We start from the raw sequence: 55,341 nt of genomic DNA, 5'->3' as shown, positions 1-55,341 counted from the left end.
GCGGGGACCGGGGCGCGCGTCCGAAGTCGACCGGGTCGGGGTAGGAGGGGTGCGCCCCCACCGCGACACCGAACCGGGCGGCGCGAGCGACGGCGGCGCGCATGGATGCGGCATCCCCGGCATGTCCGCCGCACGCGACGCTCGCGCTGGAGACGACGGCGAACATCGCTTCGTCGTCGGCCGTCGGCACCCCCGCGACGGTCTCGCCCAGGTCGGCGTTGAGGTCGATCGCGCGCATGGCGACCACGCTACCGGCGCGGCCCGCCACCTCTCACGACGGGCGGAACCCCCACGGCAGCTCCAGTCCGTGCGCGGCCATGAGGGCGCCGTCCGACAGCAGATCGCGCGTCGGGCCGTCGGCGACGATGCGACCGCCGTCGAGGATCAGCGCGCGCGGGCACAGTTCGAGCGCGTACGGCAGATCGTGCGTCACGACGATCTGGGTGACGGGCAGCTGCGCGAGGGTCGCCGACAGTTCCCGCCGCGCGGTGGGATCCAGATTCGACGTGGGTTCGTCCAGCACGATGACATCGACGTCCATCGACAGGATCGTCGCGATCGCCGCGCGGCGGCGCTGCCCGAGCGAGAGGCGCTGGGGGTTGCGGTCGGCCGCATCCGCCAGTCCCACCGCCGCCAGCGCCGCCCGCGTGCGCTCCTGGAGCGCCTGCCCGTCGGCGCCGTAGTTGGCGGGGCCGAACGCGACGTCCTCGCCGACAGTGGGCATGAACAGCTGATCGTCGGGGTCTTGGAAGACCAGCCCCACGCGCCGCCGGATCGAGCGGACGGTGCGCGGCCCCAGCGCGACGCCGCCGACGAGCACGCGGCCTTCGCCCGGTGAGAGGATGCCGTTCAGGTGCAGCATGAGCGTCGTCTTGCCCGACCCGTTGGGCCCGAGGATGGCGACGCGCTCGCCGGCACCGACATCGAAGTCGACGCCGTCCAGCACCGGCCGTCCGCGTCCGTCGTCCCCCGGGTAGCGGAATCGCAGACCGTGCACCGACACGTCGGCTCCGTGCCGCCCGCTCATGGACCGGTGGATGCGTCGTACCCGCGCGCGAGCATCGCCAGGTGGATGCGTTCCCCCCGCCCGTGCGACCGCGCGAACAGCGCACCGATGCCCACGGCCAGCACACGCCACGACCCGGGGCTGCGGGCGAGGAACCCGCGCGAGGTGCGCGCGATGCCCATGCGCGCGGACTCGGCGACGATGAGGTCGAGGTAGCGCACCATGAACGCGGCGATCACGGTGAGCTGGCGAGGCAGGCGCAGCTGCTCGAGCGCGAGCACGATCCGCCGCGGCTCGGTGGTGCTGATCAGCACGATCGACGCGAGCACCGCGAGCGTCGCCTTCACCAGCAGCCCCCACGCGCCCCACAGTCCCTCCACGGACAGCGATACCTCCCACACGCGCACGCGGGGGCCGGTCGCGATGAAGGGCAGGAGCACCGCGAACACCACGAAAGGCACCTCGATCAGCATGCGGCGCGCGATCGTGGCCGGGGGCACGCGAACGGCGGCGAGCAGGGCGACCACGATCGCTCCGTACATCGCGAACGCCCACAGCCATTCGCGGGGGGTCGCCACCACGATCACCGCGAAGGCCACGAGGGCGAGGAGCCGCCGGCGCGGCGACACCCGATCGCCCCACGTCGGCCGCTCCCGCGGGGACCGGTCGGAAAGGAGCACCGTCAGCGGTCGCTTCGGCGTCGGCGGGCCAGGCGGCCCAGCAGCCACGCCGCCCCGAACGTCACGGCGCATCCGATGAACCCGGCAAGTGCCACCGACACCCAGGGCTGCGCGATGGCGGCCACCCCGTAGTCGGCGAGCGGGCCGGCGGCGGTCGCACTGTCGCGGGCGGCGGCGAGGAACCCGGTGGACTCCGCGACGGACTCGAGCCCGTCGGGATGGCTCGACGCCCAGAAACTCACGATGCACGCGAGCAGGAGCGCGACCGCGAGCGCACCGGCGGTGAACGCACGGGTGGACACACGTGGCCGCGGGGACGGGCTCATACCCGCGCCTCCTCCGGCACGCGCCGCGAGGGGCGCACGAACCGGGCGCCGTAGACGAGGTCGGGCCGCGTGGCCAGAACCGCCGAGACGACCAGCCCGGTCACGACGGCCTCACCCACGCCGACGACGGCGTGCCATCCGAGCATCGCGGTCATCAGCAGGTCGAAGGGCACCGCCACCGTGCCGCCGACGGCGAACAGCAGCGCGAAGACGGCCGCGGCCGCGGGAACCGAGACGAATGCGGCGACGGCGGATGCCGCGACCACCGTCGCGCGGCCGCCGGGCAGCACCCGCATGAGGCCGCGGAAGAAGGCCCATCCCACGAGCACCGTCACGATGCCGATGAGCGTGATGTTCGTCCCCAGCGCCGTCACCCCGCCATCGGCGAAGAGGAAGGCCTGCACGATCAGCACGACGCTCAGGCACAGCACGCCCGTGCCGGGGCCGACGAGGACCGCGGCGAGCGCACCTCCCATGAGATGACCGCTCGTGCCGGCTCCGACGGGGAAGTTGACCATCTGCGCCGCGAAGATCAGCGTCGCCACGATGCCGACCATGGGCGCCTTGAGGTCGTCCGTCGCCTCGCGGCGGGCGACCGGCAGTGCGACGGCGATGCCGGCGGCGGCCACCACCCCGGTCGCGATCGAGGTGGGCAGATCGAGGAACCCATCTGGTACGTGCATCCGCGTCCTCTCCGGGGCGGGCAGCGCCTGATGCGACACTGTCGTATCTGGCCAATGTAACTTCGCGCCTCCGGGCGGGGTAGAGGTCTTTGGTCCTCCGCTCACGGCGTCTCCCGAACCGCGGTTACGGGTGCGTGACGATGTGCCGCCGGGGGTGCGGGGACACCGCGAGGCGGGCAGGATGGACGGATGAGTCCCGCCGCGCCGCTGCTGTCCGTCCGCGACCTCGCCGTCGACTTCGCCACGATCGACGGACCGGTGCACGCCGTGGACGGCGTCGACTTCGACATCGCCGCCGGGGAGACCGTGGCGATCGTGGGCGAATCGGGCTCGGGCAAATCCACCACCGCGATGGCCATCATCGGGCTGCTCGCCTCCGGCGGATCCGTCGCGCGCGGCAGCATCCTGCTCGACGGAGAAGATCTCACGCGTTTCGGCGAGGGGCGCATGCGCGAAGTGCGCGGGCGCGACATCGGTCTCGTGCCGCAGGACCCCATGTCCAACCTCAACCCGGTCGCCAAGATCGGCACGCAGGTGGCCGAGACCCTCCTCGCCCACGGCATGGCCACCCGCTCGGACGTGCAGGACAAGGTCGTCCAGACGCTGGAGGCGGCCGGACTCCCGGATGCCGCCACCCGCGCCAAGCAGTACCCGCACGAGTTCTCCGGCGGGATGCGGCAGCGGGCGCTCATCGCGATCGGGATGGCGTGCAAGCCGCGCCTGCTCATCGCCGACGAGCCCACGAGCGCCCTGGACGTCACGGTGCAGCGGACGATCCTGGACCAGATCGACCGCATGACCACGGAGCTGGGCACCTCGGTGCTGCTCATCACGCACGACCTCGGCCTCGCGGCCGAGCGGGCGGCGCGGGTGATCGTGATGCACCGCGGCCGCGTGGTCGAACAGGGGCCGGCGCGGCAGATCCTGGAGGCGCCGCAGCATCCGTACACGAAGTCGCTCGTCGCGGCGGCGCCGTCGGTGGCCGCCGTGCGACTGCGCCCCGAGGCCTTCCGAGCCCGCACGCTCGAGGTCGCCGGCGAGCCGGCCGCGGCACGCGATGACGTCGTCGTCATCGAGAACCTCACGAAGGTCTACCCCACGCGCGGGCGCGGGGAGGATTTCCGTGCCGTCGACGATGTGTCGCTGTCCATCCCGCGCGGGGAGACCGTCGCGATCGTGGGCGAGTCGGGCTCGGGCAAGACCACGACGGCCCGCATGCTGCTGAAGGTCATCGAACCCACCAGCGGCACCATCCGCTACGAGGGGCAGGACGTCACGACCCTCAAGGGCGCCGCGCTGAAGGACTTCCGGCAGAAGGTGCAGCCGATCTTCCAGGACCCGTACTCGAGCCTGAACCCCATGTTCACGATCGAGCGGATCATCGAGGAGCCGCTGACGTTCTACAAGCGCGGTTCGGCGAAGGAGCGGTCGGCGCGCGTGCGCAAGCTCATGGACGACGTGGCCCTGCCGCAGGCGATGCTGCGCCGGTACCCGTCGGAGCTGTCCGGCGGGCAGCGTCAGCGCGTCGCGATCGCGCGGGCCCTCGCCCTCTCCCCCGAGGTGGTCGTGTGCGACGAGCCGGTGTCGGCGCTGGACGTGCTCGTGCAGGACCAGATCCTCACGCTCCTGGGCGACCTGCAGCGCGAATACGGCCTGAGCTACCTCTTCATCTCGCACGACCTCGCCGTCGTGCGGCTCATCAGCGACTTCGTGTGCGTCATGAAGGACGGCCGGCTCGTGGAGGCGGCATCCAGCGAAGAGATCTTCACCAACCCGCGCGACCCCTACACCCGGCGCCTGCTCGCCTCCATCCCCGGCAACGAGCTCGGCCTCACCGGCTGACCCCGGCCCCGCGCCCCCGGCCCCACGCCCCGGGCCGCGCGCCCCGGCCCCACGCCCCGGCCGCGAGACTTCAGCCCACCGACGAGACCGCGACATGATGTCGATGTCTCGTCGGTGGCGTGCAGTCTCGCGGTCGAGGAGCGGGCCGGGCGAGGCGGGCCGGGCGGGCCGGGGCGGGGCGGGGGGTCAGCGGGCGCGGGTGCGGGGGTCCATCGCCTCGCGGAGGGACTCGCCCAGGAGCGTGAAGCCCAGGGCCGTCACGGCGATGCAGATGCCGGGGAGGAACGCCAGCCACGGCGCGATCGCCAGCTCCGACTGGGCGTAGGTGAGCATGCGGCCCCACTCGGCCGTCTGCGGCAGCCCGCCGCCCAGGCCCAGGAACGACAGTGCGGCGGCGTCGATGACGGCCGTGGCCAGGGTCAGCGTCCCCTGCACGATGACCGGCCCGAGGCTGTTGGGCAGCACGTGGCTCATCGTGATCGACCGGCGCGACAGGCCGAGCGTCTGCGCCGACAGCACGTAATCGGCCCCGCGCTGCTGCAGCATCGACGCACGCAGCAGGCGCGCGAACACCGGCACCTGGGATGCTCCGATCGCGATCATGATCGCCAGCTGGCTCTGCCCGAGGATCGCCGCGATCGACACGGCCAGCAGCAGGTTCGGCACCGACAGGAGGATGTCGACGAATCGCATCACGACGTTATCGACCCACCCGCCGAACGTCCCGGCGATCAGGCCCAGCAGCATGCCGCCGGCGAGGCCGAACGCGGTGGAGATGATGCCGATCTGCAGCGACGCCTGCGCACCCCAGATGAGCTTGGACAGCACGTCGCCGCCGAAGCGGTCCAGGCCCAGCGGGAACTGCGCGAGCTCGCCGGGACCGGGGATGTCGGTGGGCGTGATGTACCGCTGGCCGGGGAGGGATTCGGCCGGATACGGCGCGAGCAGGGGCGCCAGCAGCGCGACGAGGAGGAACAGCGCGACGATGACGGCGCCGATCCACGCGGTGGGGTTGCGCCGCAGGCGCCGGAACACGTCGCGCCAGAACCCGCCGCGGGTCTTCGCGGCGAGCAGGGCGGTGTCGACGATCGCGTTGTCGTCGACCGGCCCGCCGCTGGGGGCGGGGGGCAGGATGCTGGAGCTCACTGCACTCTCACTCTCGGATCGATCACGCTGTACGACACGTCCACGAGCAGGTTGATGAGGGCGTACAGGATCGCGATGAAGATGATGAATCCCTGGAGCACGGGGAAGTCCCGTGTGAAGATCGCCCGCGCGAGGAACTGCCCGATGCCGGGGAAGGCGAACACCGTCTCGGTGAGCACCGCCCCGGAGATGAGGAGCCCGGCCTGCAGGCCCACGGTGGTGACCACCGGCAGCATCGCGTTGCGCAGGATGAAGCGGTTGCGCAGCGTCGACTGGCCGATGCCCTTGGCCCGGCCGGTGCGCACGTAGTCGGCGTTCTGCACGTCGAGGACCGACGCGCGCGTGATGCGCACGATGATCGCGAGCGGGATGGTGCCCAGCGCCAGCGCCGGCAGCACGAGGTGCAGGAGCGCATCCCACGCCGCGTCGAACTCTCCCGTGATCAGACCGTCGAACACGTACAGGTTCGTGTAGTGCGTCGCGTCGATGCGCGGATTCTGGCGCCCGTCGGAGGGCAGCCAGCCCAGCTGCACGGCGAAGACGTACTTGAGGATGAAGGCGAGGAAGAACACCGGGATGGTGATGCCGACGAGGCTCAGCACGACGGCGATGTGATCCCACGCCTTGCCGTGCTTGCGGGCGGCCCAGTATCCCAGCGGGATGCCGATGCCCACGGCGATGATCAGCGCCGCGATCGACAGCTCGAGGGTCGCCGGGAAACGCCGGAAGAACTCCTCCAGCACGGGCCGGCCGGTCTGGATCGACGAGCCGAAGTCGCCGGTGAGCAGGCGCCCGAGCCACGTGAAGTACTGCACGTACAGCGGCTCGTTGAAGCCGTACAGCTCGTTGATGCGCTCGACGGCCGCCGGCGTCGCACGCTCACCGAGGAGCGCGACGGCCGGGCCGCCGGGAAGCGCGCGGACCCACAGGAACAACAGGACGGACAACCCGAAGAGGGTGGGGATGAGCAGGAGCAGACGCCTGCCGATGGTGCGTAGCACGGGGACTCCGGAATCGGGGAGGGCACGGATGCAGCGACCCGGGCGCCGCGAAGGGCCCGGGTCGCTGCATCCTCACGTCACTCGGACAGTTCGATCAGGTTGTAGACCTCGTCCTGCACGGGGCTGGCGGGGTACGACACGACACGCTCGGCGAACGCGAGGGTCGGCACCGGGCTTGCCAGGGGCACGCCGGGCAGGAACTGCGCGATCTGATCGTTGATGTCCCCGTAGGCCGACTCCTGCTCGTCCACCGTCGGCAGTCCGCGCGCCTCGGTGAGAGCGGCGAACAGCTCCGGGTTGTCGAAGCCCCACTCGTTCGAGGGCGCACCGAAGAACGTGCCCACGAAGTTGTCGGGGTCGTTGTAGTCACCCGTCCACCCGAGGAGGTGGATGCCGTGGTCCGAGCCGCCCTGGATGAGGTCGAGGTACTCGGCCCACTCGTTGGAGACCGGGTTGAGCACGATGCCCACCGCCTCCAGCTGCGACTGCAGGTTCGTGAAGATCTGCTCCGGGTTGGGCATGTACGGGCGGGAGATGTTGACCGGGTAGTTGAAGGTCAGCGTCAGCGGGCTCGCCGCGCTGAATCCGGCGTCGGCCAGCAGCGCCTCGGCCGCGTCGGGGTCGTACTCGTACGTCGTGACGTCTTCGTTGAAGCCGATCACGCTGTCGGGCATGAACTGCTCGGCCAGCTCGGTGCCCTCGGGCAGCACCTGGCTGACCAGCTGCTCCTTGTCGATGGCGTGGGCGATGGCCTGCCGCACGCGGATGTCAGACAGGGCGGGGTCGGCGGAGTTCATGCCGAGGTACAGGACGTTGAACGGGTCACGGTTGACCAGCGTGAAGCCGGCGTCCTCGAGTGCGCCCAGGTCGGCGGGGGCGACGAGGTCGTAGCCGTCGATCGATCCGGATTCCAGCGCCTGGCGGCGGGCGGTGGTGTCGCCGATCACGCGGAAGATGACCTCTTCGACCTGACCCTGCTCGCCCCAGTAGTCCTCGAACGCCGTGACGGTGGTCTCCGAGCCCGGCTCCCACGAGTCGAACATGAAGGGCCCCGTGCCGGTGGGATGCGCCGTGGCGTACTCGCTCAGCGTGGGCGCCTCAGAGGTGCCCCCCACGTCGTCGGCGTTGTACTCCTCCAGCGCGGTCGGGCTCTGCATCGCGAACGCGGGCAGCGACAGGGCGGCGATGAACCCGGCGAACGGCTGCGACAGGTTGACGGTGACCTCGGTGTCGCTGACGACCTCGCAGCCGTCGTAGATCGAGGTGCCGGTGTCGGCGAAGCCGCGCATGATCTTGCCCCAGTAGTACGACAGGCTCTCGCTCTGCGCGATCCCGGTGAAGTTGTTCTGGCGGTCGAAGTTGAAGCACACGGCATCCGCGGTGAACTCCGTGCCGTCGTGGAAGGTCACGCCCTCCTTGAGCTGGAAGGTGTAGGACAGTCCGTCTTCGGACTGTTCCCAGCTCTCGGCCAGCAGTGGCGCGGGGTCGGCCGTGCCGGGCTCGACGCCGACGAGGCCTTCGAAGATCTGGCGGGAGATGCGGAACGATTCGCCGTCGCTGGCGAACGCGGGGTCCAGGCTCGAGGGGTCTCCGGATGCGCCGAAGACGAACGTCGAGTCGACATCGCCGGAGGAGGTCTCCTCGCCGCCGCCGCCGTCACGCTGACTCGAGCAGGCGGAGAGGGTGAGCGCCCCGATCGCGACCGCGGCCGCGCCGGTGAGCAGGCGTCGTCTCATCGTGTGTGCCATGTGGTGTGCACCTTCCATGTGGGGAGATGGCGGACCGATCGCGCGGTACGTCGTCGTGCCGCGCGCGTTCGGTTGTGCCGATCTACCGACCGTACCCGTCCAGGGCCTTCCGACCCATGGCCGGCGTGTATCGATCTTGTTTCGACCGTGCGGCCGCCGCCGCCTGCCCCGGCTAGCGTGGGGGGATGGCCCGCGCCCGCGTCGAACCCGCCGAGCTCGCCTCGGCGCGCCTGTCCGACGGGACGATCGCGCGCGTCGTGCCCTCCCCGTACACGACCGGCTACGAGCTCGTCGTGGACGGAACCCCCCAGTCGCACGTCGACCTGGACGACCCCACGCACCTGCACTTCGAGTACGTTGCCCGCATGGGGGCGGTCATCGACCGGCTCCGCCTGCCCGGCCAGCCGCTGACGGCCGTGCACCTGGGCGCCGGCGCGCTGACCCTCGCGCGCTATGTGGCGGCCACGCGCCCCGGGTCGCGACAGCAGGTGATCGAGCTCGAGCAGCCCCTCGTCGACCTCGTCCGCTCGACGCTGCCGCTGCCGCGGGGAGCGTCGATCCGCGTGCGCATCGGCGATGCGCGCGCGGGCCTCGCGCGCCTCCCGGGCGCCATGGTGGGTGCGGTCGATCTGCTCGTGAGCGATGTGTTCGCCGGCGCGCAGACCCCCGCGCACCTGACCACGACGGAGTTCTACCGTGACGCGGCGCGCCTGCTCGCCCCCGACGGCGTGCTGCTGGTGAACGTCGCCGACGGTGCCGGGCTCGCGTTCGCGCGCCGCCAGGTCGCGACGGTGCGCGCCGTGCTGCCGGATGTGGCGGTGCTCGCCGAGGTGCAGGTGCTCAAGGGCCGGCGGTTCGGGAATCTCGTGATCGCCGCATCCCCCGCCCCCCTGCCGGTGGAGTGGCTCCCGCGCCTGATGGCGGCAGGGCCGCACCCCGCGAAGGTCGCCCACGGCGCCGAGCTCGACGAGTTCGCCCGCGGCGCCCGGCCCGCCACCGACGACGATGCGACCCCCTCCCCCAAGCCCACGTCGTCGCTGTTCGAGCGTTGACCCCGGCGTGCCTTCCGTCGCCCGGCGGTGCGCTGGCACAGACTGGATCCAGCGCGCCGGGAGGTGCGCACGACGTAAGTCGCGAAGGGAGACGACGATGAGCTACATCCGCGGATACGACCCGGACACGCTCCGTGAAATCGTCGACCTGCGCGAGTGCCAGGAGCGCCTGGACGAGATCGGCCCGCAGCGGAGCCTCCCGGCCCTGCTCGAGCGCGTGTGGCTGCTGAAGGTGCTCGGGCGCCTGGACGAGGCCCTGGTCATCTCCGAGCAGTCGGTGCGCGTGGCCCGCATGGCCGGCACCCGCAAAGACCTGCTGCGTGCCCGCATCCTGCACGCCACCGTGCTGCAGGCCCGCGGTGCGCTGCCGGCGGCCATGCAGGAGCTGACCACGTGCGCCGAAGAGGCCGAGGGTGCCGAGTGGTCGGGCATCGCCGCCTTCGCACTCCAGCACCGGGGCAAGGTGTCGTACGACGCCGGCGACTACGACGAGGCCCGCACCGACTTCAAGCGCGCGCTGTTCCTGCGTCAGGACGCCGGAGCGGCCGACGAGCAGCTCGAATCCACGCTGCTGGCCATCGACGCGGCCGACCGCCGTCGCGCGCGCACCTCGGTCGCCAGCTGACTGTCGGCAGCCTGCTCTACGCTCGTCGCTCATGTCGGATCTGCAGCGGGTGCGCACGTGGGCGGAGGCGCTGATCGCCCTCCACCTGGATGCCACGTGGTCGTTCGGGTTCGACAACGCCAAGCGCCGTGCGGGCCTGTGCGACTACACGCGGCGGCGGATCAGTGTGTCGCGGTATCTCGCCGCCCGCTACGACGACGACACGAACCACCAGACGCTGCTGCACGAGGTGGCGCATGCCGTCGCCGGTCCCACCGCCGGCCATGGCCCGCAGTGGAAGCGCGTGGCCCGCGACCTCGGATACACCGGCGGCACGACCCACGCGGGCGAGACCGCGACCGAGCTGGCGCCGTGGGTGGGGGTGTGCCCCGCGGGGCACGTCGCGTACCGGCATCGCCGTGCGACGCGTCCGACCTCGTGCGCCAAGTGCGCCCCGCGGTTCGATCCGCGCAACGCCTTCACGTGGTCGCGCCGGGAGATCACCCCCGCCACGCGGCTCGCGGCCCAGACCCCGCGGTGATCCGCGGCGCGCGCGGAGCCGGCGGCCCGCTCGCGAAACGGCCGCGCCCGAGCAAGGATGAGGCATGCGCATCCTGCTGAAGCTCGTGATCGACTGCGACGCCGATGCCGCCTGGCGCGCCCTGCACTCCCCGCGGGCGGTCGCCGAGCTGTACGGACCCCTCCTGGCCATGCAGCCGCTCGCGACGCCCCCCACCGCGTGGGAGGCGGGCAGCGACCTGCCCGTGCAGCTCACCCTCGGCGGCGCCGTGCCGATGGGCCGCCAGCTGATCTCCGTGAGCGAGCGCACGACCTCCGATGCACACGGCCCCGTGCGGGTGTTCCGCGACAGCGGCATCCCCCTGACCGGCCCGCTGTCGAGCCTGGACGTGTGGGATCACCAGATGGCGATCTCCCCCGCACCTGGCGACCCGGCCCGCACCCTGTGGCGCGACCGTCTCGTCATCGGCGGCCCCACCGCACCGCTGCTGTGGCCCGTGCTGTGGTCGGCGTGGCAGTGGCGCGCCGCCCGCATCCGGGCGCTGGCCCCGACGTGGGCGCACGACCCCGAGGCTCCAGCCGGCGCACCCGAGGACGGCGGATGACGGCGGCGATCATTCGCCCTGCCCGCCCCGGCGACGAGGCCGGCATCGCGCGCGTGCACGTGGAGTCGTGGCGCGAGGCGTACACCGGCCGCATCCCCGCGTCGCTCCTCGAGCGCATGGACATCGCCCGCTACACCGAGCGGTGGGGCGAGATCCTCGCCGGCCATCACGCGTCCGGTGAGCCGACGGGGCGGTCGTGGGTCGCGGCGCTGAACGAGGAGATCATCGGATTCGCCACGTCGGGTCCGTGCCGCGACCCCGACCGGCGGCGGGAGGATCTCGAGCTGTACGCGATCTACCTGCGCGCCGCGCACTACGGCTCGGGCACCGGCTCCGCCCTGCTGGAGGCGGCCCTGGGCGACCGGCCCGCGACGCTGTGGGTGCTCGAGGACAACCCGCGCGCGCAGGCGTTCTACGCCAAGCACGGCTTCGCTTTCGACGGCGCCCTGCGCCAGGACGCCCGGTGGGGGCGATCCTGCACGAGGTGCGGATGGCCCGCTGAGGGCGGGCTACTCGGCGAGGGCCTGCACGGGGGTCACCCGGGTCGCGAGCCGGGTGGGCACGGCGGCGGCGACGAGCGTGAGCACGGCGGTGGCCGCGACCACCACCAGCACCGGCACGAGCGGGACGGAGGGCCACACGAACGTGGGGGAAGACCACGCCGGCGGCATCGCGATGGAGCCCAGGAGCGACTGCGCACCGGCCCAGCCGTACAGCACCCCCAGCACGAGACCTGTCGCCAGCGCGGCGATCGTGATGTGTGCGGCCTCCCGCAGCACCATCCCCCGCACCTGACCGCTGGAGACGCCGAGGGCGCGCAGCAGGCCCAGTTCGCGCCGGCGCTGGACGACGCCGATCGTGAGGAGGTTCACCAGCCCGACCGCGGCGATGACGGCGCTGACGCCGACCAGGGCCATCATGACGGCGGAGAACGTGTCGATGAGGGCTTCGAACTCCGGCTCCAGCGTCCCGCCGCCGGAGGTGCGGATCATGGTCTTGACCGACTCCAGTGCGACGGCGAACATGACCACGAGCGTCACGCCCATGACGACCCCGATCGCCATGCGCGAGGAGCGCTCGGGGTAGCGGAGGGCGTTCTCGGCGGCGAGCCGGGCCGTCGCCGACCGCCCGAACGCGCGGCCCACGAGCCGCAGCACGGGGGCATGACGAGCGTCGCGCCGAGGGCGAGACCGGTGAACGAGAGGATGCCGCCGAAGAACGCCACCACGACGCCCAGCGGGGTGACGAGCCCGGTGAGGATGCCGAGCACGAGGAGTGCGGCACCGGCCAGCAGCAGCGCGAGCGCCGTGCGGTTGCGGCCCGTCCGCTGCGCAACCGCCTCGTGCGAGGCCTCCACCGCGCCCCCCAGCGCCTGGAGGGGCGTGACCGCCAGCACGCGACGCGATCCCGCCCACGCGGCCGCCCACGTCGTGAGCGTCACCGCCACCGCCGGCGCCACCAGCGCCGGCTGGATGATGCCGTCGTCGACGTCGGCGGGGAGCCCCAGCAGCCGGGCGGTGAGCGCTGCGCCCGCGAGCGACAGCACGCTGCCCGCCAGCAGGCCCGCGAACGCGCCGATGGCCCCCACCCCGAGCCCCTGCCGGGCGATCTCCGCGCGCTGCGAGCGCGCCGAGGCGCCGATGAGGCGCAGCAGGGCGATGCGCCGCGTGCGCCCCGCCACGACGGTGGCGAACGTGTTGGCCGTCACGATCGCCGCGACGTACACGGCGACGCCCAGCAGCAGCACCGCGAGGATGAGGATCACCACCTCGAGCGTCCCGCTTCCGGCGAGGTAGGGGTCGGAGCTGAGAACCGCGCCGAGGAACGTGGTGGTCGCCAGCAGCACGACTCCGAACGCACTGGAGAGGGCGGCGACGAGGATGCTGGCTCCCATGCCGCGTTCGCGCAGCCAGGCGATGCGCGCGCCGGCGGGGCGGCGCATCCGCAGCTCCTCCGCGACGGCGCTCATGCCGGCACGCCCGCGTCGGCGGCGAGCATGTGCGCGGAGATCTGCTCGGCGGTCTGCGGCGGCTTGTCGGCGACGATCCGGCCGTCACCGAGGAACAGGACGCGGTCGGCGTAGGAGGCGGCGACCGGGTCGTGGGTGACCATGGCGATCGACTGCCCGTGCGTGCGGCTGGCGGCCGCGAGCAGCTGGAGCACCTCGCGGCCCGAGCGCGAGTCGAGGTTGCCGGTCGGCTCGTCGGCGAAGACGAGGTCGGGCGCGGTCGCCAGGGCCCGCGCGATCGCGACCCGCTGCTGCTGGCCGCCGGAGAGCTCGTGGGGGCGGTGGTGCAGGCGCGGCGCGAGGCCCAGGGTGTCGATGAGGCCGTCCACCCGCGCCCGCTCCAGCGCGGTGGGGCGCCGGCCGTCGAGGTCGAACGGCAGCAGGATGTTGCCGATCGCGTCGAGGGTGGGCACGAGGTTGAACGCCTGGAAGACGAACCCGACGCGGCGACGGCGCAGGATCGTCAGCTCCAGGTCGCCGAGCCCGGTGATCTCGGTGTCGCCGATCCACGCACGGCCCGAGGTCGGCGCATCCAGGCCCGCCATGACGTGCATGAGGGTCGACTTGCCCGATCCGGAGGGGCCCATGATCGCGGTGAACTGGCCGCGCCGGATCCCCACCGAGACGCCGCCGAGGGCCCGGACGGCGCTCTCTCCGTCGCCGAAGGTCTTGGTGAGGTGCTGCACCCGGGCCGCCAGGCCCAGATCGGTGGATGAGATCTGCATGCCTCGACGCTACGGACGCGCGGGCCCCGGGCGCGTCGGCCCTGCGGCGCATCCGCCTACATCGGAAGGATGACCCGGCGGGTCAGTTCAGGCCGTGGTCGTACGCGAACACGACCAGCTGCACGCGGTCGCGGAGCGCCAGCTTGGTGAGGATGCGGCTGATGTGCGTCTTCACGGTGGCCTCGGAGAGGAACTCGCGGGCGGCGATCTCGGCGTTGCTGAGGCCTCGCGCGGCGAGGGCGAACACCTCCCGCTCGCGGTCGGTGAGCGTCTGGAACGACGCCGGCACGGGCCGGGTCTCGGGACCGGCCGCGGCGAACAGCTCGCGCGTGGCGGCCGCGGCGATCACGGCGGAGCCGGCGTGCACCGTGCGGATGGCGGCCAGGAGGAATTCCGGATCGGCGTCTTTGAGGAGGAAGCCGCTCGCCCCCTGCCGGATGGCGCGGGCGGCGGCCTCGTCCAGGTCGAACGTGGTGAGCATGACGACGCGCGGCGGGTCGGGGCGGGCCAGCAGCTCGGCCGTGGCGGCGAGGCCGTCCATCACCGGCATGCGGATGTCCATCAGCACGACGTCCGGCTGCACCCGGGCGACGACGGCGAGCGCCTCCTTGCCGTCGCCGGCCTCACCCACGACCGACAGGTCGGGCTGGGAGTCCACCACCATGCGGATGCCGGCGCGGAACAGTGACTGGTCGTCCACCAGGACGACGCGGATGGGATCGGTCATGCCGCCTCTTCGATCGGGAGCCGTGCGGTCACGGCGAAGTGGCCGCCGTCGGGCCGGGCTTCCAGCATCCCACCCGCCAGCTGCGCGCGTTCGCGCATGCCGATGAGCCCGTGCCCGCCTGCCGCGGGCGGGGCCGGGGCGGCGGGCAGTGGATTGCGCACGGTCAGCTCCACGCGGTCAGGGTGCCACGCCAGGTGCACCGACACCCGCCCCTTCGCCCCGTGACGGAGGGCGTTGGTGAGGGCCTCCTGCAGGATGCGGTACACCGCCAGCTGCACCGCGGCGGACGGTTCCCACCGCGGTGCCGGGTCGACGTCGACGGCGAGGTCGACGCCGGAGGCCCGCACCTGCCCGTACAGCGCCTCGACGTCGGCGAGCGTGGGCTGGGGCCCCTCGCCCTGGCTGTGCCGCAGCTGCGTGAGCAGGAGGCGCACGTCCGAGAGCGCGGCCCTGGCCGTCGTGGCGATCGTGCCCAGCGCCGTGGCGGCTGCGGCCGGGTCGGATGCGGCGGCGTAGCGGGCGCCGTCGGCCTGGGCGATGACGACCGCGAGCGAGTGGGCGACGACGTCGTGCATGTCTCGCGCGATGCGCACGCGCTCCTGCTCCGCCACCGCGCCGGCCTCCGCGAGCACCCGCGCCCGCCGCGCCTCGCGCGCGGCCAGCGCCGTGCGGACGAGGGCGCCGGTGACCCACGCCAGCAGCAGCGCGAACGTCGCGGCGATGAGCACGGCGACGCCCACCGTGAGCAGGTCGGGGTTGGCCCAGCCGGGGAGGATCGCGTGCACGTACACCGCGATCGTGAGCGCGCCGGCGAACGCCGACGCGAAGCCCAGCCAGTACACCAGGCGGCTGCCGTAGGCGGCGGTGGCGTACAGCACGGCGAAGATCGCGACGTTGGTGGGAGAGGGGTTGAGCAGGGCCAGCATCTGCACGATCGCGCTCGCCCACGCGATGCCGAGGGCCAGTCCCGGCGCGAGGCGGCGGAAGGCGAGCGCCACGGCGAGCAGTGCTCCCGCGCCGACGCCCGCGAGCAGCTGCGCGTTGCTGACCATGGTCAGCAACGACACGTCCACCAGGAGCGCGACGAGCCCGAACAGCACCGCCGCGACGACGTCGACGACGATCTGGTAGCGGCGTAGGGGACGGAACATCGTCTCCGAGGCTACGCGGAGCCGGTGGCCCGGGGCATCAGCCTGCCGATGTATGTATCCCCGCGGGCGCCGGACGCCCGCAGACGGTCTTGAGTCTGCGGGCGCCCGGACGAGGGGTCAGATCCGGGAGAGCACCGCGACGATCGCCGACAGCCCGACCACGAGGTCGATGACGATGCAGGCCTCCGCGTACCAGCGCCACGTGACGATGTCTGCGCGGTGCAGTGCGACATCCCATCCGGCGTGCAGGATCCAGCCCACGCCGATGAGGAGGCCGGCGGCCACGGACGGCACGTTCAGGGCGGCGACGGCCAGCGCCGCGTACGCCAGGGCGCCCACGACGTGGAGGGCGAGGATCCGGCGATCGCCGAACTGACGGCGGATGCCACCGATCACGAGGTACTCCGCGCCCAGCAGCACGAGCGCCCACACGGGTGAGACCCCCGGGCGCAGGAACTCGCCGAAGGTGAGCAGGAGCGCCAGCACCGTCGGCCACCGGCGCGCGACGCGCTCCACCCCGCGACGCACGGGCGAGGAGCTCACGGCACGAAGGGGGCGCGCGCCGATGCCGAAGTGCGCGGGCATGCAGCTCACGACGGCCACGAGCGCGAACGGCACGAGGGGAGCGGCGAAGCCGAGGGTGGTCGCCCCCGCCACCGCGAGGATGGCCCGCGTCGATCGGCCGCGGTGGACCAGCCACAGCACCGTGCCGAAGAGCACGTCCACGGTCATGACGAGGGCGATGCCGGCGGGGTGGGCCACCAGGGGGAAGAGCCCGAGCGCGCCGATCACCGCGCCGGTGACCTGATCCACGAGCATCATCGACAGGGCCGCGACGAGGACCAGTTCGCCGACGGCGAGGAGCCACCGGCCGGCGGATGCAGTCGTGGACGGGCCCGCGAGGGACGAGCGGGACGGAGTGAGGGTGGGTGTGGTGTTCATGCGCTCAGCCTCGGGCGGCCCGGTGGCCGAGGACCCGTGGCGGCTGCACGACCCGACGTGAAAGGCGCACGCCGTCACCGGGAGCGGCGCAGGTCTACAATCGGCGACCATGATCCTCACGGCGCCCGCCGATCGGGTCTCGCAGCGCGTACGCCGGGCCCGCCTGCTGTCCCTGGTGTGGCTCTCGACCACGGTGCTCAGCAGCCTCCTCATGCCGGGCGTGGGTCTCCTGCGCGAGACGCGGCCGGCGTGGATCGCGCTGGGCGCCGTCGGCATCGCGGGCTTCACCCTCACTCAGGCGGGGGTCTTGTACGAGAGCGTCACGCCGCAGGCGCGCACGCGGGTGCGGCGTGCGTGGCAGGTCGCGTTCGGCGTCGCCGCCGCGCTGTCGACGGTGCTGGTCGGCCCTGTCGCCGCGGGTGGGTGGCAGACGTGGGCCTGGATCGGCGCGGCGATCGTCGGCACCCTCCCCCTCCTCCTGCGACCCCTGCTCGCCGCCGCCGGCATGCTCGCCGCGTGCGCCGTGGCCGTCGCCGTCGCCGCGGTGACGGGCGGATCGCCTGTGCAGAGCCTTCTCATCGTCGTCCTGGCCGGGGGTGGTCTCGCCTTCGTGAACCTCAGCCCGGTGTGGCTGTGGAACCTCCTCGCCGACGCGCACGCCGGTCGCGAAGCGGTCGCCGCGCTCGCCGTCGACCAGGAGCGGCTGCGTTTCGCCCGCGACGTCCACGACCTCCTGGGCCACACCCTCTCCGTCATCGCGCTGAAGGCCGAGGTGATCGAGCGCGGGACGGACGCACCGCACCTCCGACCCGAAGCCGCTGCCATCCGCCGGCTCGCCGCATCCGCTCTCACCGAGGTGCGCACCGCCGTCGCGCACTCGCGGCGCGTCGACCTCGCCGCGGAGGTGGGAGCGCTCGGGCAGGTGCTGCAGTCTTCCGGGATCGCCTGCACCATCCACGTCGATCCCGCCGCAGCCGGGCACCGGGACGCCGTGCTCGCGCCGATCGCGCGGGAGGCCGTCACCAACGTGCTGCGTCACAGCACCGCCACGCACTGCGCCATCTCCCTCACCAGCGACGGCACACTCGTGCGGCTCCTCGTGACCAACGACGGCGCCGGCTCCCGCGGCGGTGACCTCTCCGGCGACGCCGCCAGCGGCGGCCTGGACGGCATCCGCGAGCGGCTGCGCGAAGCGGGCGGCCGGCTCGAGGTGGTGCGTCGAGAGGACGAGTTCGAGCTGCGGGCCAGCGTGGGGATGCTCGCGTGATCCGGGTACTGATCGCCGACGACGAGGAGCTCATCCGCGTCGCCCTCGCCCAGCTCCTCAACCTGGAAGACGACGTCGACGTCGTCGCACAGGCCGCCGACGGCCGGGACGCAGTGGAATCCGCCGCCCGTCACCGCCCCGACGTCGCCGTGGTGGACCTCGACATGCCACGTCTGGACGGCATGGGCGTCGCGGCGGAGCTCGCCCGCGCGCTGCCGACATGCCGCACCGTCATCCTCACCGGCCGCGGCCGCCCCGTGCACCTGCCGGCGGCCCTGGCCGCCGGCGCACGCGGCTTCGTCGTGAAAGGCGCCTCCGCGGCCACCCTGGCCGACGTCATCCGGCGCGTGCACGGGGGCCAACGGTACGTCGACCCGGCCCTGGCCGCCGACGCGCTGAGCCTGCCCCCCTCGCCCCTCACCGAGCGCGAGCGGGATGTGCTGCGCCTCGCCGCGCGGGGGATGGACGTCGCCGGGATCGCCCTGCGGCTGCATCTGGCCCGCGGCACCGTCCGCAACGTGTTGACGGCGTGCCGTCAGAAGCTCGGATCGGTCACCGTGGCCGACGCGGCGCGCGACGCCGAGGCGAGCGGGTGGATCTGATCCGAGCGTTCACGGGGCGTACACGCGCAGCGCGTCGGGCACCGCGCGGACGCGGAGCGTGAATCCGGCCGGGTCGGCCTCCTCGAGCTCGCCGTCGTGCACGTACACCGCGGGAGCGTCGCCGGGGCGCACGTCGATGACCCACTCCGCTTCCACGAACCGCTCGAGATCGGACGAGGGGGGCATCAGACGGAGCGCGCGCAGCACCGAGATCGTGCGGCGGCCGAAGGCGAGCGAGGCCATCGCGCGGACGCGGGAGCCCCGCGCGTGGTGGATGCGCACGTCCAGCACCGGGTCGGACAGCCGCGCGCGCTGCATCATGGCGTGCCGGTCGGGGTCGTTGCGTCCCACGCTGACGAACACCGACCACACCGACGCGCGCCGCCCGTCGTGCACGATGCCCAGCGGACGCGCCCCATGCAGCGAACGCCACGTGGCCACCACCCCGCCCAGCCACTTGCCGAGGTTCCCCCGGCGCGTGCGCTCGGAGAGGAACTGGGGGTAGGCGCCCAGCGACACGGCGTTCAGGACGGTGACCGGCTCACCGTCGCCGGCCGACACCTCCGCCACCGCCACCGTACGGACGCGTCCGTCGGCGAAGGTCGCCAGGGCGGTGTCGACGTCGTCGAGGCCCGCGGCGCGGGCGAAGTGGTTGAACGTGCCGCCGGGGAGAACCAGCAGCGGCACGTCATGCCGGCGGGCCAGGTGCGCCATCCGCGACACCGATCCGTCACCGCCGAGCACGCCCAGCACGGCGGGCGGCTCGTCGGATGCCATCGCCTCGGCCACCGCGTCGTCGAGGGTGTCGTCGGGGCCGAGCTCGACCACGCGGGCCGCGGGCAGCCGCCGGCGGATCTCGGGCAGCGGGTCGATGCGGGCCACGGACTGCCCGGCGCTGCTGTTGGCCAGGAGCAGCAGCCCGTCGCCGTCGGGGCGCGCCGGGGGGCGATCATCGGACATGACGCGACGATAGCGGCCGGCGGTCCGGAACGGGGACGCTTGACAGGCCGGAGGTAGGCTGACGGCACCTGATCGACGCCGCGCATCCGCGCCGGCCCGACCTCGAAGATCGGAGGTTCCCATGCCCGTTTCCGCCGCCACCTCCCGTGCGCACAAGGCCATCGTCGGCGAACCCGAGGTCGTCGAGGACGGCCGTGCCCCCGGCGTCGAGGACTCCCCCGCCTGGCGCGCCCTCAAGCACGCCGCGACGGCGCTGCAGGGCCTGCAGGCGCAGGACGGCTCGGTCCCCGACGCCGCCGATCACGACGCCGCCGCATCCCTCGTCGCCGAGATCACGGGAGCCATCGGCGAGCTCGCCCCCCGCTTCCCCCACGATGCGGAGTACCTCGGCGCCTGCGTCGCCGACTTCGCCCGCTGGGCGGAGCAGGGATTCGGCGTGCCCGACTTCCTCGATTCGCTCGTGGCCTTCCAGCCGCAGCGGCACCGGATCGACGGCATCCGCCACCTCGTGGTGTTCCCGATGTACACGCAGAACGGCTCGCGCGACCGGCACGTGGAAGCTCTGCTGGTCGAGGTGATCTGGCCGGAGTTCATCGCCCGCCTGGAGACGGAGTACGCCAACCGCCTCTTCGTGTCGCTGCGCCTGGTGGATTTCACGCCCGGCTACGACACGAACTCGGCGGTGCTGTTCCCCGAGACCGTCGCGCTGCGGGAGATCCCCGCCTTCACGTGGGGCGGGATCTTCCAGGATCGCGAGGCCGCCCGCTACCGCCGCGTCGTGCGCGCGGCGGCAGAGATCACGAAACTCGAGCTGCCGGCGGACGCGGCGCGGATGCTGGCGGACCAGGACGTCGCCGAGCAGGCGTTCGTGATGTGGGACATCCTCCACGACCGCACGCACATGCGCGGCGATCTGCCGTTCGACCCGTTCATGATCAAGCAGCGCATGCCGTACTTCCTCTATTCGCTGGAGGAGCTGCGCTGCGACCTCACGGCCTTCCGTGAGTGCGTCGCGATCCAGCACCGGCTGCAGGAGCGCGCCGAACCGCTGGATGCCGCGGAGCAGGCGATGCTCGACAACGCCGTACGGGTGCAGTACGCCGTGATCTTCGACCGGATCTTCCGCTTCGCCATCACCGGGTCGCGCGTGCGCAACTACGACGGCGTGGGCGGGCAGCTGCTGTTCGCGTGGCTGCACCAGCGGGGCGTGCTGCACTGGACCGACACCGCGCTCGCCTTCGACTGGGCCGAGGTCCCCGCCGCCGTCGTCGCGCTCGGCGACGCGATCGACGAGCTGTACTGGCGCTCGATCGACCGACCGAAGACGGCGCACTGGCTGGCGGCGTACGACCTCGTGCGAAGCGTCCTGACGCCGCATCCGGCCTCGCAGTGGGCGCGCGGACTTCCCGACGAGGTGCTGGCAGGTCCGCCGAAGGGCTACACCGACGCGGTCCTGGACGACGAGTTCCCGCTGTCGATGTTCTACGAGGCGCTGGAGAAGAAGATGCGTCCGGTCATCGCCGCCACCGCCGGAATCCGCGGCAGCGACTGATCACCGCTGGAGGCGGGCGGAGAGGACGGCGTCCCACACGGAGTCGGCGACCTCCCGCTTGCCTCCCTCGGCGCGGGCCAGGACGTCACCGGCGCCCGAGACGATGACCACGGCGTTCTCCGACGAGCCGAAGCCGGCGGTCCAGCCGACGCGGTTGGCCACGAGCAGGTCCACGCCCTTGCGCGCGGCCTTGCGCAGCGCGCGATCGACCAGTGCGTCGGGGTCGGCCTCCGTCTCGGCGGCGAAGGCCACCACGGTCTGCCCGGGGCGGCGGCGGTCGGCCAGGCCCGCGACGATGTCGGGCGTGCGGACCAAGCGCAGCGTCACCTCGTCCCCGCCGGCATCCTCCTTGCTGAGCTTGCGTTCGCTCACCTCGGCGGCACGGTAGTCCGACACGGCGGCGGCCATCACGACGACGTCGGCCACGCCGGCGACCTCGGCCATCGCCGCGGCGAGCTCGTCCACGGTGCCGGCGCGCCGGATCCGCACGCGGGGATGCCGCGAGACCTCGGCGAGGACGCCGTCGTCCACGTGCGCCGCCACGAGCGTGACGTCCGCCCCGCGATCGGCGGCCGCTGCCGCGAGCGCGGCGCCCTGGCGGCCACTCGAGCGGTTGCCCACGAAGCGCACGGGGTCGATCGGCTCGCGCGTGCCGCCGGCGGAGACGGCCACCTCCAGACCGGTCAGGTCGGAGCGGGCAGGCACCACCGCGAGCGCGGCCGCCACGATCGTCTCGGGCTCGCTCATGCGGCCGGGCCCGGAGTCGCCGCCGGTGAGCGCCCCGTCGTCGGGACCGACGACGTGCACGCCGCGCGAGCGCAGTGTCGCCACGTTGGCACGCGTGGCCGGATGCGCCCACATCCCGCTGTGCATCGCGGGGGCCACCACGACCGGCGCCGACGTCGCCAGCAGCGTCGTCCCGAGCAGATCCGAGGCCAGTCCCGCCGCCATCGAGGCGAGGGTGTGCGCGGTGGCCGGGGCGACGATGACGAGGTCGGCGCGGCGGCCGAGGGCGACATGGCGCACCTCGGCGACATCCTCGTGCACACTGGTGGTGACGGGGTGGCGGCTGATCGCCTCCCACGTCGTGAGACCGACGAAGCGCAGCGCGTCTTCGGTCGGGATCACGTGGACCTCGTGTCCGGCGGTCACCAGCAGCCGGACCAGGTGCACGGTCTTGTAGGCGGCGATGCCTCCGGTGACGCCGACGACGATGAACACGCGCCCATCCTTCCACGGGGCCGGGCGCAGGCGGGAGAGCAGCCCATGTGCACCGTCATTGTGCACGTTCCGCAGCATCCGGCCGAGCCGGCGCACGTGCTGGCGATCCGCGACGAGGACCCTGCGCGCGCGTGGGACCCGCCGGGCCCGTGGTGGCCGCAGACCCATCCGGGGGTCATCGGGGTGCGCGACGCCCGCGCCGGCGGTGCGTGGCTGGCCGCCGATGCCGCCCGCTCCCGCCTCGCGGTGATCCTCAACCGGCGCGAGGTGCCCGGGGCCACGCAGTCGCGCGGCGCGATCGTGCTCGACGCGGTCGACGGACGCCGGCCCGCGCAGCCGCGCACGAACGGCTTCAACCTCGTCGTCGTCGACCGCGACGGGGCTCGCGTGACCGGGTGGGACGGCACCTCGGTGCGCGAGCGCGTGCTGGAGCCGGGGGTGCACATGATCGCGCACGACGACGTCGACGACCCGGCGACGCCCCGCATCGCGCGGTGGCTGCCGGAGTTCGCCGCCGCCCCGCCCGTCGCCGCGTCCGCGCCGTGGTGGCGGGAGTGGATGCTGCTGCTCGAGCGCAGCGCCGAGCTGCCGCCGACCGATGACCGCGCGATCGTCCGCGACAACCGCCCCTATGGCGTGGAGACGCTGTCGCTGCTGGTGTGCGCGGCGAGCGTCGGCCCCGAGGGCGTGGACCTCGCCTACGGGGAGCTGGCCGAGCCGGGGCAGTGGAATCGCGTGCGCCTGGTGGAGCCGGCGCTGTGACCGAGGGCGCCCCTGCCGGCGGCTCGCCCACCCCCTACACTGGCCGCGTGGACACCGACGTGGACGAACTCGTCGCCGGACGGCTCGTGCTGCTGGCCGGAGGCACGAGTGCGGCCGGCACCGCCGCGGCCAGAGCCCTGCGTGCCGCCGACGCGCGCGTCGTGGTCGCCGGCCGCGATCCGCTCAAACTCGACGCGCTCCGAGACGACGTCCCGGGGATCGCGACGGTGACGTGCGACCTGGCCGACGAGGACGCGGTGGCCGCCCTCGCGGAAGGCGTGCACGCCGAGCACGGGCCCATCGACGGCGTGCTGCAGCTGGTGGGCGGATGGCGCGGGGGCGGAGGCCTGGCCGGTCAGTCCGACGCCGACTTCCGCGCGCTCGAGGTGTCGCTCACGACTCTTCGGCACGTCTCGCGAGCCTTCGACGACGACCTGCGCGCCTCCACCGCGGGACGCCTGGCCATCGTGTCCTCCACCGCCGTGGCGCGGCCCCTCGCCGGCGGCGCGAACTACGCCGCGATCAAGGCCGCCAGCGAGGCGTGGACGCGCGCGGTGGGTCAAGGATTCGCGAAGTCCGCACGGGATGCCGGCGCATCCCAGACCGCTGCGGCGGTGATCTTCCGCGTCGCGAGCCTCGCGGGCCTCGAGGACGCCCTCGCCGACGCGTTCGTCGCGTTGTGGGACGACGATGCCTCGGCGTGGGCCGACGCCGTCATCGAGCTCACCCCCGCCGTCTGAATCCGCCTGCGGCCCGGTCGGCGCGGGCGCCGGCAGCGCACGTAGGCTGGGATGCCGTGACCCCACTGCATGACGCCGCCGTACGCGGCTTCGCCTCCGACAACTACTCCGGCGTTCACCCCGACGTCCTCGCCGCGATCGCCACCGCCAACGGTGGTCATCAGATCTCCTACGGCGAGGATGCGTACACCGCGCGCCTGCACGAGGTCTTCGCCGCGCACCTGGGCGAGGGCGTCGAGGCGTATCCGGTGTTCAACGGCACCGGCGCCAACGTCGTCGGGCTCCAGTCGATGCTGCCGCGCTGGGGCGCCGTGATCGCCGCATCCACCGCGCACATCAACGTCGACGAGGGGGGCGCGCCCGAGCGCGTGGCCGGCATCAAGATCCTCGGCGTGCCCGCCGAGGACGGCAAGCTCACGCCCGAGCTCATCGACCGGGAGGCGTGGGGCTGGGGCGACGAGCACCGCGCGCAGCCGCTCGTGGTCTCGATCACGCAGTCCACCGAGCTCGGCACCCTCTACAGCGTCGAGGAGCTGCGGGCCATCTCCGAGCACGTGCACGAGCGCGGGATGCGGCTGCACATGGACGGCGCGCGCATCGCCAACGCCGCCGCATCCCTCGGTCTGCCGCTGCGCGCCTTCACGCGCGACGTCGGTGTGGACGTGCTGAGCTTCGGGGGCACCAAGAACGGCGCCATGATGGGCGAGGCGATCGTCGTGCTCAACCCCGAGGCATCGGCCGGCCTGACCTACCTGCGCAAGCTCGACATGCAGCTCTCCAGCAAGATGCGCTTCGTCTCCGCGCAGCTGATCGCGCTGCTCGAGGGCGACCTGTGGCTGCGCAACGCCGCGCACGCCAACGCGATGGCCCAGCGCCTGCGCCATGGCATCGAGGCGGGGCTGGCGGACGGCACGATCCGCGGCGTCGCGTTCACCCAGCCCACCCAGGCCAACGGCGTGTTCGCGACGGTGCCGGCGGGCGTGGCCGATCGCCTCCGCGAGAGCTTCCGCTTCTACGACTGGGACGCCACGCGCCGCGAGGTGCGGTGGATGTGCAGCTTCGACACCACCGAGGACGACATCGACGCCTTCGTCGCGGCGATCGCGCGCGAGACCTCCGCCTGACCCCCCGCGGGGTCAGTGACCGGCGGGTGCCTTCTCCTCGTCCAGGAGGGCGTCGGCCTTCGCCCGGAAGAACCTCGTGCACGCCATCATGGCGGCGGCCAGGAACGCGAACACGCCGAGCGATACGACACCCCACGCCCCGGAGTCGGTGGGGACGGCCTCGTTGATCGCCGTGCGCATGATCGGTGCGACGAACCCGCCGAGGTTTCCCAGGGAGTTGATCAGACCGATGCCGGTGGCCGCCGCCGCGCCCGCGAGGAACGCGGTGGGGAACGACCACGTCAGCGGCCCCACCGACAGGAAGGAGGAGACGGCGATCGTGATGGCGACGATCCCCAGCAGCGCCTGGCCGTTCGCACCGGCCCACGCCGACAGCAGGATCGCGGCGCCGGTGACCGTGAAGAACACCGTGCCCCACACGCGTCTGCGCCGGATCGTCGTGGCGAACTTTCCGACGTAGTAGCAGGCGAACAGGCCCACCGCCCACGGGATGGCCGAGACCAGGCCGACCTCCCATCCGACGTCCTTGCCGATGAGGCCGGACACCTGCTGGGGCAGGTAGAACGTCGTACCGTACACCGCGATCTGCAGGCAGAAGTAGATGACGGTGAAGTACCAGACCTTCCAGTTGATCATCGCCGCGCCGATGCCACGGGGCCCGTCGTCGTGCTTGACGGCGTCCTCGTGGTCCATGACGGCCTTCATGGCCGCCTTCTCGTCGTCGTCGAGGAACTTCGCCTTCTGCGGGGAGTCCACCAGCAGGAACAGTGCCGCCACACCGGCGGCGACGGCCAGCATCCCCTCGGTGAAGAACATCACCTGCCACCCCGCCCACGGGGTGAACTGCTCGCCGAAGCTGATGAGTGCGCCCGACAGCGGCGCGCCCAGCATCTGCGAGAAGGGCTGCGCGAGGTAGAAGAGCGCGAACATCTGCACGCGCCGCTTGTTGGGGAACCACTGCGCGAGGAACATGATGACGCCAGGGAACAGGCCCGCCTCGGTCACGCCGAGCAGGAACCGGAGGATGACGAACATCGTGTCGTCCACGACGAACGCGAACAGCGACGCGACGATGCCCCACGTGACGGCGATGCGGGCCAGCCAGAACCGCGCGCCGAGCTTGTTCAGCAGCAGGTTGGAGGGGATCTCGAACAGCGCGTAGCCGATGAAGAAGATCCCGGCGCCCAGGGCGAACGCGCCGGCGGTGATGCCGCGGTCGACCTCGAGTGCCGCTTCGGCGAACCCGACGTTCGTGCGGTCCAGGAACGCGACGAAGTACAGGATGATGAGCATCGGCATGAGCCGGTAGGTGGCCTTCTTGATGCCGCTGGCCAGGTGAGGGCTGGCCAGGAGCGTCTGCGCCGAAGGGGCGCCGGACGGCGTTGTCACGGGAGACTCCTCTGAACGGGGGGATCGGAGCGGGGGATGCGGGGGCTCAGGCCCCGAGGGCGGGCAGGATGAGGGCGAGCCCGATGGCGACGCAGACGACGCCGATCAGCAGGTACGCGATACGCCCCTTCGACCAGGTGCGGGGCATGTTTCTCCTTAGGGGTCCGGACGGGGGTCAGTGCATGTAGAGGCCGCCGTCGACGTTGAGGGTGTGTCCGGTGACGAACCCGGCGTCTTCGCTGATCAGGTACGCGACGGCGGCGGCGATGTCGCGGGGCGTGCCGATGCGGGGCAGCACGCCGTCGGCGGCCATGTGCACCTTGCGCTCCTCGCTGAGCGTCCCGCCCATGATGTCGGTGTCGATGGGGCCGGGCGAGATGACGTTCGCCGTCACCCCGAAGGGTCCGAGCTCTCGGGCGAGGGAGCGCATGAGTCCGATGACCCCCGCCTTCGAAGCCGAGTACGGGGTCTTGGAGAACGTGCCGCCCCCGCGCTGCGCCGAGACGGACGATATCCCCACGATGCGCCCCACGCCGGCGGAGACGAGGGATGCCGCGACCCGCTGGGTCACCCAGTGGACGCCGTCGAGATTGATGGCGCGCACCCGCTCCCACTCCTCCGGCGTGACCTCCAGGTACGGCACCGGGGACGAGACTCCCGCGAAGTTCACGACGGCGACCAGCTGCGGGAGCCCGGCCTCGAGCGCGTCGACGGCGGCCACCGCCTGCGTGCGGTCGGAGACGTCTGCGCCCACCCCCAGCGCGTGCACCCCGTACCGGTCGGAGAGGTCTTCGGCCGTGCGCGCGGCGGCGTCGCCGTCGACGTCGACGATGCCCACGTGCCATCCGTGCTCGGCGAGGTGATGCGCCGTCGTGCGCCCGATCCCACGGGGGCTCGCTGCCCCCGTGAGGATCACGGTGCGTTCGGCGGGGAATGCGGCGGTCATGCCGGTCGTGTCTCCTCCCGCGCCGGCGCGATCGGGGCGGGGCCCAGTTCCTCCAGCAGCTTCTTCATCGCGACGTACGCCTTGTTGCGGTACGCGACGAGCTCGGGCGTGCGGTCGGCGGGCACGTCGAGGAATCCCGCGCCGGATTTGGTGCCGAGCTTCCCGGCGGAGACGAGGTCGTCGAGGATCCGCGGGGTGGCGAATCGCTCGGGGAACTCCGTCTGCAGCGAGGCATAGCAGAACGCGTACACGTCGAGCCCGGCCATGTCGGCGATCGCGAACGGCCCGAAGAAGGGCAGCCGGAACCCGAACGTCGTCCGCACGATCGTGTCGATGTCTGCGGGGGTGGCCACGCCCTCCTCCACGAGCTGGGTGGCCTCGTGGAAGAGCGCGTACTGGAGGCGGTTGAGCACGAACCCGGTGGCGTCCTTCACGCGGGCCGTCTCCTTGCCGGTGGCGGCGACGATGCGCTCAACGACCGGGATGACCGCGTCGTCGGTGCCGGCGTGCGGGATGAGCTCGACGCCGGGGATGAAGGGCGCCGGGTTGGAGAAGTGGACCCCGAGGAACCGCTCCGGCGCGGTCACGGCCTCGGCCAGGCGCCCGATGAGGATCGTGGAGGTGTTGCTGCCGATGACGGCATCGGGCGCGGCGGCCTCGGAGATGCGCCGCAGCGTGGCGTGCTTGATCTCGATCTTCTCCGGCACCGCCTCCTCGATGAAACCCGCCCCGGCCACGGCGTCCTCGATCGTGGCGGCGGTGACCCGCTCGGCGATGACGGCGGGGGCGTCTGCAGGGAACAGCCCGTCGGCGGCGAATTGCTCCGCCTCGCCGATGAGGCGCTCCCGGTTGCGTTGCGCGATGTCCAGATCGACATCGGCGATGCGCACGTCGGCACCGGACAGCGCGAGCACCTGGGCGATCCCGCCGCCCATGTATCCACTGCCGACGACGGCGTACACGGGGCGTGGGGTGTCGGTCATGTTCATCTCTTTCGTGCGGGGCTCACGCGCCGGCGGACTGGGGAAGCAGGGACTGCAGATACGTGCGGTTGGTGGCGCACACACCGAGGCTGTCGCCGCCGTACTGCTCCATCAGGAACGGGCCGCGAAAGCCCAGTTCCAGCGCCCGGGCCACCATCGCGCGGTAGTCGATCAGCCCCAGCTCGAGGCTCGTGGGCACCGAGGTCGCCCAGCTGCCGTCGCCGGCCTCGTCGCGCATGTAGTTCTTCACGTGCCAGTAGTTGGCGTACGGCAGCGTCTTCTCGTGCATTTCGCGCCAGTCCTCGATGGGGCGGTGCAGGCGGATGAGGTTGCCGATGTCGGGGTTGAGACCGACGTTGTCCAGCCCGATCTCCTCGATGAGGCGCACCGCGCTGTCGGCGGTGCCGAGGTAGGTGTCTTCGTACATCTCCAGCGCCATCGGCAGGCCCACGGATGCCGCGTGCTCGCCGAGTTCGCGGAGCCGGCGCACCGCCAGTGCCCGCGTCTCGGCGTCGTCGGGGTCGACGGGGCCCTGCGCCGTCCAGAACCACAGCGCCTTGCGCTGCGCGTCGCTGAACGGCTGGTGCAGGCCCGTGGAGAACACCTGCAGCCCCAGCTCGGCCGACGCGTCGATCGTGCGGTGCGCGTAGGCGAGGTTCTCCTCGCCGCGGCCGGGCTGGATGACGCTCTGGCGCTGCACGTGCACCGAGATCGGGGTCACCCCGTGCGCTGCGGCGATGGCGAGCAGGTCGGCGCGGCGGGACGCATCCAGGTCGGCGGGACGGATGTGGCTGTCGGCGAGTTCGATCGCGGTGAACCCCAGCGCGGCCACCTGCGCGAACACGTCGTCCCACACCTCCGGCGCGGCGTCGTGCAGGCGCGTGCCGTCGGCGGCGACGGGCCGGAACCCGTGCATGCACACGGCGATCGGCCACGTGTCGCGGTCGTACGGCGGAGGGGAGGCTGCGGTCATGACGGCTCCATCGGCGTGTCACGGATCGGCATCGATCCGGTCGGTTCGTAGATCCTACAGGATTCTGCCGCCGTCACAAGGGCGGGAATCGGCGCCGCCCATGGCTCCCCGCACGGTCGGAATCGCCCCGGCCGGCGGGGCGCGGGAGCAGGTCGCCTACTCGGCGCGTGCGGCGGCCAGCGACCGCTCGCCGACGAGCTGGACGTGACGACGCATCGCCTGCTCGGGCGCATCCGGGTCGTCGCCGGCGAAGGCCTCGACGACCGCCTCATGCTCGGCGATGGCTTCGCGCACGTCGGTGACGCCGTGCACGGCGGCCTGCCGCATCCGGTGCAGCTGCGCACCGAGCGTGTCGGACATCTCGCTGAGGTAGTGATTGCCGCAGTGATCGAACACGACCCGGTGGAAGGCCGCATCCGCGGCGAAGTATGCGGTGGTCAGCGCGACATCGGAATCCCCCGCCGCCATCGCGGCCATGACGCGCTCCCCCACGGCCCGGTGCGCCTGCTGCGCCGCACGCAGCTCGCCGACCATCCCGGGCGTGGCCGGGGTCGCCAGGCGCGTGGCGGTCGTCTCCAGCATGAGGCGGGCGTCGAAGAGTTCGCGCAGCTGCGAGGGCCGCAGCGGCGGGGCGACTCGATAACCCTTGAGCGCCTCACGCGTCACCAGTCCGGTGCGCTCCAGCTGCACCATCGCTTCGCGCACGGGGGTGGGCGAGACCTGCAGCTGACGGGCGATCGTGTCGATCGACAGCCGGGCGCCGGGGGCCACCTCGCCGCTGAGCAGCAGGCCCAGGATGCGCTCGTACACGTGGTCGCGCAGTCCGCGTCGTTCGACGCCGCCGGCGAGGGCCTCCAGACCGCGCGGAGCCGCCTCCAGGGTCATCGTGACACCTCCGCCTGTGCACGCAGCACGTCTGCCGACTCGTCGAGGATCGCGCCGAACGCCCTCGGGTCGTGGGCGAAGCGGCCGAGGAACAAGCCGTCGACCGAACCGGCGATGTCGGCCAGCATACCGGGGCGTGCACTGCCCCCGTAGATGACGGCCTGCGCCTGCCCGCCGTGCTCGCGGAGGGCCCCGCACACGGCGGCGATGTGGTCGGGGCCGGCAGGTTCGGGTGCGCCGATCGCCCACAGCGGCTCGTAGGCGACGGTGACGGGGCCGGTCAGACCGGCGGCGCGCGCGGGGCCCACGGCGGCGTCGATCTGCCGGAGGCACGCATCCACGGCGGCCGCCGCATCCCCGGCACGGTCCTCCCCGACGCACAGCAACGGCATGAGCCCGTGGCGCAGCGCCGCGGCGAGCTTGGCCGCGACGACGTCGTCGGTCTCGCCGAACAGGCGCCGCCGCTCGGCGTGACCCACCTCGACGAGCGAACAGCCCACTTCGGCGAGCACCGCGCCGCTGACCTCGCCGGTGTACGGGCCCTCGTCCTCGGCGGCGAGATCCTGAGCGCCCACGGCAAGCCCTGCCGCCGCGCCGATCTCCGCGCACGCCGGGATCGAGGGGAACTGCGGCAGCACGAAGGGCCGCACGCCCGCCGCGACGGCCGGGTGCTCCGCGACGATGCCGGCTACCTCCCGCACCCACGCGAGCGTGCGGGCGTGGGAGAAGTACATCTTCAGGCTCGCGCCGATCAGCATCCCGAGCCCCCCGCGGGGTCAGACACCTTCGTAGGCGCCGATCTCCGCGACCTTGTCCGCCGACGCGCTGGAGGTGTCGAACGTGTAGCCGAGCCACTCGCGCGCGAGCCGGCGGGCGAGCTCGACGCCGACCACGCGCTGACCCATGCACAGCACCTGCACGTCGTTGGAGAGGATCGACCGCTCCACGCTGTAGGAGTCGTGGGCCGTGACGGCGCGGATGCCGGGAACCTTGTTGGCCGCGATCGCCACGCCCAGCCCCGTGCCGCAGATGAGGATGGCGCGGTCCGCGTCGCCGGCGGCGACGCGTTCGGCGGCTGCGATCGCGATCGTGGGGTAGTTCGTGGTGCCGTCGGCCGCCACTCCCACGTCCACGACATCGTCCACGCGGTCATCGGCCAGCAGATCGGCCTTGATGCGCTCCTTGTAGTCGAAGCCGGCCTCATCGCAGCCGACCACCAGTCGAAATCCCATCAGTCCTCCTCCTTCAGGTTCTCCAGCACGGTGCGGGTCACCAGGGCGAACGAGACGGCGCCGGGATCGGGCGTACCCACGCTCTTCTCGCCGTGCGCACGGGCACGCCCGACCCGCGCGGTCATCTCCGCCGTGGCCTGCGCCGCGGCGGTGGCGGCCTGGGCGGCGCTCGCCCACGCCGCGCGGAGCGGATCACCGGCGCCCAGGCGCGTGGTGAGCTCGTCGGCGAAGGGCACCATCGCGTCGACCATCGTCTTGTCCCCCGGCTGGGCCTTGCCGAAGGTCATGACCGCGTCCTTCATGGCGACGACCCCGTCGCCGACCGCGGCCGCGGTCACCTCGTCCTCGTCACCCAGGATGGCGCCGAGGGCCGCGAGCATCTCGCCCCATATCGCTCCGGAGGTCCCGCCGCCGGTGTCGGCCCAGGCATCGCCCGCGCGCTGCAGCGCTGTGCGGGCGCCCGCGCCGGCGTCCGCCGCGCTGCGCGCCGACTCGGCCGCCGCGCGGCTGCCCCGCTGCATCCCGATGCCGTGGTCACCGTCTCCGGCGATGCGGTCCATCCGCCCGAGCTCGTCTGCTGCCTCATCGAGAGCGACGGCGACGCCCTCCAGCGCACGGGCGAGTGCGCCGGCGGCGCGGCGCGAGGCGTCGCCGGCCGCGCCGATCTCCTGCGCCTCGTCGTCGTCGGCGATCTCGTCGGCCGAGACCTCGCGGCGTCCCTCGACCGCACCGCGACGGTAGGCGGGCGTGTCGCACGGAGCCAGCCACAGGCGCTCGAGCTCGTCATCGAGCCACAGGAGCGTGAGCGAGAGGCCCGCCATGTCGAAGCTCGTGCAGAACTCCCCCACTTCCGGCGACACCACGACGGCGCCGGCGTCGCCGAGCAGACGGTGGATGCCGCTGTAGACGACGAACATCTCCTCGTACTTGACGCTGCCCAGGCCGTTGAGGATCGGCACCACGCGCGCGCCCGGGACACTCACGCCGTCGGGGAGTTCGTCCAGCAGCTTGTCCACGAGCATCCCGGCCAGTCCAGCGGCCGTCGGGATGTCGACCTCGTCGATGCCCGGTTCGCCATGGATCCCCAGCCCGACGGCCATGCGCCCGGGCGGCACCTCGAACAGCGGCTCGTCGGATCCGGGGAGCGTGCAGCCGCTGAAGGCGACGCCGAACGAGCGCGTGCGGGCGTTGGCCAGCCGCGCGACACGCTCGACGTCGTCGAGGTCGAGGCCCTCTTCGGCCGCCGCACCCGCCACCTTGAACACGACGAGGTCGCCGGCGATACCGCGGCGCTTGTCGAGCTCGTCCTTGGGCGCGCTCCACACGTCGTCGGTCACGAGCACCGTGCGGCAGTCCACGCCCTCCCCGCGCAGGCGCTCCTGCGCCTGGCCGAAGTGGAGCACGTCGCCGGCGTAGTTGCCGAAGCTCAGCAGCACGCCGCGCCCCTCATGGGCGGCGGCGACGACGGAGTGCACCTGGTGCGCCGAGGGCGACGCGAAGAGGTTCCCCATCGCGGCGCCGTGGGCAAGGCCCGGTCCGACCAGGCCGCCGAACGCCGGGTAGTGGCCACTGCCACCGCCGATGACGACCGCGACGGTGGGTTCGGGCCCCCGGGTGGACCGGACGACGCCTCCGCTCACGCGGTGCACCCAGCGGGATGACGCGGCGACGAAGCCCTCGATCATCTCCTCGGCGAAGTCGTCCGGGTCGTTGAACAGCCGCGTCATCGCGTCTCCCTAGGGCGTGTTTCCGAAAATCCTATGGGAAATTGGATCCTCCGGCCAGGCCCCGCATCGCCGCATGCTGTTTCGCGAGACTGCACCGTGCCGACGAGACCGCGACATGATGTCGCTGTCTCGTCAGCTGCGTGCAGTCTCGGCGGCCGGAGGGGTCAGCGCAGGGCGCCCACGCTCGCCAGCGCCAGCCGGATGAGCGTGCCGCGGCCGCCCTCCATCTCGGCGGCCAGGGCGTCGGAGGACGCTTCCTCCGGCGAGAGCCACGTCACTTCCAGCGCGTCCTGGCGCGGCTCGCACGTGCCGGTGACGGGAACGACGTAGGCGAGGGACACCGCGTGCTGTCGATCGTCGTGGAACGCGGTCATCCCGGGCAGGGGGAAGTACTCCGCCACGGTGAAGGGCGTGACCTGCGGCGGCAGGAGCGGGAAGGCCATGGGGCCGAGATCGTTCTCGAGGTGACGGAACAGCGCGTCGCGCACGGTCTCTCCGTAGCGGACGCGGCCCGACACGATCGTGCGGCTGATCTCTCCGATCGGGGTCGCACGCAGGAGGATCCCCACCTGCACGACGGCGCCCATGCCATCGGTGCGCACGGGCACGGCCTCCACGTAGAGGATCGGCATGCGGCGACGGATCTCGGTGAGCTCGACCTCGCTCAGCCACCCCGGATTGCCGGCGGCGGCCGGGCCGGTGGCCTGGTCGAAGGGGGAACCGAGGGGCTCGCGGCGGGCGTCGTCGCCGTTGCCGTCGTCGGACGGGTCGGGGTCGGGAGTGCGCACGGGCATGTTCCCTGTATACCCAACGCGCCCCGAAAACGCCCGGATCCCGGCCGGGGAAATACGGGGTGTCCGGCCGGGCTGAGAGGATGAAGGCATGAGCGAGCCGCCGCGCATCGACCCCGACCTGGTCGTCTGGGCCACCCCGCCCCAGGAGCGCGCCGGTCGGCCGGCGCTGATCCTGCTGCACGGGTACGGCGCCGACGAGCGCGACCTGCTGGCCCTGTCCGAGCACCTCCCCGACGCGTTCGCCTACGCCGCCGTCCGCGCGCCGCTCGCGCCGCCGTGGCCGTCGCCGGGGTACTCGTGGTACCCCATCGAGGGACTGAACGGACGCGATCCGTCGGCGGTGACGGCGGCAGCCGATGGCCTGCTGGAGTGGCTGGATGCCGCCGTCGATGCCCCGAGCATCGGCCTGCTGGGGTTCTCGCAGGGCGCGTCCGTCGCGCTCCAGGCCCTGCGGCTGGATCCTTCGCGCATCGCCTTCGTGGTGAACCTGTCCGGATACGTCGCGCCCGGATCCCTTCCGGGGGATGCGACGCTGACCGAGCAGAAGCCGCCGGTGTTCTGGGGACGCGGCACCCACGACGACGTCATCCCCGAGGCACTGGTGGCGCACACCGTCGAGTGGCTCCCCGCGCACTCCGACCTGAGCGGCCGCGTGTACCCCGGCATGGCGCACAGCGTCTCGCAGGCGGAGCTCGCCGACGTGCACGCCTTCCTCAGCAAGCGCCTGGAAAAACCGGCCGCGAGCTGAGGCGGGCACGGGCACGGGTTGCACGTTCGCACGGCCCCCACTACGGTGGCCGAGTCCTGTTCCGAGTGTGAGGATCCCTCCGGTGAAGATCGACGTCGCTTCCGCGCCCCTGTCCGCGCGCTGAACCGTCGACCCGCCGTAGCTCGGTGGACCCGCCCGTCTGAGGGCAGGGGTCCGGTGTCAGCGCATGCACACACCGGAGCATCATGCCCACCCCTTCCTCTGCTCTCCTGTTCGACTCCGTCTCGCTCGTGTGGGCCGACGGCACGATCGCCCTCGACGGCGTCTCCGGCTCGTTCGGCTCCGGCCGCACGGGGCTGGTCGGCCGCAACGGCTCGGGCAAATCGACGCTGCTGCGCCTCGCCGCCGGCGAGCTCGCCCCCACCTCTGGGCACGTCATCCGCTCGGGGGACGTCGCGTATCTGCCGCAGCGGCTGACTCTCGACGTCGACCGGCCCGTCGCCGAGCTGCTCGGCGTCGCCGACGCGCTGTCGGCGCTGCGGGCGATCGAATCCGGCGACGCCGACCCGCAGCACTTCGACGCGGTCGGCGACGACTGGGACGTCGAGGCGCGATCGGCCGCCGCGCTGGCCGATGCGGGGCTGCCGCCCACTGCGCTGGATCGCACCATCGGTTCGCTCTCGGGCGGAGAGGCGATCCTCGTCGCCATCGCCGGCATCCGCCTGGCCGCCGCCCCCATCACGCTGCTGGACGAACCCACCAACAACCTCGACCGCGATGCCCGCGCCCGCGTCGCCGAGATGGTGCGATCGTGGCGCGGGGCCCTCGTGGTCGTGAGCCACGATGTCGCCCTCCTCGAGCTCATGGACGACACCGCCGAGCTGTACGCGAACGCGCTGTCGACCTTCGGCGGGCCGTACTCGCAGTGGCGGGCATGGCTCGACGCCGAGCAGGATGCGGCCCGCCAGGCCGAGCGCACCGCCGCGCAGGTCGTGCGGCGCGAGAAGCGCGACCGGATCGCGGCCGAGCGCACGCTGTCCAGCCGCGCCCAGATGGGCCACAAGGCACAGGTGGAAAAGCGCGTCCCCGGCATCGTCTCGGGCAACCGCAAGCGCGCCGCGGAGGTGTCGGCGGGGCGCCTGCGCACCGAGGTGCGGGAGAAGGAGAACGAGGCCCGCGCCGCCCTGGATGCGGCCGAGCGCCGGGTGCGCGAGGACCAGGCCGTGCGCATCGACCTCCCCGATCCCGGCGTCGCGGCGGGGCGGCGCATCCTGAGCATCGGCGACGCCGAGCGCTCGTGGGTCGTGCAGGGCCCCGAGCGCGTCGCACTGATCGGCCCGAACGGCATCGGCAAGACGACGCTCCTGGAGCGTCTCGTGCGCTCCGCCGCCCCCGGGTCGGACGCCGGCACCGGGGCGGTGCGGGCGGAGTTGTTCACCGACCGCGTGGGGTACCTGCCGCAGGGGGTCGACGGGCTCGAGGAGGCGGCGACGGTGCTGGAGAACGTGCGGTCGGCGGCGCCCGCGCTGCCCGTCGTGGAGCTGCGGAACCGGCTCGCGCGCTTCCTCCTGCGCGGCGATGCGGTGCAGCGGCAGGTCGTCACCCTCTCCGGCGGCGAGCGCTTCCGCGTCGCACTCGCCCGCATCCTCCTGGCCGACCCGCCGCCGCAGCTGCTCGTGCTGGACGAGCCCACCAACAACCTCGACCTGGACACGGTCGACCGGTTGCTGGGGGCGCTCGCCGCCTATCGCGGGGCGGTGCTCATCGTCAGCCACGACGACGCGTTCCTCGGCCGGCTCGCTCCCGACCTGACCCTCGAGCTCACGGCGGGAGGCCTCGTCCAGGCGTGAGCATCCGGAGCCCGATCGAGGATCCGCTAGCATGGGCGCGCCGGGGGAGGGCATCGCAATGGACGCACGGGCAGGGGGGCGCGCGCCCAGGGTCCGTTCGGCGTTGCCGCTGCTGACCGCGGTCGCCGCGGTCGCCGGCCTTCTGTCCGGGTGCGCGGCGCCGCCGACGGAGGAGGTCATCCCCCACGGCGAGGTCCCCGAGGACGGGGTGTGGTGCGAGCTCGTGTCCACCGAGGACCTCGAGACCCTCCTCGGAGACGCGGACGTGCAGCGCGTGCGGGAGGTGCGCGGCTTCGGCGCGGATGCCGGCCCCAGCAGCCCGTGCGCGGTCGCGTGGGCCGACGGCGATGAGCGGGTGGAGGTCGTCAGCAGCCACACCCTCTTCACCCCGGGCGGAGGGAGCTATCTGGACGCGGTGACGAGTCTGCGCGACTTCCTCGGGCCCGAAGGCGAACGCCTTGGCGCGGGCGACGTGGAGGAACTCCAACCGGGCGTGTACTTCGACGTCGGGCGCGAGTTCATCACCGTCTTCGAGACGTGCGAGAACGGAGGCTCCGCCCCCGCGCTGAGGACCGGGAGCCTCTACCTCTCTCCCGCGCCTGGCGGCGACCAGCTCGCGCCCGGGCAGATCGCATCGTTGGGTGAGCGTCTGACGCAGCTGCTGGACGAGCGCTACGCGTGCCCCGGGGAGGTGCGGCCCCTCGGCGCGGGCGAGTGGGAGGGGCTGGCCGAGGCTGCCTCTCGCTGAACCCGGCCGGGAAGACGGCGGCGGCACCCCGGGTCAATCTCCCGAGGCGCCCGAACCGTCACCGTCGAGCGCGGGCGCGACCGAGCCGCCGCCGTCATCGCCCGAGCGCGGACTCGGCGTAGCGACGCCGAACATCAGCGCGAACGTGAGGCCGAAACCGACGCCGAGCACGATACCGAGGGCGGGGTTCTCCTCTGTGCGACCGAAGGCGACGCCCAGGGCCGCACCCATCGCGATGCCGCCGCACCAAGCCCATCCCCGTGGGTGCGCCCAGCCCCGTGATCGTGCCCGCGTGCGCTCCGTCATGCTCCGACGCTACGGCGGGCACCGCCGGGATGCCTCCCCCGTCGGACGGAGATCGCCTCCGAGTCGCCGCGCACCCGTCAAGCCCGCGCCGGTGTCGGCGGCACAGGAGAGGATGGGGGAGTGAGCGATGTGCTCGAGCGGTTCAGCCCTGCGACGCAGGACTGGTTCCGTGGCGCGTTCGCCGCGCCCACGGCCGCGCAGGAGGGCGCGTGGAAGGCCATCTCGGCCGGACGCAACGCACTCGTGGTGGCCCCGACCGGATCGGGCAAGACGCTCTCGGCGTTCCTCTGGGCGATCGACCGCGTGTTCCGCGAACAACCCCCCGATCCCCCCGCGGCAGCACCCGGCAAGCGACCGGCCAAGCGCGCGAAGACTCCGCGCGGCACGCACGTCCTCTACATCTCGCCGCTGAAGGCGCTCGGGGTCGATGTCGAGCGCAACCTGCGCTCCCCGCTGGTGGGCATCGGGCAGTCCGCCCGGCGCCTGGGCATCCCGGCGCCGGAGGTGACGGTGGGCGTGCGCTCGGGCGACACGCCCGCGGGTGACCGGCGCAAGCTCATCACGGCCCCGCCCGACATCCTCATCACCACCCCCGAGTCGCTCTACCTCATGCTCACCAGCCAGGCCGGCCAGACCCTGCGCGATGTGCACACCGTGATCGTCGACGAGGTGCACGCGGTCGCGGCCACCAAGCGCGGCGCCCACCTCGCCGTGAGCCTCGAGCGGCTCGACGCGCTGCGCCGGTCGGCCGCCGCGGAGGACGGACGGGAGGCGGAGCATCGCCCTGCCCAGCGGATCGGGCTGTCGGCCACGGTGCGCCCCATCGACGAGGTCGCCCGCTTCCTCGGCGGCGCAGCACCGGTCGACATCGTGGCCCCGCGCTCGACGAAGGAGTTCGAGCTGCGGGTCGTCGTGCCCGTCGACGACATGCTGAACCCTCCCCCGCCCCCCGGCGCGGAGGCACCCGAAGCCGGCGAGGAGTGGTTCGCCGAGAACACCGAGATGACCGGATCGGTGTGGCCGCACGTCGAGGAAGCGATCGTCGACCGCATCCTGCAGCATCGCTCCACGATCGTCTTCGCCAACTCGCGACGCCTGGCCGAACGCCTCACCGGCCGGCTGAACGAGATCTACGCCGAGCGGCTCGGGATCGACCTGCCCGAGCCCACGGTCCCGGCGGCCATGATGGCGCAGGCGGGCTCGAACGCGGGTGCACCGGCGATCCTCGCCAAGGCGCACCACGGCTCGGTGTCCAAGGAGCAGCGCGCCCAGGTGGAGGAAGAGCTCAAATCGGGCTCACTGCGCTGCGTCGTGGCCACCAGCAGCCTCGAGCTCGGCATCGACATGGGGGCCGTCGACCTCGTCATCCAGGTCGAGGCTCCCCCCAGCGCCGCGTCCGGGCTGCAGCGGGTGGGCCGCGCCGGACACCAGGTGGGGGAGGTCAGCCGCGCGGCGCTGTTCCCCAAGCACCGCAGCGACGTGCTGCACACCGCGGTCGTCACCGAGCGCATGCTGGGCGGGAAGATCGAGGCCATCTCGGTTCCGCAGAATCCGCTCGACATCCTCGCGCAGCAGACGGTGGCCGCATCCGCCCTGGGTGCCATCGACGTGGAGGGCTGGTTCGACACCGTCAAGCGCAGCGCCCCCTTCCGCTCGCTGCCGCGTTCGGCGTTCGAGGCGACCCTCGACCTCCTCGCCGGGCGCTATCCGTCCGACGAGTTCGCCGAGCTGCGCCCCCGCGTCGTGTGGGACCGCGACGCCGGCACCCTCACCGGACGCCCCGGCGCGCAGCGCATCGCGGTCACCAGCGGCGGGACCATCCCCGATCGGGGTCTGTTCGGGGTGTTCGTCGCGGGTGAGTCGCAGAACGCGCGCGTCGGCGAGCTCGACGAGGAGATGGTCTACGAATCCCGCGTCAACGACGTGTTCACCCTCGGCACCACGAGCTGGCGCATCGTGGAGATCACGCACGACCGGGTCAACGTCGTGCCGGCGTTCGGCCAGCCCGGCAAGGTGCCGTTCTGGCACGGCGACGGCATCGGCCGCCCGGCCGAACTCGGCGAGGCGCTGGGGAAGTTCTCCCGCGACCTGTCCGCCGCGACCGTCGAGAAGGCCCAGGAGCGGCTGCGCGCATCGGGCCTGGACGACAACGCGATCACGAATCTGCTCTCCTACCTGGCCGAGCAGCGCGAAGCCACCGGGAGCCTCCCCACCGACCGTACGCTCACCGTCGAGCGCAGCCGCGACGAGGTCGGCGACTGGCGCGTCATCCTGCATTCCCCGTACGGCATGCAAGTGCACTCGCCGTGGGCGCTGGCGGTCAACGCCCGCATCCGCGAGCGGCTGGGCGTGGAGGGAGCAGCCGTCGCCAGCGACGACGGCATCATCGCGCGCGTGCCGGATGCGGCGGCCGAAGCACCCGGCGCCGAGCTGTTCGTCTTCGACCCGGCCGAGCTGGAGCAGATCGTCACCGACGAGGTCGGCGGCTCGGCCCTGTTCGCCTCGCGCTTCCGGGAGTGCGCCGCCCGCGCGCTGCTCCTGCCCCGCCTGAACCCCAACCGGCGCGCGCCCCTGTGGCAGCAGCGCCAGCGGTCCGCCCAGCTGCTGGAGGTCGCCCGGCGCCACCCGACGTTCCCGATCATCCTGGAGACCCTCCGCGAAGTGCTCCAGGACGTGTACGACCTGCCCGCGCTGCTGCACATCGCCCGCGGCATCGGGGAGCGGCGCATCCGCCTGGTCGAGACGACGACGTCGCAGCCGTCGCCGTATGCGCGCGACCTGCTGTTCGGGTATGTCGGCGCGTTCATGTACGAGGGCGACTCGCCGCTGGCCGAGCGCCGTGCGGCGGCGCTGTCGGTGGATCCGGCTCTGCTGGGCGAGCTGCTCGGCAAGGTCGAGATGCGCGAGCTGCTCGACCCCGACGTCATCGCGCAGTTCGAGCGCGAGGCCCAGCGGCTCGATCCGGAGCGCCGCGCGCGGGGCGTGGAAGGGGTCGCCGACCTGCTCCGGGTGCTGGGACCCCTCGACGCCGCCGAGGTGGCGGCGCGCCTGGACCCGTCGACCGGCTCAGGGACCGAGGGCGACGCCCTGAGCGAGGCCGTCGCGCACCTGGACCGGCTCGTGAGCGACCGGCGCGCGATCCCCGTGACCCTCGCCGGCACCCCGCGCATCGCCGCGATCGAGGACGCCGGTCGCCTCCGCGACGCCCTCGGCGCGGCGCTGCCGGTGGGCATCCCGCATGCCTTCCTGGAGCCGCTGGCCGATCCGCTGGGCGATCTCGTGGCCCGATACGCCCGCACGCACGCCCCGTTCCGCGCGTCCGCCGTCGCCGAGCGGCTGGGCGTGGGCGTCGCCGTGGCACGCCTGACCCTGCAGCGGCTGGAGTCGCAGGGGCGGATCGCGAGCGGTTACTTCCTGCCCGAGCCGTCGACGGCCTCAGGCACCGGGAACGGGGATGACACCGAGTGGTGCGACGCCGAGGTGCTCCGACGCCTGCGGATGCGGTCGCTGGCCGCGATCCGCGGCAGCGTCGAGCCGGTGCCGCCCGAGGCGTACGCGCGATTCCTCCCGGTGTGGCAGCACGTCACGCGTCCGCTCGAAGGGGTCGACGGGGTCGCGGCCGTCGTGGAGCAGCTGGCCGGCGTGCCGATCCCCGCCAGCGCGTGGGAGTCGCTCATCCTGCCCTCCCGCGTGAGCGGCTACTCCCCCGCGATGCTCGACGAACTCACCGCGACCGGCGAGGTGGTGTGGTCGGGCGAGGGGACGCTGCCCGGCCGCGACGGCTGGGTCGCCCTGCATCCCGCGGATGCTGCCACCCTCACGCTGCGCGTTCCGGACGACGAGATCGCGCCCGACAGCCTCGAGGCGCGGGTGCTGGCGGCCCTCGCCTCCGGCGGCGCATACTTCGCCGCCCAGCTGCGCACCCTGGCCGAGGCCGAGAACGAGCAGTCGGTCATCGAGGCACTGTGGTCGCTGACATGGGCGGGGCGGGTCACCAACGACACCTTCGCGCCGGTGCGCACGCTCCTCAGCGGCGGTGGGCAGTCCCACCGCGTCGCCCGGCGCGCGCCGCGGTCGCGGCTGTACCGTGGGGCCGCGGTTCCGCGCACCTCGGCGCCGCCGCGCCCGCCGGCGATCGGCGGACGGTGGTCGCTGCTGCCGAACCCCGAACCGGATGCCGCATTGCGGGCGACCGCGACGGCGAGCCTGCTGCTGGACCGCTACGGCGTGGTCACGCGCGGCGCCGTGCAGTCGGAGGGGGTGCCGGGCGGTTTCGCGCAGGTGTATCGCATCCTGTCGGGCTTCGAGGAGGCGGGGCACTGCCGCCGGGGCTATGTCATCGAGAAGCTCGGCGCCGCGCAGTTCGCCGCCTCCACGACCGTCGACCGCCTGCGGGAGTTCGCGGGCCTCCCCGACCCCGCGCCGATGCGGGCGGTGACCCTCGCCGCCACCGACCCGGCGAATCCCTACGGCGCGGCCCTGTCGTGGCCGGGGCTCGAGGGCGTCTCGCACCGGCCGGGCCGGAAAGCCGGGGGGCTCGTCGTGCTCGTGGACGGCGTGCTGACGCTGTACCTCGAGCGCGGCGGGCGCAGCGCGCTGGCCTTCACCGACGATGAGGAGGCCCTCGCCGCCGCTGCGCGCGACCTGGTCGCCACCGCCCGCTCCCGGCGGCTCGACACCCTCACGATCGAGCAGGTCAACGGCGCGTTCGTGTACGGCACCGCCGTCGGCCGCGCGCTGCGGGATGCGGGGTTCGTGGAGTCGCCCCGCGGCCTCACGCTGCGCCGCCTCACTGCCGGTGACACGCTGCGCGAGGCTGCCCGTGCCTGAGGGCGACACCGTGCACCGCACCGCGAAGCGGCTCGCCGACGCGCTGGTGGGGCACGAGGTCACGCGATTCGACATCCGCGTGCCGCGCAGCGCGACGGCCGACCTGCGGGGCGAGGAGGTCGTGGCCGTCGTGCCGCGCGGCAAGCACCTGCTCGAGCGCATCGGGGGCTGGACGCTGCACTCCCACCTGAAGATGGAGGGGCGGTGGGACCTGTACCGGCCCGGCCAGCGGTGGGGAGGGCCCGCGCACGCGGTCCGCGCGGTCGTCGGCACGGCGCAGGCCGTGACGGTGGGGTTCGACCTGGCCCTGGTCGAAGTGCTGCCCACGGCGGACGAGGAGCGCATCGTGGGGCACCTCGGTCCCGATCCGCTGGCGGAGGACTGGGATGCGGCGGAGGCGGCGCGCCGTCTGGGCGCCGACTCGCGGGCCGCGCACGTGGCGCTGCTGGATCAGCGCAACGTCGCCGGTTTCGGCAACGAGTACGCCAACGAGATGCTCTTCGTCCGCGGCATCCCGCCCACCCGCCCGGCGACCGAGATCGACGCGGCCGGGCTGCTGGATGTCGGCGTGCGCATGATCCGCGCGAACCTCTCCCGGCCCGCGCGCACCTTCACCGGCGACGCGCGGCCCGGGCGCCGGACGTGGGTCTACCGGCGCGAGGGCAAGCCGTGCCGCCGCTGCGGCGCGACCATCCTCGGCGGGTCCCTGGGCGCCACCGCGACGAGCGAACGCAACGTGTTCTGGTGCCCGGAGTGCCAATCCCCCTGAGCCCGCTCAGGTGAAGGTCACGCCGCCGCTCAGCGGGTTGGGCGGCTCGAAGGTCGCGAGGGCAACGGCCAGCATGGAGTAGTAGCCGGTCAGCCACACCACCTCGGCCAGCGCCTGCTCGCCCAGGGACGCCGCCGCCGCGGCGTACTCTGCGTCATCGAGCGAGCGATGCCGAAGCAGCGAGTCGACGACCTCCAGCACTGCCGTCGTGAGCGGGGGAAGCTCCGCCGGCACCCGGCCATCCCGGAGCGCGGCCAGCTGGCCTTCGGTGAGCCCCGCCCGGCCTGCTGCCCCCGAATGGGCGAACCACTCGAACTCGCAGCGGTGGTGCGCGGCGACCAGCAGGATGGCGGCCTCTCGCGTGAGCGGGTCCACTCCGGTGGACACGCGCAACGCGGCGCCGAGTTGCTGGACGGCGTCGCCCACCTCCGGGGCGAGCGCCATCACCGCGAAGGGTCCGAGCAGCGACCCATCCGGCGCCGTCACCGGAACGGACTGCGACGCCCTCGGCCCACCCACGATCCGCGCGTACAGTCCGCTCTGCTCCGCGTCGAGCTCTTCGGGTCTGCGCAGCGGCAGCCGGCGTGCGTCCTGGCCTGTGGGCATGCGTGCCTCCTCGCGGACGAGTATGGCAGGCGGCGCAACGGCACTACGCGGGCGCCGAGCCGCGCCGTCCCTCCGGCGCGGATGCCGCGATCGCCTCCCGCCCCTCCCGCGCTCCGGAGGTCGACACCAGCATCTCGAACAGCGCGGCATACCGCGCCGAGCGGGGGGCGCCGGCCGGCCGGGCCAGGCCGACGATGGACGGCGGTACGCGGTCCAGCAGCGTCAGGCGCCGCACTTCGTGCCCGTCGTAGGTGCGGTCGGCCGAGGCCCGCTGGAACATCACGGCGTAACCGAGGCCGCGCCCGACCAGGCATCTCACCAGTTCGTAGTTCCGCGAGACATGACCGATGCTCGGCTCGAGGCCGAGGAGATGGAAGATGCGCTCGGTGTTCGTCCGCGTGGGGTGCACGTCCAGTTCGATGAGCGGTTCGTCGGCCAGCTCGGCCAGGTGCACGCCTTTCCGGGCGGCCAATCGGTGATCCTTGGCCACCAGGACGTGCGGCCGGTAGTTGCGGACGGGGTCGAAGGCCAGCTGCGGCGACACATCCACGTGGTACAGCAGCGCGACATCGATGCGACCGCGCAGGAGCAGCTCGTCCAGGGACGCGGCATCCGCCTCGACGAAGTCCAGCTGCACGCCGGGATGCTCCCGGCCGAAGTGCTCCAGGATCGCCGGCAGGAAGTAGGGGGTCAGCGTCGAGAAGCATCCCACCGACAGCCGGCCGCTCAGCGAGCCGGCGAACTGCGACGCCTCGGCGCCCAGCAGCTCGGCGCCGGAGAGGACACGGCGGGCGTGGGCCAGCATCCGCGACCCCTCGCCGGTGAGCGTCATGCCGCGTCCCTTGCGGCGCACGAACAGCTGCACCCCGAGGTGCCGCTCCAGCTCGTCGATGGCGAGCGCGAGGCCTGCTGCGCTCACGCGGGATCGCTGCGCGGCGGCGGCGAGGGAGCCCTCGCCGGCGACGGCCTCGAAGTACTCGAGCTGCCGCAGCGTGAAGGGGATGGGCGACACTGACCAGCAATCCTGTGGTGGGACGTTGAATAAACATGTTTTACCCGCGACGTCGTCCGTGTCAACAATGGCGAGGTAGGAACCCGGCCCAGTTCAAGGAGGAACCGAAGTGCCCAACAATCTCGAAGAAGCCATCGCGGCGGCCGGCAGCCCCGTCAAGCTGCTGTGGGAATCGCAGACGCCTCCGGCGGTGGTCCCCCGTGTCGTCCAGGAGTTCAGCAACTGGCGCGACGAGCAGCTCGCCTGGCGGCGGACCGCGGTGCTGTTCGACCAGTCGCACCACATGGCCGATCTGAACATCAAGGGTCCCGACGCGCTGAAGCTCATCCGCGACCTCGCGGTCAACAGCGTCGAGAACTTCCCCGTCGACATGGCCAAGCAGTTCGTCGCCGTCAACCACGACGGCTACATCATCGGCGACAACATCCTCTTCCACCTCGAGGAGGACGAGTATCAGGCGGTGGGCATCCCGCCGTCGATCAACTGGCTGCACTACCACGCCGTCACCGGCGGGTACGACGTGGAGATCTGGCGCGATGACAACTCGCTCGTGCGCAAGGGCGATCCCGTCCTGTACCGCTACCAGGTTCAGGGCCCCGGCGCGCTCGATGTGATCGAACGCGCGACGGGTGCGGCGCCGCCCAAGCTGCGCTTCTTCGGCATGACCCGCTTCACCATCGGCGGCAAGGAGGTCCGCGCCCTCCGCCACGGCATGGCGGGCGAGCCCGGTTTCGAGATGTGGGGACCGTGGGACGACCACGAGGCGGTCCACTCCGCCCTCCTGGAGGCGGGCAAGGACTTCGATCTCGTCGAGGTCGGCGGGCGGGCGTACCACACCAATGCGCTGGAATCCGGATGGCTCCCCCGGCCGCTGCCGGCCATCTACACCGATGAGCGCCTCGCCGACTACCGTCGCTGGCTGACGGCGAACGCGTACGAGACGATCTCGCCGCTGGGCGGCAGCTTCTACTCGCCCGACATCGAGGACTACTACGTCACACCGGATGAACTCGACTACGGCCGCATCGTGGCTTTCGACCACGATTTCATCGGGCGGGAGGCGCTGGAGCGGCGCGCCGCGGAAGGCTCGGGCTCCACGCGGCGCAAGGTGACGCTCGTGTGGAACGGCGACGATGTCGAGAAGGCCGTCGGCTCGATGTTCCACGAGGGCCCCGGGGCGAAGTACTTCAACCTGCCCATGGCCCTGTACGACACCTTCCACTTCGACCGCGTCGAAGCCGACGGCCGCGTGGTGGGACTGTCGACGTGGACCGGATACTCGGCCAACGAGCGCGCCATCCTCTCGCTCGCCGTGGTGGAGCCGGAGTTCGCCGAGCCGGGCACCGAGGTCGAGGTGGTCTGGGGAGAGGACACGCCGTCCTCGAAGCTGCAGGTCGAAGACCACGTGCAGGTGAAGATCCGCGCGACGGTGCAGCCCGCCCCGCTGACGGAGAAGGCACGGACCACGTACCGGGCGAGCGTTCCCGCCTGAGAACGGCCCCTCGACGGGTGCGGGCCGCTGACCACGCAGCGGCCCGCACCCTGTTCGTCCCCACTCCGTGCACACGCCCTCGCCCATCGATCCGCACGCGAAGGCGCCGTTGTCAAGTCTCTGACGCGATCGGCGCCCGCGGGGGATCCTCGTCTTCGGACCCGTACCGTCGCGGACGCCCCGCGCGACGGATCATGCGCGGGAATGAATCACGGCGGTCGACCGTTGGGTGTTCATGACGGTGCCGAATGGCGCTGCCGGAGGAGATCGTGGGTAAGAACTACATCGACATCGAGAACGACCGGGGCGAGACGCTGCGTTATCGCAAGCACGTGAACGGTCGTGGCCTGATCGCGCACGGGGCCAAGGTGCACCCGAGCGCGCTCGTGGAGGCGGGGGCGTATGTCGAACCGGGAGCATTGATCGCCGAGGGCGCCCAGATCGGGCGCGGCGCGTGGGTCGAGTCCGACGCTGTCATCGGTCCGCAGGCGCGCATCGCGCCGCATGCGCACATCGGATCGGGCGCCGCCGTAGGGGCGGGCGCGAAGATCGGCGTGCGTGCGCACATCGGCACCCAGGCACGGGTCGCGGTGGGGTCTCTGATCCGCGATGACGAGAGCATCGCCGACGGGGAGACAGTGGCCACCGACCGGCGCGGTCTGCGCCTGGCCGCCTGATCAGGCGAACAGGAACAGCACGAACGCCGCCAGCGGCAGCACGCCCTGCACGGCCGCGGCGGCGAGGTAGCGCCGGCCCGTCGTGATCAGCACGAGAGCGGCGCCGGCCATGCAGCCGAGGCTGAACAGCACCAGGGTGCGCCCGGCGACATCGGCGACGGTGCCGGGGCCGCCCGCCCAGAAGAGCACGAGCCCGAGCGCCGCGCCCACGGCCAGGAAAAGGTTGTAGAACCCCTGGTTGTAGGCCATCGGGCGCACCGTGTCCGCCGCCTGCTGGTCGCCGATCCCGAACCGTCGCCAGACGCGCGGAGCCGTCCATCGGACGCTCTCGAGCACGAAGATGTACACGTGCACGACGGCTGCGAGTGCGCCCAGCACCGTTGCGAGGATCACCACCATGGGGTTGAACCTAGCGCGCCGGATACGCTGGCAGCATGGCGAGAAGCGGTGGGTCGAAGTCTTCCCGCCCCGCGCGCAAGGGCGGTCGTCCCGCGCCGCGCGGCGGATCCGCATCCCGCAGCCCCGCCGCATCCGCACCCCGTCCCGCGCGTGAGCGCGCGTCGCGCCCGGAGGCGCCCGACCCGGCGCGCAGCTTCCGGCTCGGCGTGGTGCCCGGCGCCACACCGGGCAAGTGGATCGCGGCGTGGCGCGAACGTCTCCCGGCGGTCGCGCTGGAGCTCATCCCGCTGACCGTCGACCAGCAGCACGCCGCTCTCACGGCGGGGATGGTGGACGCCGCCCTGGTGCGCCTGCCGCTGGACGCCGAGCAGCTGCACGTCATCCCGCTCTACACCGAGGTTCCCGTCGCCGTGGTTCCGGCCGATTCGCACCTGACGGCCGCCGACGAGCTGGACCTGTCGGACCTGTCCGGGGAGGTCGTCATCGTGCCGCGGGACGACGTGCTCCACCCGGTCGTCCCCGGCGCCGTCGCGCCGGGATTCGACGCCCCCGAGACCACCGCCGACGCCGTCGCGACGGTGGCAGCCGGCGTCGGAGTCGTCATCGCGCCGATGTCGCTGGCCCGGCTGCACGCGCGGCGGGATGTGGCCCACCGGCCGCTGCGCGACGGCCCGCCCTCGACGATGGCCCTGGCGTGGCCGCGCGAGGGCGACAGCCCCGATGTGCAGGCGTTCGTCGGGATCGTGCGCGGCCGCACGCCGAACTCGTCCCGCTGACTCAGCCACCGAACGGAGCAGACCCGCGGGCGCCCCGCGGCATGAGCAGTGGGGGCTGCGGGTCACGCAGCCGGAATGGGCCGAGCAGGCGCGCGCACGCCAGGGCGAGGAACCCGGCGATGATCTTATCGCCGACGGAGACGGGCAGGTTGGCGGAGAACGCCGCCGCCCACAGGCCCTCGGCGTCGCGCATCGCGGCGATGACGGCGTCGCTCAGATGACCGCCGTTGCCGTCGTACAGGACGTTCACCGGCACTGCCACGAACGTGCACGCGAGAGCGACCGCGACGTTGAGCACGACGAAACGCGGGATCGTTCGCGCGAAGCGGCGGATGCCGTAGCCCCACACGACCGCGCCGGTGACGTTCACCACCGCGAACAGCACGTTCTCCGGACCCAGGATGATGCCGCCCAGCACGTTGGTCGTCGCGCCGACGAGGGCGCCGTACCAGGGCCCGAGGGCGAAGGCGGCGGTGGCTGTGCCGATCATGTCGAGGAAGACGGGCAGATCCCAGCGACGGACGACCGCGGCTCCGAACAGGTTCAGACCGGTGCAGCCGACGAGCAGCGCGACGATCAGCGCGACGCGCAGGGCACCTTCACCCGCCGCGTGGCCGGCGAGATGGGCGCCGCCGGGATGCGCGGGAGCTGCGGGTCGGGGAGCGGGTGCCATCCGTGCGGCCAGGCTCCGCCGTCGCCACTGCGCGGCGGACCGCTCGTCCTCACCGAGGGCGAGCACGACCTCGCGGACCAGATCGGCGTTCACACGCCGCCGGTCAGGGCGGAAGACGTCGAAGACCGTCGAGCGGGCGACGCGGGCCGCGCCGACGCTCATGCCCTCGGACTCGCGGCGTTCGGCGATGCGGGCGGCGATCTCGGCATAGGAGACATCACCTGCCTCCCTGCGCAGCCGCTGCAGATCGGCGGCGAGCACGTCGAACGACACCGACGGCTCAGTGGTCTCCTCATCCGGCATCGTCGCCACGTTCGCCCCGCTTCCGCCCGCCCCCCCGGCTCCGGCAGACCCGATGTTACCGGGGCGCGGGCCGCACGCCGGACGGCACCGGCTGCGGCGCCGCGAGGAGCCGGGGGCGGGCCTACCCCCGGAACCAGGTGGGGGCGCCGTAGCCCTGCCACACCCAGAGGCGGTCGCGCGTGGAGTCATCTCCCTCGAACATCGGGGCCTCCGCGGCGGGAGTGGCAGCCCCCGCCGGGCAGTACATGATGTTGGCGCCCGACGCCGCCGGGTCGTAGATGAGGCCCGCGAAGCACCCCTCCCGCATGCCCTCGAACTCGACCACCGCACCCGTCGACGCACTCGGCAGCGTGATGGAGAAGCACGAGCCGGAGCGGTCACCCTGGCACCACGTGCCGTCGATGTCCTCCCAGACGGGAGTCGCGGGCAGCTCGACCGCCGCGATCGCGACGTAGTAGGGATCGTCGTCGCCGGCGTAGTCGATGAGCGTGAGCCCCAGCGAGACGGCGTCGATCCACTTCAGCGCCGACAGCACCTTGCGCAGGGTCTTCGTCCCGTCCGCCGTCCACAGTCGTTCGAGCTCCTCGGGCCAGGCGTCGTGCTGCGACGCATGGGAGGCCAGCTCGTCGACGCCCTCCTGGAAGTCTTCGTCGCCGACCGCCTGCAGGCACGACACGACCCATCCCGCCCACGCGGTCGTGTCGGACTGCGCCGTCAGGTCGCCGGGGTCGCAGTCGCGCATCGCCAGGATCGTCCCGACGACGGCTCCCAGGGAGTCCTCGACCATGCCGATGAGCGCCTTGTAGACCACCGACAGCACCGCCTGCTCCGGCGTCGCCTGGGTGAAGTGGACGACCGGCTGCCCTGCGAGGGCGCGGACATCCTCCTCACCCAGCGTGAACGACAGCTCCGTCGTGCCGATGAGCACGTCGACGGGATCGAGGTAGCCGCCCCCGGCGGCCGCGGCGGCGAACAGCTCGCCGAGCGCATCGGCGTCGAGGGAGAGCAGGTCGTCGCCGACCGTCCACTCCAGATCGGCCGGCACGACACCTTCGGCGAAGCTCACCGCGAAGCCGTAGCCGCGGTTCATCGCGGCCTTCACCAGCACGCGCTCGGGGTCGGCGGCGGCGCCCACGCACCTCAGCACGGCGAAGTGGCTCTCGGAGTAACCGGTCAGGATCGAGATGTCGGTGTGCGCGACCCATGCCGGCAGCGGGCCGGGCCCGCAGTCGGGCGCCTCGGTCTGGATTCCCAGCAGCAGCCCGCCCTGACGGTAGATCCAGTCGCCGGGTCCCTCCTGACTCCACCACGTGAGTCCGTCGGCGACGGAATCGCCCACTCCCTCGGCGACCTCCACGATGCCCTCGCCGGCCTCGGCGAATCCCTCGGCCAGATCGGCGAGCACCTCCTGAGGGCCGGTGACGACGAGCGTCCACAGGGACAGGTGGTCCACCGTCGCCGTGGCCACCGCACCGTCGATCGTCGTCGGCACGGGCATCCAGGCGCCGGCGGTCTCGTCGAAGTAGGCGAAGGCGCCGGAGACGTCGGTCGGCAGCTCCTGCGGCAGGGTCATCGACAGCACGACGCCGGATGCAGGGATCTCGCCGTCGGCGGTGATCTCCGCCGGCCGCGCCATGAGGTACTCCCCCGGCGCGAGCTCGAGAGCCGCAGCGACGGCCGGCTCGACGGCGGCGTCGTCGTCGGGGCCCGGTGGAGCGGCCACCGTCACCGTGACTCCCTCCGCCTCCGCCGAGATCGAGGCGGCCCGGTCGCCGGGCGCGCACGCGGTGAGACCGGCGACGGCGAGGAGAACGACGGTGAGGAGGGCGAGGCGCGGCGCGCGGAGCATGGCGGACCTGTCTGTGGGCGGACGTGGCGCACCGGGGGGGTCGTCCCAGCCAAAAGCATCGGCGGGGTCATCGAGGCCCGCCGACGCGACCCCGGACAGGCCCGGACACAGCCGGATGTCCGGACGTGTCCGGGCATCCCGTGTCCGGGCGGGTGGATGCCCGCGCTGCGCCTAACGTGTCCCCGGCGGTCATCGACCGCTCCCGCGGGAACACCCACGCCACCTCTGGAGAACCATGCGCCGTTCGCTCGTCCTGGTCGCGGCGGTTGCCGCCCTGACCCTCACCGTGAGCGGCTGCGGCACGGCGGAACCTCCGCCGGCCGCAGTGGGGTCGCTCAGCCTGCAGGACGAGATCGAGCGTCGGGCCGGAATCCGGGTCGAGGAGACGGGGATCCCGGAGGCTCAGGCGATCGAGGACGTCATCGTCGAGGGCATCCTCGGCGCCTTCCCGCCGGAGGAACTGCTCCACGCCGGCTACGACGTCGGGGAGGTGTCCCGGATGCTCGGCATCGCCCTGGCGCCGGAGCCGTATCTTGCGGGCGGCACGCGCCAGCGGTGGGAGGAGGCCGGTATCGACATCCCCACGGTGCTGTCGGCGCTCGCCGCCACCACCCGCGGCATGCCGGATTCCGACGCGTTCGCCTGGGTCGTCAGCACGCAGTTCGCCACGCCGGCGGAGGCGTCCGCGGCAGGGCTGGCACCCGCCGCCGGTGCGGGCTGGGGTGAGCCGGCTGTGTGGGCGCGGGAGGTGCCCCCGCCCATGGGCCTGGACGTTCGGAGCATCCGAGTCGCCGTCGGCGCGGACGGCAGCCTGCGCGAAGCGACCGTTCTGGTGAACGGCACGCCGGGCGAGGCGGTGGCGGCGTGGATGGCGTCACTGCCGGACGTTCCCGTGACCACGCACACCTCCTCCTCGACCGCCTCGGGCGACACCGAGATCTGGCTCACGTCGGGGGCGAAGGTGAGCGACGTCGTCGGAGACCTTCTCCCGGCGTGGACGGCGACGCTGCCGCTGGGCGGCCTGACGTACGGGTGGGCCGGGGTCGAGCAGGAGGTGCGCTACGACGGCGTCGCGCCCACCCCGCCCTCCTTCCACTTCGGTCTGCAGAGGTCGAACCGTATCGATGCGTACCGCCAGTGGATCGCCACGAGCGGCGGATGGACCGTCACCTACGAGGACGGGCAGATCTTCCGCGCGGAGAACGCCGACTTCGTCGTGCAGGGGATGCGCGCCGGCGACGACACGGATGAGCTCACCATCACGGCGAAGAGCTGGGACATCCCCGGGCTGGATGCCCTGCGCCCCTGACCGGGCTCAGTGCAGGCGGCGGGTCTCATCCAGCAGCACGCCGGGGACCGTCCGCAGGGCGCGGGCGAGGACGCGCGCGTCCGGTGGCGCCGCACCCGGCCGCGCGGTCAGCCGGACGCGCACGGCAGGCGGAAAGGCGGGGGCACCCGGCGATGCGATTTCCCCGAGCGGCTCGGTCACCGCATCCCACCCCCGGCGGTCGGCCTCGGCGACGATCGCGGCGACGGCGGCCTCGTCCTCGGCGAGCAGGTGGTGGGGCACACGGTCCATCGCCCGATTCTCCTCGCACGCCGCCCCCACTGCACCGCCATAGAATCGCGGAGTGCCCCTGCCTCTCCTCTACGTCTGCGCGCGTCCGCAGGTGCAGGCCGCAGCCGCCGAGTACGCGTCGTTTCGCGAGGGGATGCAGCGGGACGAAGCGGGACTCGCCCGCCACGACCTCGTGCGCGCGCCGCTGCCCGACGACGTCTTCGACCGGTACGCGGGCTTCGTCGTCGGCGGCAGCCCGTTCAACCTCACCGATCCGGATGCGGAGAAGTCCGACGCGCAGCGGCAGGTCGAATCCGGCTTGGAGCAGATCGCGGCGCAGGCCGCCGCATCCGCCACCACCGCACTGTTCACGTGCTACGGCATCGGCGTCGTGACCCGGATGCTGGGGGGCGAGGTGTCGCGCGCGTTCCCCGAGGACACCGGACCCGCCGAGATCCGGCTCACCGCCGACGGCACGCGCGACGCCCTGTTCGGCGGCCTCGGGAGCCCCTTCACCGCGCTCACCGCGCACAAGGAGGGCGCCGCGGCGGTGCCTCCGGGCGCCGTGCTGCTGGCCGAGAACGACGCGTGCCCCGTGCAGGCGTACCGCGTGGGCGATCGGCTGTACGCGACGCAGTTCCATCCCGAGCCGACCACGCACGCCTTCACGGAGCGCATGGCGATCTACCGCAACGACGGCTACTTCCCCGCGGAGGACTTCGACCGGTTGTCGGCGCGCGTGCTCGAGGCATCCGTGTCCGAGCCCGCACGGCTCCTGCAGCGCTTCGCTGCCGCCGCCTCCTCCGCCTGACGCCCCTCACCGAGGTCGGAGATTCGCGCCCAGGTCGGAGGATGCGGGCCGCATCCCCCGACGGTGGCGCGATTCTCCGACGTCGGCGAACGACGGACGGGGGCTCAGTCGCCCTGGGGGCGGAGCAGGCGGAGCCCGGCGACGGCGAGCGGGATGAGCGCGACCAGCGCCGCGACGACGATGGCCGTCACGCCGATGGCGGTGTTCTGCGGATCCTCGGTGAGGCGCCCGACCGCGAGCCACGCCGCTCCCCAGCCGATCGCCAGACCCGGCGTCACGCGCCATCCGCTGGCCCACGCCATCGCCAGGCCGATGACCCCCACCACGATGAGGACGGGGATGCCGAAGGCGGCGGGGTTCTCCCCCCACTCCTGCGGCACCGTCTCGGTCAGCCAGGCTGTCGTGTTGGCGACGGTGGCCAGGCTCACCCAGCCCAGGTGAAGGCCCGTCACTCCGTCGATGAGCACCGAATCCACCGCCCCGTCGCTGGGGGTGCGGGTCACCACGGCGACGCGGAACGTGACGGCCAGCGCGATCAGCAGCAGCACGATCACGACGACGGTGAGCGGCAGCGCCCAGAACTGCGCGGCGACGAGCCACATGCCGTTGACCACCGCCGTCAGCGCGATGAGCCAGCCCAGCGCCCGCTGCCGGGGGTTCGCGCGCTGCCCGGGCAGCGCCTGCCACACCGCGTACGCGATGAGCCCGGCGTAGATGACCGACCAGATCGAGAACGCCGGGCCCGCCGGCGCCAGGTAGGTGGCGTCGGAGTCGAGCGATCCGCTCTGCGAGTTCTCGACGGACGTGCCGCCGAGGAAGCCCGTGCCCAGGAGCGCGGAGATCAGCATGAACGACACCGCCGAGAGCACGACGATCTGACGGGCGAGGTCGAGCGGGCGCGCCTGGGGGGTGGTCATGCCCTTGACGGTACGTTTTCCTCCTCCGCGACCGCGCCGGGTTGACAGCGGCCCGGTGGGCGCTCAGGCGGATATGAGCGGATGGAGCGGTCGGCGCAAGAGGGGTGCCTCCCCGGCCGTCGCGGGTTAGGGTCGGGCCATCCGCTCCCGCACAGGGAGACGCCCGATCGAGGAGCACACATGTCGAACGGTTCGCCCGCATCCGACGCCCCCCTGGAGCACGAGCCGGTGGACGAGGACCGGCCCGCCGATCCCGACGAGAGCCTCCTCGGCCCCGTGCCCGAGGACGAACGGCCCGTCGACCCCGCCGACCTCGTCGAAGAGCCGCCCCTCGACGACGAACGCCGCGTGCGCCTGGACGACACCGGCGAAGAGATCTAGAGCACCGGGCCCGTCACCACCGCCGACTCCGGCGGGATCGTGACCATGCGCGCGCCCGGCTCGGTGTCGCTGATCGTCGCGCCGTCGGTGGCCAGCAGCACCACCGCATCCGCGGCCACCGCGCAGTCGGCGGGCGCGTCGGTGAGGTTCGCGAACACCGTCACATCGCCGCACGCGAGGCGGTGGGTGCGCCCGTGGCCGGCGTCGTCGACGTGGGCGTCGCGCGCCGACCAGCTCGGGTCGGTCAGCTCCGGACGCTCCCGCCGCAGCTGCGCCAGATCGCGGTACAGCTGCAGGAGGCGGCGATGGTCGCCGTGGGATGCTTCGTCCCAGTCGAGCTTCGACCGGGTGAAGGTGTCGGGATCCTGCGGGTCGGGCACGACGGATTCGTCCCATCCCATCTCGGCGAACTCGGCGATGCGTCCCTTCGCCGTCGCCTCGCCGAGCTCGGGCTCGGGGTGCGAGGTGAAGAACTGCCACGGGGTGGACGCCCCCCACTCCTCCCCCATGAACAGCATCGGGGTGCCGGGTGTCGTGAGGGTCAGCACGGCGGTGACCGCCAGGCGCGGGTACGGCAGGTTCTGCGACAGGCGGTCGCCGGTGGCCCGGTTGCCGATCTGGTCGTGGTCCTGCGCGAAAGTCACCAGGCGCCACGCCGGAACCTCGCCGGGGATGCGGCGACCGTGGTCGCGACCCCGGAACGAGGAGTGCGTGCCGTCGTGGAAGAACCCGCTCGTGCTGACCTTGACGAAC

General features: G+C 72.7%; 54 protein-coding genes and 2 pseudogenes (2 of these 56 running past the window's edge). 23 read left to right on the top strand and 33 right to left on the bottom strand.

The window, feature by feature from the left end; translation table 11 throughout:
* The 5 genes in view from pxpA to F6J85_RS02375 are tightly spaced (at most 53 nt apart) and all read right to left on the bottom strand, a layout consistent with a single transcriptional unit that may run on beyond the window.
* A protein-coding gene (gene pxpA, locus F6J85_RS02395) for a 5-oxoprolinase subunit PxpA (protein WP_150923689.1) crosses the window boundary here: on the bottom strand, window positions 1–238 show its beginning. 518 nt of this gene lie to the left of the window's left edge; the window shows 238 of its 756 coding nt (coding positions 1–238); its start codon is at window positions 236–238; the stop codon falls past the left edge of the window.
* 33 nt (window positions 239–271) lie between these two features.
* Window positions 272–1,027: an energy-coupling factor ABC transporter ATP-binding protein gene (locus tag F6J85_RS02390; protein ID WP_150923688.1), complete on the bottom strand. Its 756-nt coding sequence runs from the start codon at window positions 1,025–1,027 to the stop codon at window positions 272–274.
* Window positions 1,024–1,635 (bottom strand): cobalt ECF transporter T component CbiQ, encoded by a 612-nt coding sequence (cbiQ, locus tag F6J85_RS02385; RefSeq protein ID WP_202980866.1) that lies wholly within the window; start codon window positions 1,633–1,635, stop codon window positions 1,024–1,026. The genes F6J85_RS02390 and cbiQ overlap by 4 nt, the downstream gene beginning before the upstream one ends.
* 53 nt (window positions 1,636–1,688) lie before the next feature.
* A complete protein-coding gene (locus F6J85_RS02380; RefSeq protein WP_150923686.1) occupies window positions 1,689–2,012 on the bottom strand; it encodes a PDGLE domain-containing protein in 324 nt (107 codons plus the stop codon).
* Window positions 2,009–2,695: an energy-coupling factor ABC transporter permease gene (locus F6J85_RS02375; RefSeq protein ID WP_150923685.1), complete on the bottom strand. Its 687-nt coding sequence runs from the start codon at window positions 2,693–2,695 to the stop codon at window positions 2,009–2,011. The genes F6J85_RS02380 and F6J85_RS02375 overlap by 4 nt, the downstream gene beginning before the upstream one ends.
* A 189-nt stretch (window positions 2,696–2,884) precedes the next feature.
* Here F6J85_RS02375 and F6J85_RS02370 point away from each other — a divergent pair, with 189 nt between their 5' ends.
* Complete coding sequence (locus F6J85_RS02370) at window positions 2,885–4,537, top strand: ABC transporter ATP-binding protein (RefSeq protein ID WP_150923684.1); 1,653 nt, start codon at window positions 2,885–2,887, stop codon at window positions 4,535–4,537.
* 186 nt (window positions 4,538–4,723) lie between these two features.
* Here F6J85_RS02370 and F6J85_RS02365 read toward each other — a convergent pair whose 3' ends face one another.
* The 3 genes from F6J85_RS02365 to F6J85_RS02355 all read right to left on the bottom strand — a co-directional run bounded on the left by F6J85_RS02365 (window position 4,724) and on the right by F6J85_RS02355 (window position 8,432).
* On the bottom strand, window positions 4,724–5,683 hold the full coding sequence (locus F6J85_RS02365) for an ABC transporter permease (RefSeq protein WP_150923683.1): 960 nt from the start codon (window positions 5,681–5,683) through the stop codon (window positions 4,724–4,726).
* Window positions 5,680–6,684 (bottom strand): ABC transporter permease, encoded by a 1,005-nt coding sequence (locus F6J85_RS02360; RefSeq protein WP_150923682.1) that lies wholly within the window; start codon window positions 6,682–6,684, stop codon window positions 5,680–5,682. Before F6J85_RS02360 ends, F6J85_RS02365 begins: the two co-directional genes overlap by 4 nt.
* 77 nt (window positions 6,685–6,761) lie before the next feature.
* Window positions 6,762–8,432 carry an ABC transporter substrate-binding protein gene (locus F6J85_RS02355; protein WP_150923681.1) on the bottom strand — a complete coding sequence of 557 codons (1,671 nt, stop codon included), beginning with the start codon at window positions 8,430–8,432 and terminating at the stop codon, window positions 6,762–6,764.
* 185 nt (window positions 8,433–8,617) lie between these two features.
* Here F6J85_RS02355 and F6J85_RS02350 point away from each other — a divergent pair, with 185 nt between their 5' ends.
* The 5 genes and pseudogenes from F6J85_RS02350 to F6J85_RS17870 all read left to right on the top strand — a co-directional run.
* Window positions 8,618–9,484 (top strand): spermidine synthase, encoded by an 867-nt coding sequence (locus F6J85_RS02350; RefSeq protein ID WP_150918663.1) that lies wholly within the window; start codon window positions 8,618–8,620, stop codon window positions 9,482–9,484.
* A gap of 97 nt (window positions 9,485–9,581) precedes the next feature.
* Entirely contained in the window at window positions 9,582–10,109 is a 528-nt protein-coding gene (locus F6J85_RS02345; protein WP_150918661.1) for a tetratricopeptide repeat protein, read from the top strand.
* Window positions 10,110–10,140: 31 nt separating this feature from the next.
* On the top strand, window positions 10,141–10,629 hold the full coding sequence (locus F6J85_RS02340; RefSeq protein ID WP_150918659.1) for a SprT-like domain-containing protein: 489 nt from the start codon (window positions 10,141–10,143) through the stop codon (window positions 10,627–10,629).
* A gap of 64 nt (window positions 10,630–10,693) precedes the next feature.
* A complete protein-coding gene (locus tag F6J85_RS02335) occupies window positions 10,694–11,212 on the top strand; it encodes a hypothetical protein (RefSeq protein ID WP_150918657.1) in 519 nt (172 codons plus the stop codon).
* Window positions 11,209–11,631, top strand: a pseudogene (locus F6J85_RS17870) (N-acetyltransferase family protein); the annotation flags it as partial. The gene F6J85_RS02335 and the pseudogene F6J85_RS17870, both read left to right, overlap by 4 nt.
* A 90-nt stretch (window positions 11,632–11,721) precedes the next feature.
* On the opposite strand, the pseudogene F6J85_RS02325 reads toward F6J85_RS17870, so the two are convergent.
* The 5 genes and pseudogenes from F6J85_RS02325 to F6J85_RS02305 form a co-directional block, all read right to left on the bottom strand.
* Window positions 11,722–13,154 (bottom strand): annotated as a pseudogene (locus tag F6J85_RS02325) (ABC transporter permease).
* A gap of 23 nt (window positions 13,155–13,177) precedes the next feature.
* The gene (locus tag F6J85_RS02320) at window positions 13,178–13,945 is read right to left on the bottom strand and encodes an ABC transporter ATP-binding protein (RefSeq protein WP_150923680.1); all 768 of its coding nucleotides are present in this window, start codon (window positions 13,943–13,945) and stop codon (window positions 13,178–13,180) included.
* Between the two features lie 82 nt (window positions 13,946–14,027).
* Complete coding sequence (locus F6J85_RS02315) at window positions 14,028–14,672, bottom strand: response regulator (protein WP_150918651.1); 645 nt, start codon at window positions 14,670–14,672, stop codon at window positions 14,028–14,030.
* A complete protein-coding gene (locus tag F6J85_RS02310; RefSeq protein WP_150923679.1) occupies window positions 14,669–15,823 on the bottom strand; it encodes a sensor histidine kinase in 1,155 nt (384 codons plus the stop codon). The genes F6J85_RS02315 and F6J85_RS02310 overlap by 4 nt, the downstream gene beginning before the upstream one ends.
* A 117-nt stretch (window positions 15,824–15,940) precedes the next feature.
* Window positions 15,941–16,765 (bottom strand): hypothetical protein, encoded by an 825-nt coding sequence (locus tag F6J85_RS02305; protein WP_150923678.1) that lies wholly within the window; start codon window positions 16,763–16,765, stop codon window positions 15,941–15,943.
* 109 nt (window positions 16,766–16,874) lie between these two features.
* On the opposite strand from F6J85_RS02305, the gene F6J85_RS02300 reads away from it, so the two are divergent.
* Together F6J85_RS02300 and F6J85_RS02295 are read left to right on the top strand one after the other, a co-directional pair.
* Entirely contained in the window at window positions 16,875–18,032 is a 1,158-nt protein-coding gene (locus tag F6J85_RS02300; RefSeq protein WP_150918645.1) for a sensor histidine kinase, read from the top strand.
* A complete protein-coding gene (locus F6J85_RS02295; RefSeq protein WP_150923677.1) occupies window positions 18,029–18,634 on the top strand; it encodes a response regulator transcription factor in 606 nt (201 codons plus the stop codon). Before F6J85_RS02300 ends, F6J85_RS02295 begins: the two co-directional genes overlap by 4 nt.
* A 9-nt stretch (window positions 18,635–18,643) precedes the next feature.
* Here the strand turns inward: F6J85_RS02295 and F6J85_RS02290 are convergent, their stop codons facing one another.
* A complete protein-coding gene (locus tag F6J85_RS02290) occupies window positions 18,644–19,594 on the bottom strand; it encodes a diacylglycerol/lipid kinase family protein (protein WP_150918641.1) in 951 nt (316 codons plus the stop codon).
* Between the two features lie 121 nt (window positions 19,595–19,715).
* On the opposite strand from F6J85_RS02290, the gene F6J85_RS02285 reads away from it, so the two are divergent.
* Window positions 19,716–21,146, top strand: a complete 1,431-nt coding sequence (locus tag F6J85_RS02285) for a DUF6421 family protein (RefSeq protein ID WP_150923676.1) — start codon at window positions 19,716–19,718, stop codon at window positions 21,144–21,146.
* Here the strand turns inward: F6J85_RS02285 and coaBC are convergent, their stop codons facing one another.
* Window positions 21,147–22,367 (bottom strand): bifunctional phosphopantothenoylcysteine decarboxylase/phosphopantothenate--cysteine ligase CoaBC, encoded by a 1,221-nt coding sequence (gene coaBC, locus F6J85_RS02280; protein ID WP_150923675.1) that lies wholly within the window; start codon window positions 22,365–22,367, stop codon window positions 21,147–21,149.
* Window positions 22,368–22,412: 45 nt separating this feature from the next.
* On the opposite strand from coaBC, the gene F6J85_RS02275 reads away from it, so the two are divergent.
* Genes F6J85_RS02275 through F6J85_RS02265 form a run of 3 tightly spaced genes read left to right on the top strand, consistent with a single transcriptional unit; the run spans window position 22,413 to window position 24,993 of the window.
* Window positions 22,413–23,129 (top strand): NRDE family protein, encoded by a 717-nt coding sequence (locus F6J85_RS02275; protein WP_150923674.1) that lies wholly within the window; start codon window positions 22,413–22,415, stop codon window positions 23,127–23,129.
* Between the two features lie 47 nt (window positions 23,130–23,176).
* Complete coding sequence (locus F6J85_RS02270) at window positions 23,177–23,869, top strand: SDR family NAD(P)-dependent oxidoreductase (RefSeq protein ID WP_238707033.1); 693 nt, start codon at window positions 23,177–23,179, stop codon at window positions 23,867–23,869.
* A 56-nt stretch (window positions 23,870–23,925) separates the two neighbouring features.
* Window positions 23,926–24,993, top strand: a complete 1,068-nt coding sequence (locus F6J85_RS02265; RefSeq protein ID WP_150923673.1) for a threonine aldolase family protein — start codon at window positions 23,926–23,928, stop codon at window positions 24,991–24,993.
* Window positions 24,994–25,005: 12 nt separating this feature from the next.
* On the opposite strand, the gene F6J85_RS02260 is transcribed toward F6J85_RS02265, so the two are convergent.
* The 9 genes from F6J85_RS02260 to F6J85_RS02220 form a co-directional block, all read right to left on the bottom strand.
* Window positions 25,006–26,382, bottom strand: a complete 1,377-nt coding sequence (locus F6J85_RS02260) for an MFS transporter (protein ID WP_238707032.1) — start codon at window positions 26,380–26,382, stop codon at window positions 25,006–25,008.
* Between the two features lie 175 nt (window positions 26,383–26,557).
* Window positions 26,558–27,328 carry an SDR family NAD(P)-dependent oxidoreductase gene (locus tag F6J85_RS02255; protein ID WP_150918631.1) on the bottom strand — a complete coding sequence of 257 codons (771 nt, stop codon included), beginning with the start codon at window positions 27,326–27,328 and terminating at the stop codon, window positions 26,558–26,560.
* A complete protein-coding gene (locus F6J85_RS02250) occupies window positions 27,325–28,311 on the bottom strand; it encodes a 3-hydroxyacyl-CoA dehydrogenase family protein (protein WP_150923672.1) in 987 nt (328 codons plus the stop codon). Before F6J85_RS02250 ends, F6J85_RS02255 begins: the two co-directional genes overlap by 4 nt.
* 22 nt (window positions 28,312–28,333) lie before the next feature.
* Window positions 28,334–29,284 carry a sugar phosphate isomerase/epimerase family protein gene (locus F6J85_RS02245; RefSeq protein WP_150923671.1) on the bottom strand — a complete coding sequence of 317 codons (951 nt, stop codon included), beginning with the start codon at window positions 29,282–29,284 and terminating at the stop codon, window positions 28,334–28,336.
* Window positions 29,285–29,440: 156 nt separating this feature from the next.
* Window positions 29,441–30,169 carry a GntR family transcriptional regulator gene (locus F6J85_RS02240; RefSeq protein ID WP_150923670.1) on the bottom strand — a complete coding sequence of 243 codons (729 nt, stop codon included), beginning with the start codon at window positions 30,167–30,169 and terminating at the stop codon, window positions 29,441–29,443.
* Window positions 30,166–30,927: a triose-phosphate isomerase family protein gene (locus tag F6J85_RS02235; RefSeq protein WP_150923669.1), complete on the bottom strand. Its 762-nt coding sequence runs from the start codon at window positions 30,925–30,927 to the stop codon at window positions 30,166–30,168. Before F6J85_RS02235 ends, F6J85_RS02240 begins: the two co-directional genes overlap by 4 nt.
* A gap of 18 nt (window positions 30,928–30,945) precedes the next feature.
* Complete coding sequence (locus F6J85_RS02230) at window positions 30,946–31,401, bottom strand: ribose-5-phosphate isomerase (RefSeq protein ID WP_150918621.1); 456 nt, start codon at window positions 31,399–31,401, stop codon at window positions 30,946–30,948.
* Window positions 31,401–33,128, bottom strand: coding sequence for a dihydroxyacetone kinase family protein (locus tag F6J85_RS02225; RefSeq protein WP_150923668.1), 1,728 nt, complete (start codon window positions 33,126–33,128; stop codon window positions 31,401–31,403). Before F6J85_RS02225 ends, F6J85_RS02230 begins: the two co-directional genes overlap by 1 nt.
* 164 nt (window positions 33,129–33,292) lie before the next feature.
* The gene (locus tag F6J85_RS02220; RefSeq protein ID WP_150923667.1) at window positions 33,293–33,922 is read right to left on the bottom strand and encodes an NUDIX hydrolase family protein; all 630 of its coding nucleotides are present in this window, start codon (window positions 33,920–33,922) and stop codon (window positions 33,293–33,295) included.
* Between the two features lie 88 nt (window positions 33,923–34,010).
* On the opposite strand from F6J85_RS02220, the gene F6J85_RS02215 reads away from it, so the two are divergent.
* The 3 genes from F6J85_RS02215 to F6J85_RS02205 all read left to right on the top strand — a co-directional run bounded on the left by F6J85_RS02215 (window position 34,011) and on the right by F6J85_RS02205 (window position 37,229).
* On the top strand, window positions 34,011–34,670 hold the full coding sequence (locus F6J85_RS02215; RefSeq protein ID WP_150923666.1) for an alpha/beta hydrolase: 660 nt from the start codon (window positions 34,011–34,013) through the stop codon (window positions 34,668–34,670).
* Between the two features lie 206 nt (window positions 34,671–34,876).
* Complete coding sequence (locus F6J85_RS02210; protein WP_150923665.1) at window positions 34,877–36,481, top strand: ABC-F family ATP-binding cassette domain-containing protein; 1,605 nt, start codon at window positions 34,877–34,879, stop codon at window positions 36,479–36,481.
* Window positions 36,482–36,512: 31 nt separating this feature from the next.
* On the top strand, window positions 36,513–37,229 hold the full coding sequence (locus F6J85_RS02205) for a hypothetical protein (RefSeq protein WP_150923664.1): 717 nt from the start codon (window positions 36,513–36,515) through the stop codon (window positions 37,227–37,229).
* 33 nt (window positions 37,230–37,262) lie between these two features.
* Here F6J85_RS02205 and F6J85_RS02200 read toward each other — a convergent pair whose 3' ends face one another.
* On the bottom strand, window positions 37,263–37,535 hold the full coding sequence (locus tag F6J85_RS02200) for a hypothetical protein (RefSeq protein WP_150923663.1): 273 nt from the start codon (window positions 37,533–37,535) through the stop codon (window positions 37,263–37,265).
* 120 nt (window positions 37,536–37,655) lie between these two features.
* Here F6J85_RS02200 and F6J85_RS02195 point away from each other — a divergent pair, with 120 nt between their 5' ends.
* A complete protein-coding gene (locus F6J85_RS02195; RefSeq protein WP_150923662.1) occupies window positions 37,656–42,365 on the top strand; it encodes an ATP-dependent helicase in 4,710 nt (1,569 codons plus the stop codon).
* The gene (locus tag F6J85_RS02190) at window positions 42,358–43,134 is read left to right on the top strand and encodes a DNA-formamidopyrimidine glycosylase family protein (protein WP_150923661.1); all 777 of its coding nucleotides are present in this window, start codon (window positions 42,358–42,360) and stop codon (window positions 43,132–43,134) included. The genes F6J85_RS02195 and F6J85_RS02190 overlap by 8 nt, the downstream gene beginning before the upstream one ends.
* 6 nt (window positions 43,135–43,140) lie before the next feature.
* Here F6J85_RS02190 and F6J85_RS02185 read toward each other — a convergent pair whose 3' ends face one another.
* A complete protein-coding gene (locus tag F6J85_RS02185; protein ID WP_191906714.1) occupies window positions 43,141–43,740 on the bottom strand; it encodes a carboxymuconolactone decarboxylase family protein in 600 nt (199 codons plus the stop codon).
* Window positions 43,741–43,783: 43 nt separating this feature from the next.
* Window positions 43,784–44,752 carry a LysR substrate-binding domain-containing protein gene (locus tag F6J85_RS02180; RefSeq protein ID WP_150923659.1) on the bottom strand — a complete coding sequence of 323 codons (969 nt, stop codon included), beginning with the start codon at window positions 44,750–44,752 and terminating at the stop codon, window positions 43,784–43,786.
* Between the two features lie 109 nt (window positions 44,753–44,861).
* Here F6J85_RS02180 and F6J85_RS02175 point away from each other — a divergent pair, with 109 nt between their 5' ends.
* Together F6J85_RS02175 and F6J85_RS02170 are read left to right on the top strand one after the other, a co-directional pair.
* The gene (locus tag F6J85_RS02175) at window positions 44,862–46,244 is read left to right on the top strand and encodes an aminomethyltransferase family protein (protein WP_150923658.1); all 1,383 of its coding nucleotides are present in this window, start codon (window positions 44,862–44,864) and stop codon (window positions 46,242–46,244) included.
* 269 nt (window positions 46,245–46,513) lie between these two features.
* The gene (locus F6J85_RS02170; protein ID WP_150919887.1) at window positions 46,514–46,921 is read left to right on the top strand and encodes a transferase; all 408 of its coding nucleotides are present in this window, start codon (window positions 46,514–46,516) and stop codon (window positions 46,919–46,921) included.
* Here F6J85_RS02170 and F6J85_RS02165 read toward each other — a convergent pair whose 3' ends face one another.
* A complete protein-coding gene (locus F6J85_RS02165) occupies window positions 46,922–47,320 on the bottom strand; it encodes a DUF1304 domain-containing protein (RefSeq protein WP_191906713.1) in 399 nt (132 codons plus the stop codon).
* Between the two features lie 35 nt (window positions 47,321–47,355).
* Between F6J85_RS02165 and F6J85_RS02160 the strand changes: the two genes are divergently transcribed.
* Window positions 47,356–48,096, top strand: a complete 741-nt coding sequence (locus tag F6J85_RS02160; protein ID WP_150923657.1) for a LysR substrate-binding domain-containing protein — start codon at window positions 47,356–47,358, stop codon at window positions 48,094–48,096.
* 1 nt (window position 48,097) lies between these two features.
* Here F6J85_RS02160 and F6J85_RS02155 read toward each other — a convergent pair whose 3' ends face one another.
* Together F6J85_RS02155 and F6J85_RS02150 are read right to left on the bottom strand one after the other, a co-directional pair.
* Window positions 48,098–49,081 carry an ECF transporter S component gene (locus F6J85_RS02155; protein ID WP_150923656.1) on the bottom strand — a complete coding sequence of 328 codons (984 nt, stop codon included), beginning with the start codon at window positions 49,079–49,081 and terminating at the stop codon, window positions 48,098–48,100.
* A gap of 112 nt (window positions 49,082–49,193) precedes the next feature.
* Window positions 49,194–50,921 (bottom strand): hypothetical protein, encoded by a 1,728-nt coding sequence (locus tag F6J85_RS02150; RefSeq protein ID WP_150923655.1) that lies wholly within the window; start codon window positions 50,919–50,921, stop codon window positions 49,194–49,196.
* A 235-nt stretch (window positions 50,922–51,156) separates the two neighbouring features.
* Between F6J85_RS02150 and F6J85_RS02145 the strand changes: the two genes are divergently transcribed.
* Complete coding sequence (locus F6J85_RS02145; protein ID WP_150923654.1) at window positions 51,157–52,230, top strand: hypothetical protein; 1,074 nt, start codon at window positions 51,157–51,159, stop codon at window positions 52,228–52,230.
* A gap of 6 nt (window positions 52,231–52,236) precedes the next feature.
* Here F6J85_RS02145 and F6J85_RS02140 read toward each other — a convergent pair whose 3' ends face one another.
* Window positions 52,237–52,500: a hypothetical protein gene (locus F6J85_RS02140; RefSeq protein WP_150923653.1), complete on the bottom strand. Its 264-nt coding sequence runs from the start codon at window positions 52,498–52,500 to the stop codon at window positions 52,237–52,239.
* A gap of 52 nt (window positions 52,501–52,552) precedes the next feature.
* Between F6J85_RS02140 and F6J85_RS02135 the strand changes: the two genes are divergently transcribed.
* On the top strand, window positions 52,553–53,290 hold the full coding sequence (locus F6J85_RS02135; protein ID WP_238707031.1) for a glutamine amidotransferase-related protein: 738 nt from the start codon (window positions 52,553–52,555) through the stop codon (window positions 53,288–53,290).
* 104 nt (window positions 53,291–53,394) lie between these two features.
* On the opposite strand, the gene F6J85_RS02130 is transcribed toward F6J85_RS02135, so the two are convergent.
* Window positions 53,395–54,207: a tryptophan-rich sensory protein gene (locus F6J85_RS02130; protein WP_150923652.1), complete on the bottom strand. Its 813-nt coding sequence runs from the start codon at window positions 54,205–54,207 to the stop codon at window positions 53,395–53,397.
* 180 nt (window positions 54,208–54,387) lie between these two features.
* On the opposite strand from F6J85_RS02130, the gene F6J85_RS02125 reads away from it, so the two are divergent.
* Window positions 54,388–54,588, top strand: coding sequence for a hypothetical protein (locus F6J85_RS02125; protein WP_150923651.1), 201 nt, complete (start codon window positions 54,388–54,390; stop codon window positions 54,586–54,588).
* Here the strand turns inward: F6J85_RS02125 and treZ are convergent.
* Window positions 54,585–55,341, bottom strand: partial view of a malto-oligosyltrehalose trehalohydrolase gene (gene treZ / locus F6J85_RS02120; protein ID WP_150923650.1) — the 3' portion only. The gene runs 1,022 nt beyond the window's last position; 757 of the gene's 1,779 nt are visible here — the last part of the coding sequence; its start codon lies beyond the right edge, outside the window — the gene reads right to left on this strand; it ends in the stop codon at window positions 54,585–54,587. The two genes, F6J85_RS02125 and treZ, sit on opposite strands and share 4 nt — an antisense overlap.

This window comes from Microbacterium lushaniae, assembly GCF_008727775.1.
Lineage (GTDB): Bacteria > Actinomycetota > Actinomycetes > Actinomycetales > Microbacteriaceae > Microbacterium > Microbacterium lushaniae.
This window is presented reverse-complemented; position numbering and strand designations above follow the sequence as displayed.

What these genes read in the sequence shown, in the direction of transcription:
- F6J85_RS02240 (WP_150923670.1), bottom strand. Translation starts at nt 30,169, where the DNA reads ATGACCCTGGAGGCGGCTCCGCGCGGTCTGGAGGCCCTCGCCGGCGGC.
- F6J85_RS02215 (WP_150923666.1), top strand. Translation starts at nt 34,011, where the DNA reads ATGAGCGAGCCGCCGCGCATCGACCCCGACCTGGTCGTCTGGGCCACC.
- F6J85_RS02390 (WP_150923688.1), bottom strand. Translation starts at nt 1,027, where the DNA reads ATGAGCGGGCGGCACGGAGCCGACGTGTCGGTGCACGGTCTGCGATTC.
- F6J85_RS02275 (WP_150923674.1), top strand. Translation starts at nt 22,413, where the DNA reads ATGTGCACCGTCATTGTGCACGTTCCGCAGCATCCGGCCGAGCCGGCG.
- F6J85_RS02205 (WP_150923664.1), top strand. Translation starts at nt 36,513, where the DNA reads ATGGGCGCGCCGGGGGAGGGCATCGCAATGGACGCACGGGCAGGGGGG.
- F6J85_RS02210 (WP_150923665.1), top strand. Translation starts at nt 34,877, where the DNA reads ATGCCCACCCCTTCCTCTGCTCTCCTGTTCGACTCCGTCTCGCTCGTG.
- F6J85_RS02165 (WP_191906713.1), bottom strand. Translation starts at nt 47,320, where the DNA reads ATGGTGGTGATCCTCGCAACGGTGCTGGGCGCACTCGCAGCCGTCGTG.
- F6J85_RS02230 (WP_150918621.1), bottom strand. Translation starts at nt 31,401, where the DNA reads ATGGGATTTCGACTGGTGGTCGGCTGCGATGAGGCCGGCTTCGACTAC.
- F6J85_RS02335 (WP_150918657.1), top strand. Translation starts at nt 10,694, where the DNA reads ATGCGCATCCTGCTGAAGCTCGTGATCGACTGCGACGCCGATGCCGCC.
- F6J85_RS02185 (WP_191906714.1), bottom strand. Translation starts at nt 43,740, where the DNA reads ATGCCCACAGGCCAGGACGCACGCCGGCTGCCGCTGCGCAGACCCGAA.
- F6J85_RS02315 (WP_150918651.1), bottom strand. Translation starts at nt 14,672, where the DNA reads ATGACCGATCCCATCCGCGTCGTCCTGGTGGACGACCAGTCACTGTTC.
- F6J85_RS02300 (WP_150918645.1), top strand. Translation starts at nt 16,875, where the DNA reads ATGATCCTCACGGCGCCCGCCGATCGGGTCTCGCAGCGCGTACGCCGG.
- F6J85_RS02245 (WP_150923671.1), bottom strand. Translation starts at nt 29,284, where the DNA reads ATGACCGCAGCCTCCCCTCCGCCGTACGACCGCGACACGTGGCCGATC.
- F6J85_RS02150 (WP_150923655.1), bottom strand. Translation starts at nt 50,921, where the DNA reads ATGCTCCGCGCGCCGCGCCTCGCCCTCCTCACCGTCGTTCTCCTCGCC.
- F6J85_RS02350 (WP_150918663.1), top strand. Translation starts at nt 8,618, where the DNA reads ATGGCCCGCGCCCGCGTCGAACCCGCCGAGCTCGCCTCGGCGCGCCTG.
- F6J85_RS02375 (WP_150923685.1), bottom strand. Translation starts at nt 2,695, where the DNA reads ATGCACGTACCAGATGGGTTCCTCGATCTGCCCACCTCGATCGCGACC.
- F6J85_RS02200 (WP_150923663.1), bottom strand. Translation starts at nt 37,535, where the DNA reads ATGACGGAGCGCACGCGGGCACGATCACGGGGCTGGGCGCACCCACGG.
- F6J85_RS02140 (WP_150923653.1), bottom strand. Translation starts at nt 52,500, where the DNA reads ATGGACCGTGTGCCCCACCACCTGCTCGCCGAGGACGAGGCCGCCGTC.
- F6J85_RS02125 (WP_150923651.1), top strand. Translation starts at nt 54,388, where the DNA reads ATGTCGAACGGTTCGCCCGCATCCGACGCCCCCCTGGAGCACGAGCCG.
- F6J85_RS02235 (WP_150923669.1), bottom strand. Translation starts at nt 30,927, where the DNA reads ATGCTGATCGGCGCGAGCCTGAAGATGTACTTCTCCCACGCCCGCACG.
- F6J85_RS02145 (WP_150923654.1), top strand. Translation starts at nt 51,157, where the DNA reads ATGCGCCGTTCGCTCGTCCTGGTCGCGGCGGTTGCCGCCCTGACCCTC.
- F6J85_RS02130 (WP_150923652.1), bottom strand. Translation starts at nt 54,207, where the DNA reads ATGACCACCCCCCAGGCGCGCCCGCTCGACCTCGCCCGTCAGATCGTC.
- F6J85_RS02355 (WP_150923681.1), bottom strand. Translation starts at nt 8,432, where the DNA reads ATGGCACACACGATGAGACGACGCCTGCTCACCGGCGCGGCCGCGGTC.
- F6J85_RS02255 (WP_150918631.1), bottom strand. Translation starts at nt 27,328, where the DNA reads ATGACCGCCGCATTCCCCGCCGAACGCACCGTGATCCTCACGGGGGCA.
- F6J85_RS02225 (WP_150923668.1), bottom strand. Translation starts at nt 33,128, where the DNA reads ATGACGCGGCTGTTCAACGACCCGGACGACTTCGCCGAGGAGATGATC.
- F6J85_RS02160 (WP_150923657.1), top strand. Translation starts at nt 47,356, where the DNA reads ATGGCGAGAAGCGGTGGGTCGAAGTCTTCCCGCCCCGCGCGCAAGGGC.
- F6J85_RS02320 (WP_150923680.1), bottom strand. Translation starts at nt 13,945, where the DNA reads ATGCAGATCTCATCCACCGATCTGGGCCTGGCGGCCCGGGTGCAGCAC.
- F6J85_RS02250 (WP_150923672.1), bottom strand. Translation starts at nt 28,311, where the DNA reads ATGACCGACACCCCACGCCCCGTGTACGCCGTCGTCGGCAGTGGATAC.
- F6J85_RS02285 (WP_150923676.1), top strand. Translation starts at nt 19,716, where the DNA reads ATGCCCGTTTCCGCCGCCACCTCCCGTGCGCACAAGGCCATCGTCGGC.
- F6J85_RS02370 (WP_150923684.1), top strand. Translation starts at nt 2,885, where the DNA reads ATGAGTCCCGCCGCGCCGCTGCTGTCCGTCCGCGACCTCGCCGTCGAC.
- F6J85_RS02305 (WP_150923678.1), bottom strand. Translation starts at nt 16,765, where the DNA reads ATGAACACCACACCCACCCTCACTCCGTCCCGCTCGTCCCTCGCGGGC.
- F6J85_RS02310 (WP_150923679.1), bottom strand. Translation starts at nt 15,823, where the DNA reads ATGTTCCGTCCCCTACGCCGCTACCAGATCGTCGTCGACGTCGTCGCG.
- F6J85_RS02345 (WP_150918661.1), top strand. Translation starts at nt 9,582, where the DNA reads ATGAGCTACATCCGCGGATACGACCCGGACACGCTCCGTGAAATCGTC.
- F6J85_RS02290 (WP_150918641.1), bottom strand. Translation starts at nt 19,594, where the DNA reads ATGTCCGATGATCGCCCCCCGGCGCGCCCCGACGGCGACGGGCTGCTG.
- F6J85_RS02380 (WP_150923686.1), bottom strand. Translation starts at nt 2,012, where the DNA reads ATGAGCCCGTCCCCGCGGCCACGTGTGTCCACCCGTGCGTTCACCGCC.
- F6J85_RS02340 (WP_150918659.1), top strand. Translation starts at nt 10,141, where the DNA reads ATGTCGGATCTGCAGCGGGTGCGCACGTGGGCGGAGGCGCTGATCGCC.
- F6J85_RS02220 (WP_150923667.1), bottom strand. Translation starts at nt 33,922, where the DNA reads ATGCCCGTGCGCACTCCCGACCCCGACCCGTCCGACGACGGCAACGGC.